Source organism: Microbispora sp. H13382 (assembly GCF_014161445.1).
Lineage (GTDB): Bacteria > Actinomycetota > Actinomycetes > Streptosporangiales > Streptosporangiaceae > Microbispora.
In genome coordinates this window covers 1-57671 of the sequence record NZ_JABBXA010000022.1, presented here as the reverse complement: position 1 = coordinate 57671, position 57671 = coordinate 1, and the positions used below count along the sequence as shown (strand labels likewise).

The following is a 57671-nucleotide window of genomic DNA, read 5'->3' as shown; positions in this document are numbered from 1 at the left end:
AACCCGTCGAGGATGGTCTGCGCGGTCTGCCGGTGCAGGGCTCCGACGTGGAACGGGAGCGGCCGCCAGACGTCGTCGGGAACCTTGGCGTAGTTGAACCGCAGCGCCGCCAGAGCGTCCAGTTCCTTGCCGGTCATCATGCCCCGATCCAGATGCGGTGCTTGGGCTGGTCACCGATGACGACCGCCGCGTCCCGGTCGGCGGGCGTGAGGGTCTTCTGGTTCTCCCAGGGGACGAGACGCACGTCGGGGAGGGCGATCATCCGGCGGAGGGTGGCGTCGACCTCGGACCTGGGGGCTTCGTCCAGCAGCGGGCGCAGCTGGGTCAGGCTCACCCAGGCGTTCGGCGTGTCGGCGAGCTGCGCGTAAGCCTTGCGGATCGCCGTCTCGACGTCGTCCGGCGAAAGGACGTCCGCAGTCGGCGTCTCCGTGATCGCGGCCGCCGCCTCCGCAGCGGGCGGTTCTTCGATCGCCGCCCGGGCGACGGCGGGCACCAGGTCCTCCTCCCGGGTGAAGATCTCGCCGAGAGCGCTGCCGGTCCGCTCCACGTGCCGCTGGAGGCCGGAGACCATGGCCCGGACGACCGCTTCGAGCACTCGTGGGGCGAGGGCCTTGGACGTGGGCAGGCCCTGCCGGAAGATCTCCTTTGCCCTGGCCCAGCCGTCGTCGCTCAGCGTGTAGGTGAACGACTGGCCTCTCTTACCGACCTCGATCAGCTTGAGCCGCTGTAGGTGCTCGCGTTCCTTTTTGCCGATGTCGAAGCCGAACTGCTCCTTGAGCTCCGGGTTCGTGAACTCCCGGGCCTCGGCCATGAGCAGCAGGAGTATGGCGGTCTCGCGTTGGGAGAGGGAGTTGTCAGGCATGGGGCGATCCTTCGAACGTTCCATTGCGACGGTGGTGGTGCAGGAAGCGCTCCAACTCGGCGAGCACGGTGCCGAGACGCTCCAGCACCTGGTCGTTGGTGAAGCGGCGGACGGCGTAGCCGTCCCGGCGCAGGCGCAGGTCGCGCTGCCTGTCCGAGGCGAGGCGGCGCGGGCTGAGATGCTCGGGGCCGTCGATCTCGACCACGCAGCGCTCGGCCCGCCAGAGCAGGTCGACGCGGATCGGGTTGCTGAGCGGTCCGGAGGCGTGGAGTTGGTTCCACTCGCGGCCCCCCGCCCAGGCGCACGACGACAGCGCCGCCTCCAGTCGCCGCTCGGCGGCGCTGCCCGGATGGGGCACTCCGGCGAGAGGCGGGTACGTGAGCGCCGGCGGCGGGAACCTCTCGGCGCCGCCGGGCGCGACCTCGCGGACGAGGGCGGCCACCGTGTCGGGGATCGGGGCGGACACACTCTCGATCCGGTCCACGAAGCGCGGGGGAGGACCGGTGAGCCAGATGCCGAACCCGCCGTGGTGGGCCAGCCATTCGCACGCCGCGACCAGCACCTCCTCCGCGGACGGAGTGAGATCGGGCGGCATCCGTACGAGGATCGCGGCCTCGGCCCGCCGGTAGCCCGAGCACAGCACCCGGGCCAGCCCCGCGGCGCGGATCTCGGGCGGGAACGTCCCGGCCCGGCCCGCCGTGCCGCCTCCGGCCGTGACCCCGTTCGTGGCGGCCCGCTCGCGCAGTGCTCTTTCGGCCAGGTGGGCGAGGAAGGGCGCGAAGTGCCGGGTGGCGGAGCCCGCACGCAGGGCGTGGGCACGGACGGCGGGGACGGCCGCCCCGCCGGTTCCGGTGATGCCGTCCGCCTCGGGCAGCCAGGCGGGGAACATCGCCAGCGCGGCGGACTCCAGCTCCCTCAGCACGTCGGCGACCACGGCCGCGGGGGTCCCGGCCGGGCGGGGGACGTAGGTGACCAGCGCGGGCGCGTCATCGGGCAGGGGGCCGATCGCCAGCGCGACGGCGTCCGGGTCGCCCTGCAGGTGCACGTCCTGTCCCGCGTGCAAGTGCACGTCCTGTTCTGCGTGCAGATGCACGACCCGGCCCGTGGGAAGCTCCCTCCACGAGCGCGCCACGCCGTCCCCGCCCTGTCGTTGAAGATCCGACAATCTTGACCCGGCAGAGGGTATCGGGCAGTGACAGGACCGTCCACAGAATCGGGAATTTCCGGTTCTGTGCTCCTGTGCCCTCGGCCCACACCGCTTGTCCGCAGCTCGGCGGACGGCGGGAGCGGCGATCCCGGGGCTCGCGTCAGGTGGAGTGCACGGTTCCCCGGGCTGTGCGGCGAAGGTCGTGACGCGGCCCGCGCCCTCGGTCGGACGGCACGGGCCCCGTCGCCGTGGTTACGGCCGATCGCCGATCTTCTCGACCCAGCCGGAGGATTCGTACACGGTCTTCTTGCCCGTGCGCGCGCCGACGCGGACGCCGCGCCCGACGCGCTCAGCCTCCCTGTCTGGGCCGTAGCGTCATGCGGAAGTCGCGGGTGCGGGGCGTGGGCTTCGCCTTCGCGGTGGCCCCGCCCACGACGACCTCGGCGTCCAGGCCGCTCGTGGTCCGTCCCCGGCCGGTCTCGCCGTCGTACCAGCTCTCGGTGGAGGAGACGAGCACCTTGCTCGGCGGCTGCGGCTCGTAGAGCCGCTCGCGGCTGTACCGATATCGGCCCGTCTTCACGTCGGCGCGGGCGGCGTTGTCGGCTCCCGCCAGGAGGAACGACCGCGCGTCGAGTGTCACGACCGCCCGGCTCGCCGGGGCGGACGCGACGCCGCCGGCCGGTGCGCCCGCCTGGCCGGGCATTGTGGCACCGGACATGAGGGCCGGGACCGCCAGCGCGGCGGCCACGGCTGCCGCCGCGCCCGCGAGCACCAGCCGGGTATACGGGTGCGGGGCGGCGAGAGGGACGGCCGGCGATCGCGAAATCTCGCGAACTACGCCGTCTCGGATCTGATCAGACGGAGGAACGCCTTGATGCCCGACAGGACCTCCTGGTTGTCGGTGAGGCGGCTGAGGGAGTCCTCGAACGTCCTGCCCATGGCGTCGAGCCGGTGGTCGAGAGCGTCCCCCCGGGCCGTGGCCGTGTGGAACCCGGCGCGCGTCTCCCCCGCGAGGGAGTCGAGGCGCTCGGCCAGCTCGGCGGCCCGGGCCTCGGACTCCTCGGCCCGCGCCTCCAGCGCGTCGACGCGCCCGGTAAGCGTGACGACGTCCTCGCGGGGATAACGGACCTCCTCCAGCATCGTGGTCATCCGGCTGCGCAGGTGGGAGAACCAGGCTCCGGCCGGCCGGAAGAACGTGCCGAGCAGGTAGAAGACGGCGAAGTAGTAGCCGACGGTCTCGCCGGAGAAGTAGGTGATCGCCGCGAGCAGGGCGGCCGACACCAGGTGGGCGGCGACGGCGGCCCGGCGCATGCGCACCGCGATGCGGCGGGCCTCCGCCTCGCGCTCCGGCGAGACCGCCACACCGCGCTCGCGGCTGACACGTATCTCGTGGATCAGGGTGTGGGCCTGGAAGTACAGGTTCCACGGCACCGTCAGGAGCACGATCAGCCAGAGCAGGCACAGCGCCCCGAAGCCCAGCGAGACGACCACCGGCGGCGGCACGTCTACCACGTAGACGAGGACGACCCCCGCGATCGTGGAGACGATCGTGAGAAAGACGATCCCGCTTCTGCTCACGGTCATCCTTTCCGTCGGTGTCGTGACACGTCAGTGTCGCCGCCGGATCGGCGCGCGGGCATGAGCGCAATCACTCGGATCGGGTGAGTACGACCGCTCAACGGAAAAAGGGGGTGGCCCGGGACCCGGACCACCCCCCACTGGTCAGTTGAAGACGGGGACCCCGTCGCGGACGAGCTTCCAGTTCGGCTCGGCGAACGTCGCCGGGTCGATCGTGCCGGTCGCCGCGGCGTACTCGATCAGCGCCTGGCGGATCTCCACCTGGGCGTTGTAGACCACCGGAGCGGTCGAGACGTGCGGGAAGCCGCCGCCGCCCGACTGGCGGTAGTTGTTGATGGCCACGACGAACTGCTGGTCGGCGGTGACCGGCGTGCCCTGGTAGGACAGGCCGACGATGCGCTGGCCGACCGGCTTGGAGATGTCGATGTCGTACGTCACGCCGGAGAGCTGGTCGTAGTTGTAGTCGGGCGTGCCGCCGGCGTTCGTGAGCGTGCCGAGGTCGACCGGCGCACCCGGGGCGACCTGGGCGAAGTACTTCGCCGAGTACTCCAGGAAGTCCTTGATCTGGGCGCCGGTCAGCTTGATGCCGAGCAGCGTGTTGTCGTAGACGTACAGTCCGGCCATGTCGCGGACGCTGACCGGCCCGGCCGGGAAGACGGCGGTGCGGCTGAACGGCGCGGCGATCGACAGCACCGGCAGCGAGGCGTCGGCGGTGCCGGCGATGGCCTTGCTCACCAGGTCGGTCTGGACCTTCTGGATGTAGTCGAGGATCGGCGTGTCCTTGTACGGCGACTCGGCCGCCGACAGCTCCTGGGTGGACTGCGCGATGACCTTGTTGACGTAGCCGACGGTCTTGTCGTGCTGCGCCTTCATGAGCGCGACGATCTTCGGGTCCTCGGTCACCGTGTTGGTGTTGAGCGTGGTGGACGACTTGCCGGTGACCGCCCACTTGCCGCGCTGCTTGGCGAGTGTGAAGTCGACGACGCTGAGGCGCTGGCCCCACCTGCTCGGCTCGGTCAGCAGCACCTGCTGACCGGTGGCCTTGTTGGTGACGAAGCGCTGCGGCACGTCGTTGTGGGCGTGGCCGAACAGGACGGCGTCGATGCCGGGCACCTGCTCGGCGACCATGGCGGCGGCGTTCTCCACCGGCAGGTCGGAGCCGTACGACGACAGGCCGTTGTCCCCCGCGTGGGCGGTGACCAGGACCACGTCGGCGCCGAGGCCGCGGATGACCGGCACCCACTTCTTCGCGGTGTCGACGAGGTCGAGGAACTTCAGCTTCCCGTCGACGTTCGCCTTGTCCCAGATCGCGACACCGGGGTTGGTGAGGCCGAGGACGCCCACCTTGATCGGCTTCTCGCCCTTCACCTTCATCGTCTTGAGGACGAACGGCTGGTAGGCCGGCAGGCCGGTCTTGGCCGAGACGGCGTTCGCGCCGAGGACCGGTGCCTTCATCTGCTCGACCCACGCGGCCAGCAGCGGCAGGCCGTAGTTGAACTCGTGGTTGCCGAGCGTCACCGCGTCGTACCCGATGGCGTTCATGGCCTTCGCCATGGGGTGGGTCTCGCCGGTCGAGGTGATCGGCTCGATCTTCGCGTAGTAGTAGTCCAGCGGCGTGCCCTGGAGGGTGTCACCGGAGTCGAACAGCAGGGTGTGGCCGGCGCCGCGGTCGGTACGGATCTGCGACACCATCGTCGAGATCTTCGCCAGGCCCACGTCGTTGTGCGCGCTGTCGTCGTACTCCGCGTTCTTGAAGTAGTCCCAGTTGAGCGCGTTTCCGTGGATGTCGGAGCTGGCCATGATGGTGATCTTGACCGGGTGGCTCGGGGCCGCTGTGGCGGGCGTGCCGGGCAGGAGGAGACCGAGGGCCACGACTCCGGCGCCCGCGGTCAGCCTGATCGCTGAACTCATGGTGGCTGACGATAGTAAGGCGTAGTTACCGGGTGGTCACGAAGTTCTTAACCGGACATGTCGCTACAAGGTGACACGCTTGTCACTCGCGGTCCGCCGTGCGCTGGGTAGGACGAGTGGGATGGCGGACAAACTCGAGACCTACCGGGCCAAGCGCGACGTGACGCGCACCAGCGAGCCGATCCCCGCCGAAGGGCCGCTGCCGCGGGGCGAGGACGACACGTTCGTCATCCAGGAGCACCATGCCCGGTCCCTGCACTGGGACCTGCGCCTGGAGCGGGGCGGGGTGCTGGTCTCCTGGGCGATCCCCAAGGGCCTGCCGCCCGACCCCGCGACCAACCATCTCGCCGTCCACACCGAGGACCACCCCATGGAGTACGCCCGGTTCGAGGGTGAGATCCCCAAGGGCGAGTACGGCGGTGGCACGATGACGATCTGGGACCGCGGTCACTACGCGACCGAGAAGTGGAGCGACCGCGAGGTCAAGATCGTGCTGAGCGGCTCCCGGGTCGCGGGCCGCTACGTGCTGTTCCGGACCCGCGGCCGCAACTGGATGATCCACCGGATGGACCCGCCCAGCGGGCGGTGGGAGCCCCCGCCGGCCTCGCTCGCGCCGATGACGCCGGTGACGCGCGCCCGCGCGCCGCGCGATCCCGGGGCGTACGCCTGGGAGTTCTGGTGGGGCGGCGCGCGGGCGCTCGCGTACGTGGAGGGGGGCAGGCTCACCCTGCGCGACGCGCGCGGCGCGGACGTCACGGGGGAGCACCGCTGGCTGCGCCCGATGGCCGAGTCGTTCGGCAGCAGGGCCGCCGTCCTGGACGGCGAGGTCGTCACGTTCGCGGGCACCCCCGTCTACGTCGCCTACGACCTGCTCCACGACGACGGCCGGTCGTCGCTGGACGAGCCGTTCGAGCGCCGCCGCGCGGGCCTGGAGAGCCTCGGGGTGAACGGGCCGCGCTGGCAGACGGCGCCGTCGTGGCCCGGAGAGGTCCGCGCCGTACGGCGGGCGGCGGCGGAGCAGGGCCTGCCCGGCGTGGTGGGCAAGCGCCTCGACTCGGCGTACGCGCCGGGGGAGGAGTCCCCCGCCTGGGTGCGGCTGCCCGGGAAGGCAGCAGGGTAAGGCCGCAGGGTGAGGCCACAGGGTAAGGCGGGTGGCGCGGGGTAGGGAGGACGAGGGGAGGTGTCGACATGTCCGAGCAGCACCACCCGGTCGCCGGCGAGCACAAGTACGAGCAGGAGATCGGCGCCCCGGACGAACACGAGGAACGCCCGGGCCGCAGCCTGATCACGACCGACCACGACGTCATCAAAGGGTGGGCCGAGGAACGGGGTGCCAAACCCGCCACCGTCCCCGGCACCGAGCACGAGGGCCGTCCGGGGGTTCTCCGCTTCGACTTCCCGGGCTACGGCGGCGGCGACCTGCAGGAGATCTCCTGGGACGAGTGGTTCACGACGTTCGAGGAACGCAAGCTCAACTTCATCTACCAGGAGCACCGCAGGGACGGCAGCCCGAGCAACTTCTTCCGGCTGGAGAATCCCGAGCGCGAGGACGCCTGAATCCCTGTCCGCTCAGGTCTTCCCGCCGTCCCGGGCCGCGGCGCTCGCCGACCGGATCAGGCCGAGCTCGGCGGCGTAGTCCTCCAGCTTGGCCCGCAGCTGCCGGCGTCCCCGGTGCAGCCGTGACATGACCGTGCCGATGGGAACGTTCATGATCTGCGCGATTTCCTTGTAGGCGAATCCCTCCACGTCGGCGAGGTAGACCGCCAGCCGGAAGTCCTCGGGCAGCTCCTGCAGCGCCTGCTTCACGCGGGAGTCGGGCAACCCCTCCAGGGCCTCCACCTCCGCGGACTTGAGCCCTGACGAGGTGTGCGAGGCCGCCTCGGCGAGCTGCCAGTCCTCGACGTCCTCGGTCGCGGCCCGCTGCGGCTGCCGCTGCTGCCTGCGGTAGGTGTTGATGTAGGTGTTGGTCAGGATGCGGTACAGCCAGGCCCGCAGGTTCGTGCCCTCGCGGAACTGGTGGAAGTTGCTGAAGGCCCGCATGAACACGTCCTGCACCAGGTCTTCGGCGTCGGTGGGATTGCGGGCGAGCCGTAGGGCGCCGGCGTAGATCTGGTCGATGTACGGCAGCGCGTCCCGCTCGAACCGCAGCCGCCGTCGCTCGACCGCCGTGTCGTCGACGATCGTCATACCCCCACCTCCCTGAGAGCCTGCCTCTATCAGTTACGACCGCTTTGTCCGGTCCGGCCGCACGGTCCGCCTACCCCTGGTCTCCCTTTCAACACGGCTCGCGGGGCTGTTTTCGGCTACCGCGGCCGTCCCCGCGACATGGCCGAATGTCCGCGCCGCCGGGGGGTACGCCGAGATGGATGGGCGCGGCCCGAGGAGGAAGCCATGCCGAACGACAACGCGGAGCCGGAAGACCGGATCCCGGAGCGGCTGCCACCGCTGGCGCAGTCACCCGACGCCGAGCCCGGGGCCGAGCCCGGGGGAGGGTCCGGCGACTGGCACGCCGCCGGCGCCGACTCGCCCGACGACGTCGACGAACCCGCCGACGACTGACCCCGGCGGCGTCCAGGCGGCGTTCAGGCGGCGTCGCGGCGTCCGGCCGGCGGGGCCGCGCCACCGGGAGCAGGACCTCTGGGAGCAGGGCCTCTGGGAGTAGGGCCGCCGGGAGACGGCGGGGCGAGGTCGGCGCCGCGCGGCGTCCGGTACGGCTCGCGCGCCCGCAGATCCACCGTCTGGATGGTCCGGCTGATGTCGGTCGGGGTGACCAGGCCGACGAGGCGGCCGTCGTCGCCGAGCACCACGGCCCGGCCGTCCGTGCTGCCGCTCATTCGCTGCAGCAACTCGGTGAGCTGGTCGCCGGGGCGGGCGGAGGGTACGTCCGCCGGTGGGCACGCGATGTCCCGCAGCCTGGTGGTCGCCCGGTCGTCCGGTGGCACGCGCCGGACGCGCCCCAGCGTCACCAGCCCGGTGAACCGGCCCTCGTCGTCCACCAGCGGATAGGTGGACAGGTGGTGGCGAAGCACGAGCCGGTCGACCAGGCCGGCCACCGTCTCGTCCGGATGAGCGACGACGGGGTCGCGCGACATGACCTCGCCCACCGTGATCCCGTGGAGGGCGGCGTCGATCTGCGTCTGCTGCTCCTCCGCGGTGGCCGCGTTGACCAGGAACAACCCGATCAGAGCCAGCCAGAAGCCCTGGAGGCCGAGGCCGGAGACGAGGTTGAGGAAGCCCAGCGCGATCAGCGCGTACCCGAAGACCCGTCCGGCCCGGGCGGCGGCGACGGCGGCCCGCATGCGGTCGCCCCAGCGGGCCCACAGGAAGGCGCGCAGCACCCTGCCGCCGTCCAGCGGTGCGGCGGGCACCAGGTTGAACACGGCCAGCAGCACGTTCACCGCGGCCAGGTAGCCGAACATCCCGCTGACCAGCGGTGGCGCCCCGACGACGGAAAGCGCCCAGGACAGGAGGGCGAAGACGCCGGCGAGCACGACGCTGGTCAGCGGCCCCACCCCGGCGATCTTGAGGTCGGCGCCGGGGGAGCGGGGCTCCCCGCGCAGTTCCGCGACCCCGCCGAGCAGCCAGAGCGTGATCCCCGACACCTCGACGCCATGCCGCCTGGCGACGAACGCGTGGGCCAGCTCGTGCGCGAGCAGCGAGGCCATGAAGAGCAGCGCCGACACCAGCGCGGCCAGCACGTACGCCGCGACCGGCAGGCCGGGAAAGGCGATGGGGAAGCGGCCGAAGGCCAGCCCGACCACCAGGATCACGACGATCACGAGGACGCTGATGTTGAGCCCGACCGGGACCCCGCCCACGCGGCCGAGACTGATCGACGATCGCATCCTGCCACCCCCTCGGCCCTCCGCAGTGATTGGCTTACCCACAAAGGCGCAGGTCACGCGGTAGTGGGGGATTGGAGACCTCGACGCCCAGTCAGCGGGACGCCGCCGGAACCGCCGTGCGGAAACCGCGTGACCGTGTGGGAACCGGAACCCGCTCGTGGTGCTCCCACGAGGTAATCGTGGGCAGGGCCTGACCGGCCTCTGGCTAAAGTCGTTGCCCTGCGTTACATACCGACCGTCGAAGGACTGTCGCCATGTCCGATTCATGGGCTGTGAAACGCCGGCTGGCCGACGCGCTCAACGAACACGACCTGGAGGGCGTGCTCGAGGCCTTCAGTCCGGACGCCGTCCTCGTCTCGCCCTTCGGTGTGGCGGAGGGGCATGAGCAGATCGCGTGGATGTACGAGCAGGTCTTCAAGAGCTTTCCCGACTTCCAGCTGATCGTTTGGTACGAAGCCGTCAGCTGCGACGTGCCCTTGATGGTGGAGTGGACGGCCACGGGCACGCACCTCGGGCCTGTCCTGCTGCCGAACGGGAGCGAACTGGAGGGGACCGGTCGTCCGGTCACTTTCCGCGGCACCTGCGCGTCCTTCGTCGAGGACGGCAAGATCAAGACCCACCGGGAGTACTTCGACCAGTTGGAGCTGTACACCCAGCTCGGTCTGTGCCTCACGCAGGCCCCGGGCTGAGCGCTTCTGGCGTGCTCGGCGGCGGCCGCGGACCTCGCCAGGTATGTCCGCGGCCGCCGCCGGGGGATCACCTCAGATAGATGTTCGGTCTGGCGGGCGTGGCCATGCCGTCCCCGAGGAAGAAGCCGGTGTGGGGCGGCTGGTTGTAGGCGGTGTTCTGCCAGGCGATCGCGAGCCGGTACACCGGGTCGTGCATCAGCGTGTAGATCTGCCGGCTCGCCGTCGCGGTCGTGCTGTAGATCCGCAGGGCGGTGTTGTCGCTCGTCGGCCAGACGACCTCCTCGCGCCAGTCGCCGAACAGGTCGGCCGACAGCGAGGGGGTGGACTTGGTGCCGTTGTTGGAGTGCACCCCGCTCGCCGTCAGCAGCCGGGTGTCGGAGCCGGTGCCGTACTTGTCGATGTGGGTGCCGTCGAGCAGCTCCCGGACGGGGTCGGCGTCCCACCACGCGAGGAAGTTCGCCGAGCCCGGCTTGCGCCCGACGTTCTGCCCCTTCGTGTTGTAGATGCCGCTGACGGCGGACGACCACGACTCGGCGCCCGGACTGCCGGACCAGACGTCGTCGGAGACGCCGCGCCCGTTGTCGCAGCCGCAGGAGGCGTTGCTCCAGATGATCGAACCGGTGCGGGCGTCGGCCATCCACGCCGCGGGCTTGCTGGTGTCCTCGTCGACCTTGAACACCTCCAGCCCCGCGCGTGACGGGTCGAGGTCGCCGACGTGCAGCGCGTCGCCGTGGCCGTTGCGGGTGTTCCACAACGCCGAGCCGTTGTCGTTGATCGCCATCGCGCCGAAGACGATCTCGTCCTTGCCGTCGGCGTCCACGTCGGCGACGGCCAGGTTGTGGTTGCCCTGGCCGGTGTACTGACTGCCGGCGGAGTCGGAGTCGAACGTCCACCGCTTGGTCAGCGAGCCGCTGCGGAAGTCCCACGCCGCGATGACCGTACGGGTGTAGTAGCCGCGCGACATGATCAGCGACGGGCGGGCGCCGTCGAGGTAGGCGGTGGCGGCGAGGAAACGGTCGACCCGGTTGCCGTAGTTGTCACCCCAGGAGGAGACCGTGCCGCGCGGCGGGTCGTAGTTCACGGTGGACATCGCCTTGCCGGTCTGGCCGTTGAACATCGTCAGATATTCGGGACCGGACAGGACGTAGCCGGAGGAGTTGCGGTAGTCGGCCGAGGAACTGCCGATGACGACGCCGGTGCCGTCCCTGGTGCCGTCGGCGGTCTTCATGGCCACCTCGGCCCTGCCGTCGCCGTCGTAGTCGTACACCTGGAACTGCGTGTAGTGGGCGCCGGCGCGGATGTTGCGCCCGAGGTCGATCCGCCACATGCGGGTGCCGTTGAGCTTGTACGCGTCGACGAACACGTTGCCGGTGTAGCCCGACTGGGAGTTGTCCTTGGCATTGGACGGGTCCCACTTCAGCACGAACTCGTACTGCCCGTCGCCGTCCAGGTCGCCCACGCTCGCGTCGTTCGCGCTGTAGGTGTAGGCCACCCCGTCGGGCGTGGTGCCGCCGGACGGCGGCTGGATCGGCACGTCCAGGTAGCCGTTGGCCAGGCGCAGCGACGTCTCCGACGCCGCCTGCTCGGCGCCGTTCACCACGGCCCGCACGGTGTACGTGGCGTCGGCGGCGGCCCCGGAGTCGAAGTAGTTCGTGGAGGTGGTGATCGGCGAGGAGTTGAGCTTCGTGGACCCCCGGTAGAGGTTGAACCCGGTGCCGATGTCCTCGGTGCCGAGCAGCCGCCAGGAGACCAGGTTGCCGCTGCCCGACCGCACGCTGATCAGGCCGCGGCCGAGGTCCTCCATCTGCCGCGCGCCCGCCGGGATGCTCGTGGGGCTCGCCGAGGGGCTGGGCGACGGGCTCGGCGACCGCGTCGGGCTCGCACTGGGAGAGGCGCTGGGAGAGGCGCTGGGAGAGGCGCTGGGAGAGGCACTGGGGGACGTACTGGGAGACGCACTGGGGCTGTTCGTGACCCCGCCGGTGCAGGTGGTGCCGTTGAGCGCGAAGCTCGCGGGCACGGGGTTGGACGAGTTGTTCCACGAGCCGTTGAAGCCGAACGACGCCGTGCCGCCGGTGGGAATGGCCGCGTTGTAACCGGCGTCCTTCGCGCTGACCTGCGCGCCGCTCTGGGTGACCGTGGCGTTCCACGCCTGCGTGACGGTCTGGCCCGCGGCGTACGACCAGGTGAGCGTCCAGCCGTTGACCGCGTCGCCGAGGTTGGTGATCGTGACGGCGGCGCCGAAGCCGTCCTGCCACTGGTTGGTCACCTGGTAGTCCACCCGGCAGCCCGCCGCCGCCGAGGCCGGCAGGGCGGGCAGGACCGCGGCCCCCGCGAGCGCGGCGGCCGAGGCCACGGCGGCGAGCAGGGCGGATCTTCGTCGTGTGGTCATCCAAACTCCAAGGGGGTGCCGATGGGAACCGACGGCGGAGCCGTGACGGCGCCCGCGACGCGCGGCGCCGGGACGCGTGGTCGGGCTTGTCCGAAGCGAGACCTCCGGGGGTCGGGCCGAGCCGCGGCGGGTACGGTGCGGCGGGATGCGCCGGGCTGCGCCGGGATGCGACATACAGGGTCATGCGGGGGGTGCCGAGGTGCGCCATCACAACGCGAAACCGGCGGTGTGGTCAATCACCCCCGGTTCAGCGATGTGAACGCAATCATCGGATGCGTCCGGATGAGCGGATCTCCGGCTGGTAGGGCCGTGTACCGCCGCTTCACCTGCGCGGGGGTTCCTCTCTGTCGATCACTGAAACTTTCAGTCCCCGCGCGTCGTACAGACCTGTGAACGAGCACAGATCTGATCTCTCGCCCCGGCTCTGCGGCCTCCGCGCCGGCGCCGCTGCATCCGCGGCCGCGGCGCGGTGCGAAGTCCCTGAAGGAGCCGTACGGCGGCCGGAAGGGGGGGGACGCTGATGCCACAGCCAGCCGAGGTGATCGTCGTCGGCGCGGGGCTCGCGGGCCTGGCCTGCGCCTGGCACCTGCACAAAGCGGGTGTGGCGGTCCGGGTCCTGGAGGCGTCCGACGGCGTGGGCGGCCGGGTCCGCACCGACCTGGTGGACGGCTTCCGCCTCGACCGGGGCTTCCAGATCTTCAACACCAGCTACCCCGAGGCCGCCCGGGTCCTCGACATCGGCGCGCTGGACCTGCGGCGGTTCACCAACGGGGCGATGATCTTCCGGAACGGCCGGCGCGAGCGGGTCGCGCTGCCGTGGCGGCATCCCCGGCATGCGCTCAGCGGCCTGCTCGCGCATGTCGGCACACCGGTGGACAAGGCGGTCCTCGCCGCGGTGACCGCCCGCGACCTGCTGCTGCCCGGCTCCCTCGTACGGCGGCGCGGCGCGGAGCGAACGACGCTGGCCGAGCTGCGGCGCTGGGGCGCGTCCCCCGAGATCGTCGAGAACCTGTTCCGCCCCCTCCTCGCGGGAGTCGTGCTCGAACGGGAGCTGGAGACCTCCAGCCGGATCTTTCACCTCCTGTGGCGGTCGTTCTCCCGCGGCAGGATCGGCGTGCCGGCCCTCGGCATGGAGCGGATCCCCGCGCAGCTCGCCGCCCGGCTGCCGGAGGGCACGATCTCGCTGGAGACGCCGGTGCGCGCGCTGACCCCCGACGGTGTGGCCCTCGCGGGCGGAGGCGAGGTCCCGGGTGCGGCCGTGGTGGTGGCGGTGGATCCGCCCACGGCCGGGCGGCTGGTGCCCGGCCTGCCGGTGCCCGCGATGCGGCCGGTCACGACCTTCTACCACGCCGCCCCGGCCTCGCCCCTCGGCGAGCCCACGCTGATCGTGGACACGAAGGGAGTGATCACCGACACGATCGTGATCACCGATGCCGCGCCCGAATACTCCGCCGACGGACGTGCCCTGATCTCCACCTCGGTCCTCGGCGTCCACGGCGACCGGGACGAGCGCCGGGTGCGGGCCAGGCTCACCGAGATCTACGGTGACACCTCGTCGTGGGAGCACGTCGCCACCTACGCGATCGAGGCGGCCCTGCCCGCGATGCCGCCCCCGATGCCGCTGCGCCGCCCGGTCCGCCTGGAAGCGGTGGGACTCGGCGGCCGCCGCTACGTGTGCGGCGACCACCGCGACACCGGCTCCCACCAGGGCGCGCTGGTCTCCGGACGGCGGGCCGCCCGGGCGGTGCTGGAGGACCTGCACCGGGCGGCGCGGGTCCGGGGCCGCCGCACCGTCCACGCGGCGGCCCGCCGTCCCTGAGGGCCGGGCCTATCTGTCGCCGTTGCCGGGCAGGTCCAGCCAGCGCTGCATGCAGACGATGAGCTCCTCGGCGTCCACCGGCTTGGTGACGTAGTCGCTGGCGCCGGACGTCAGGGTCTTCTCCCGGTCGCCGTGCATGGCCTTGGCGGTGACCGCGATGATCGGGAGCTGGGTGAAGCGCGGCATGGACCGGATGGCGGCGGTGGCGGCATAACCGTCCATCTCCGGCATCATGATGTCCATCAGCACCAGGTCCACGTCGTCGTTGCGCATCAGCACCTCGATGCCCTTGCGGCCGTCCTCGGCGTACAGCACCTGCATGCCGTGCAGTTCGAGGATCGTGGTGAGCGCGAAGACGTTGCGTACGTCGTCGTCCACGACCAGCACCTTGCGGCCGACGAGCGCGCTGTCGACCTTCCCGAGCTCCTGCGCCCCCTCCTCCGACGCCGTCTGCACGAGCGGCAGGACGTTGCCGGGCTCCTCTGCGGACAGGTGCAGCGTGATGCGCTCACGCAGCTCGTCGAGGCTGGGCAGGCGCTCCAGCGGCTGGTTGCGGGAGCGCACCTGCAGCAGGTCCTCCTGCGGGCGCGACAGCTTGCGCGAGTGGTGCGCGAGGACCGGGAGCACGCGCAGCGCGGGATCGGAGTCGAGCCCCTTGAGGAAGTCGGCCGCGGTGTCCTGCGGCATGCCGAGGTCGAGTACCACGCAGTGGACGCTCTCCTGCCGCAGCATCGACAGCGCGGACGGGGCGTCGCTCGCGGTCGACACCTGGACCGGGCCGTGGGTGTCGTGCAGGTCGGCCGCGACGCTCTGGGCCAGCATGGACAGCAGGCCGCCGGGCCGGGCCTCGACGACCAGCAGGCGGCGCCGCGCCCTGTCGTCGTCCCTGCCAGCCGAAATCTGCGCCACCGCGGGCGCCGGCTGCGGGACGGCCGGCCGCGGCCGCGCCTCCCGGGTCTCCGGTTCGTCCCTCTCGGCGTCGTCGACGCGGGCCAGCGGGAGGTAGAGCGTGAACGTGCTGCCCTCGCCCAGCGTGCTGGCCGCGCGGATCTCGCCGCCGAGCAGGGTCGCGATCTCCCGGCTGATCGACAGGCCGAGGCCGGTGCCGCCGTACTTGCGGCTGGTGGTGCCGTCGGCCTGCTGGAAGGCGTCGAAGATCTGCGAGAGGTTCTCGGCGGCGATGCCGATGCCGGTGTCCGCCACGTGGATGGCCAGGATCTCCTGGTCGCCGGCGTCCGGCAGGGCCACACCGGACGCCCGTTCGATGCGCAGCTCGACCGAGCCCGCCTCGGTGAACTTCACCGCGTTCGACAGCAGGTTGCGCAGCACCTGCCGCAGCCGCTGCTCGTCGGTCAGCAGCTCGGCCGGCACGTCGGAGGCCACCGTCACCTCGAACCGCAGGCCCTTCTGCGTGGTGAGCGGGCGGAAGTTGGCGTCCACGTAGTCGAGCAGCTGACGCAGGCTGACCGGCTCCGGCGTGATGTCCATCTTGCCGGCCTCGATCTTGGACAGGTCGAGGATGTCGTTGATGAGCTGGAGCAGGTCGGTGCCGGCCGAGTGGATGACGTTGGCGTACTCCACCTGCTTGGGCGTCAGGTTGCGGGTGGGGTTCTGGGCGAGCAGCTGCGCCAGGATGAGCAGCGAGTTGAGCGGGGTGCGCAGCTCGTGGCTCATGTTGGCGAGGAACTCGCTCTTGTACTTGGACGCCAGGGCGAGCTGCTGGGCCCGGTCCTCCAGCTCCTGACGGGCCTGCTCGATCTCGCTGTTCTTGGTCTCGATGTCGCGGTTCTGCTGGGCCAGCAGCTCCGCCTTCTCCTCCAGTTCGGCGTTCGAGCGCTGCAGCTCCTCCTGCCGCACCTGGAGCTCGGTGGCGAGCCGCTGCGACTCGGCCAGCAGCGCGTCGGTGCGGGCGTTGGCCACGATCGTGTTGACGTTGACGCCGATCGTCTCGACGAGCTGCTCCAGGAAGTCCCGGTGGATCTTGGCGAACCGCCCGAGGCTGGCCAGCTCGATCACGCCGAGCACCTGGTCCTCGACCACGATGGGCAGCACGATGAGGTTGACGGGCCCGGCCTGCCCGAGGCTGGACGACACCGTCAGGTAGCCCGGCGGGATGTCCTCCACCAGGATCGTCCGCCTGGCCTGTGCGGCCTGGCCGACCAGCGAGTCGCCGAAGGCGTACCGGCGCGAGGTCTCGCGGTGGCCGTAGCAGCCGACCACCCGCAACTCCGCGCCCGCCGGGGTCTCCTCGGCCAGCAGGAACGTGCCGTGCTGGGCGTTGACCAGCGGGGCCAGCTCGTTCATGACCAGCTCGGCGACCGCCGACAGGTCGCGGTGACCCTGCATGAGCCCGGACACGCGGGCGAGGTTGGTCTTGAGCCAGTCCTGCTCCTGGTTGGCCCTGGTCGACTCGCGCAGGGACTCCACCATAGAGTTGACGTTGTCCTTGAGGTCGGCCAGCTCGCCCTCGGCGTCGACCGTGATGGACCGGGTCAGGTCGCCGGAGGTCACCGCGCTGGTCACCTCGGCGATCGCGCGGACCTGCCGGGTGAGGTTGCCGGCCAGCTCGTTGACGCTCTCGGTCAGCCGCTTCCAGGTGCCGGAAACGCCCTCGACCTCGGCCTGGCCGCCCAGCCGTCCCTCGGTGCTGACCTCGCGGGCGACGCGGGTGACCTCGGCGGCGAACGAGGACAGCTGGTCGACCATCGTGTTGATGGTCGTCTTCAGCTCCAGGATCTCGCCGCGGGCGACGACGTCGATCTTCCTGGTCAGGTCGCCTCGCGCGACGGCCGTGGTGACCTGGGCGATCGAACGGACCTGGTTGGTCAGGTTGTCGGCCATCGAGTTGACGTTGTCGGTGAGGTCCTTCCAGGTCCCCGCCACGTTGGGCACCCGGGCCTGGCCGCCGAGCTGGCCCTCGGTGCCGACCTCGCGGGCGACGCGGGTGACCTCGTCGGCGAACGCGCTCAGCGTGTCGACCATGGTGTTGATGGTCTGGGCGAGCGCGGCGACCTCGCCCTTGGCCTCGACCGTGATCTTCTGCGACAGGTCGCCCTTTGCGACCGCGGTGGCGACCTGGGCGATCGAACGGACCTGGCTGGTGAGGTTGGACGCCATCACGTTGACGGAGTCGGTCAGGTCCTTCCACGTGCCCGACACTCCGCGTACGGTCGCCTGGCCGCCCAGCCCTCCCTCGGTGCCGACCTCGCGGGCGACGCGGGTGACCTCGTCGGCGAAGGAGGACAGCTGGTCGACCATCGTGTTGATGGTCTCCTTCAGCTCCAGGATCTCGCCGCGGGCGTCGACGCGGATCTTCTGCGACAGGTCGCCCCGGGCGACCGCCGTGGTCACCTCGGCGATGCTGCGCACCTGGTCGGTGAGGTTGTCGGCCATGACGTTCACCGACTCGGTCAGCGCCTTCCAGGTGCCGGAGACGCCCTTGACGTCGGCCTGGCCGCCCAGCCGTCCCTCGGTGCCGACCTCGCGGGCGACGCGGGTGACCTCGTCGGCGAACGCGCTCAGCGTGTCGACCATGGTGTTGATGGTCTGGGCGAGCGCGGCGACCTCGCCCTTGGCCTCGACCGTGATCTTCTGCGACAGGTCGCCCTTGGCGACCGCCGTGGCGACCTGGGAGATGTTGCGGACCTGGCTGGTGAGGTTGCCGGCCATGAAGTTCACCGAGTCGGTGAGGTCGCGCCACGTGCCCGACACGCCCTTGACGTCGGCCTGGCCGCCGAGCTGGCCCTCGGTGCCGACCTCGCGGGCGACGCGGGTGACCTCGTCGGCGAAGGAGGACAGCTGGTCGACCATGGTGTTGACGGTGTTCTTGAGTTCGAGGATCTCGCCGCGGGCGTCGACGGTGATCTTCTGGGAGAGGTCGCCGCGGGCCACGGCCGTGGTCACCTGGGCGATGGAGCGGACCTGGCTGGTGAGGTTGCCGGCCATGAAGTTGACGGAGTCGGTGAGGTCGCGCCAGGTTCCGGCGACGCCGGGGACCTGCGCCTGGCCGCCGAGCCGTCCCTCCGTGCCCACTTCGCGGGCGACGCGGGTGACCTCGTCGGCGAAGGAGGACAGCTGGTCGACCATGGTGTTGACGGTGTTCTTGAGTTCGAGGATCTCGCCGCGGGCGTCGACGGTGATCTTCTGGGAGAGGTCGCCCTTGGCGACGGCGGTGGTGACCTCGGCGATGGAGCGGACCTGGCTGGTGAGGTTGCCGGCCATGAAGTTGACGGAGTCGGTGAGGTCGCGCCAGGTTCCGGCGACGCCGGGGACCTGCGCCTGGCCGCCGAGCTGGCCCTCGGTGCCGACCTCGCGGGCGACGCGGGTGACCTCGTCGGCGAAGGAGGACAGCTGGTCGACCATGGTGTTGACGGTGTTCTTGAGTTCGAGGATCTCGCCGCGGGCGTCGACGGTGATCTTCTGGGAGAGGTCGCCCTTGGCGACGGCGGTGGTGACCTCGGCGATGGAGCGGACCTGGCTGGTGAGGTTGCCGGCCATCGCGTTCACCGAGTCGGTGAGGTCCTTCCAGGTGCCCGAGACCGCCGGCACCTCGGCCTGGCCGCCGAGCTGGCCCTCGGTGCCGACCTCGCGCGCCACGCGCGTCACCTCGGAGGTGAACAGGGACAGCTGGTCGACCATCCCGTTGAAGACGGTCGCGATCTCCTTGAGCAGGCCGTCGCCGTCCTCCGGGAGCCGGGTGCCGAAGTCGCCGTCCCGTACGGCGGTGAGGCCGGCCAGGAGTTGCCGCAGATCCAGTTCCGGGTCACCGCCGGCGGCGCGCGCGGGTCTCGCGCGCTTCGCGGTGCCTGCCCTCTCGACCATGTCCACCCTCACGATCGCCGTTTGACCAGGAGAAAGAAAGCATACAAAGCACTGCCGAAGGCCACGCCTCCTCTGACCGCGGCCGGAGCGGCACACCGGCCTGCAAGGCTACCCGGCGGACGATCTCTGCGGATCGCCCTCGGAGGCGACGTGTCAGTGGCGATCACGACTTCGGGGTACATCCGCGGCGTGCACGTTCCGCGTCTGTGCTCCGTCTTCGCCGCGCGGTGTACGGCGAGGTGCTGCGGGGCCGGGCGGGAGTCCGTCCCTGCCGGGGTGCCCGGCCCGAACCTCAGCCGGTGGAGTCGCGGCCGGCGTCGAAGACCTCCTCGTAGTGCTCACGCGCCTGCTCGACCACCGAGTCGTCGAGCCACGCGACCGGCTCGACCTGGTCGATGAGCGGCTCGTGGTCGGGGCCGCGGCCCACCACACGACCGGTCAGCACCCAGGCGTGCCGTTCCTCGTCATTCTCGGCCAGATGCGTGTATTTGCAGATCTGGCGGGCCAGCCAGTCGCGCAGCGGGAGGGTCCACCAGCGCTCGGCGTCGAGCACGGTCGCCGACAGGCCGGGCAGCTCCAGACGGCTCTCGTAGTCGACGCTCGGCTTGCCGGCGTCGGCCTCGGGCCCCTTGGAGTACCGCAGGTGCAGGCCGGGCCGGTGCTCCACGAGCTCGGTCAGCTCGTCCAGGCTCTTGATGGTGGGTATTCCGCTCACTTCACCCCTCCGCGGTCCCGCTCCGCCCGATCCGCTTCTGGCGGGGGCCTGGCGCGGCTCTCACATCCGCCCTCCTTACGGGCCGCCGCGAAGACCGAAACGGGCTGTCCGCAACCATCCCCCGGCGGTGCTGTCCACCCCTCCCCGCCCGCCGCGAGGGCAAACCCGCACCATGAGAGTGCGCCGTGGTCCGCTCGTACGCGCGTTACTGGGGCGGCGCGGCGGCGGCCTGGTGCCGGCACGCGGCGAGCGGATACTCGGCCGTGTGGTCAGGGACGAACTCCTCGCCGCGGGCGCCCGGCCGTCGCCCGCGCTCGACCGCCTGGTGATCTGCGTGGCCGGCGCCTTCCTGGCACTGCTGCGCGGCTGGGTGGACGGCGACATCGCCGCCACCCCCGCCGAACTCGACGCCACCTTCCGCGCCACCGTCCTCCCCGGCGTGCGGTCCATCCTTGTCCAGCGATAGTCGCCGGGTTCAGAGCCGGGGCTTGTTCGCCTGGTAGAGCCATGCGTCGAAGAAGGAGCGGAGGTTCTGCCCGCTGAGCTTCTCCGCGAGGCTGACGAAGTCGGCCGTGGTCGCCGTGCCGTGCCTGTTCTCCTGCGCCCAGGTCTTCAGCAGGGAGAAGAACACCCTGTCCCCGATCTTCGTGCGCAGGGCGTGGACGGTCATCGCGCCCCGGAGGTACACCGCGTCCTCGTCGAACATGTGCTCCTGGCCGGGATCGCCGGTCTTCAGGTTCCAGAAGTGGCCGGTCTTCCGGTAGTGCCGGTCGAAGATCTCCTTGGCGGACGGCCCGCCGTGCTGCTCCTGGTAGAGCCATTCGGCGTACGTCGCGAAGCCCTCGTTGAGCCAGATGTCGCGCCAGCTCTGCACGCCGACGCTGTCACCGAACCACTGGTGCGCCAGCTCGTGCACGATCTCCGAGTCGTCGGTGGGGCCGCCGCTGTAGACGGGCCGGCCCTGCGTCTCCAGGGCGGTCACGGAGCCGTTGCCGTCGGCGATGCCTCCCGTGGAGGAGAACGGGTAGGGGCCGAAGAGCTTGGTTCCCCACGCGACCGCCTTCGCCGTGACGTCGTGCAGGTTCTTCGACTCCTCGGCCAGCGACGGGTCGTAGGCGGTCACGTTGGGCATGCCGCCGACCGTGCCCTCGCTGACCACGAAGTGCCCGATCGCGATCGTGGCGAGATAGGGCGCCATCGGCTGCCTCATCTCCCACCGCACGGTCTTGTAGCCGTCGTCGTCCGCGCCGTCCGTCCCCGTGTGCTCGCCGTTGGCCAGCACGGTGAGATCCTCGGGTGCGGACACCCGGAAGGAGAAGGTGGCCTTGTCCGCCGGGCTGTCGTTGGCCGGGAACCAGCTGCGCGCGCCGTCCGGCTGGGATGCCACGAACGCGCCGTCCTTGGTCCTGATCCATCCCTGGCGACCGGTCGCGTCCGAGACCGCCTTCGGCGTGCCGGCATAGGAGACCGCGACCGTGAACGTGCTCCCCGACCTCAGTCCCTTGGCAGGGGTGATCACCAGTTCCTGACCGTCGCGGCGGTAGGAGGCCCGGGCGCCGTCCACCGTCACGCCGCTGATCGGCGGCCCGGAGAAGTCGAGGTTGAACCGCGACAGGTTCTGGACGGCGGTCGCGGTGATCGTCGTGGTGGCGTCCACCTCGTGGTCGTCGGGGTCGAACCGCAGGCGCAGGTCGTAGTGCCCGACGTCGTAGCCGCCGTTGCCCTGGAGGGGATAGTAGGGGTCGCCCGCCCCCGCCGACCCGGGGAGGAAGGTGACCGGCTCCGCGGCGGCCGGAGCGGCCGAGGACGCCATCACGGTGAGGCTCGCGGCGAGGGCGGCTAATTTACGCACCATGCCCCCATAATGGGGATTTTTAGCAGAAAGCGGTAATTCGTCCCTAATAGTAACATTAAGGGTGAATTGTCTCATTCATCACACGGGTCACGGGTTCACCCGCTCATCGCCGCGTCCACGAGGTCGAGACCGAGGTCCTGCGCCTGCCGGACCGGCAGACCGGCGTCGGTGAACCAGTCGTCGGTGGCCTCCGGATGCGGGCCGACCACGGCGACCCGGCCCGCGCCGTACGGCGTGACGAGGGCGGCGACGGCGCCATTGGGGTAGGTGGCGAGGACGCTGGCCTTGTTGTCCGGTTCGAGTAGGAAGCAGGGGCCGTCCTGGAAGAACACGCTCCTGTCCCGGCCGCGCCACCGCACGTCGACGAGCGTGTCCTCCTCGTCCTCCACGGTCGCCCCCGGTGTGGCGATGTACTGGTCGGTGTCGCCCGGCAGCAGGGCGAACCCCGGGGTGGCTCCGGCGAGATAGCCGCCGAGGCAGAAGCCGAGATAGCGGCCGCCTTTGGCGACGAAGTCACGGAGCAGGCCGCGATGCCGCCTGAGGTGCCGGTAGCCGCGGTCCAGATCCCCGCCACCGGGCTGGGCGTACACGGCGGCCTGGGCCAGCGCCTCCGCCGTGAGCGGGACCTCCTCGTGCGGGCCGGTGTAGCGGACGTCGAAGCCCCAGCGGCTGGCCTCCAGCAATCCGGCGACCGCCTCCGAGCATCCGGCGATGGAGGCCGGGCCCCGGTAGACGAGCGCGATCGGCCGTCCGGAGCGTGGCGGAGGGGCCTTCTCGGGACGGAGGACGCGGCGGAGGGTTTTGAGGATGCCCGTAGTGGATCCCATGTGTTTGTCCCCGATCTCTCAGGCGAGGCCGGCCTGCGCCGGGATGCCTCGCCAGCTCGTGCCCGGCGTGAGCCGCTCGCCCTTCATCAGCAGCGACAGAGCGCCGAGCGACACGTCCTCGCCCATCACCGAGTCGTAGAGCACCACGGCGCGGGCGCCGATGCTCGCGCCGGACCGTACGGTCACCGCGGACATCTTCATGACCCGGTCCTCGAAGAGATGGGTCTGCAGTGACACCCCCGATCCGATCGCGACGTCGTCACCGATTTCCACGAGGTCGAACTCGGTCAGGTAGGTGGTCGCTATACAGGTGCGCCTGCCGATGCGGGCCCCGAACCACCGCAGCACGGGCGGGAGGAACGGGGTGCCGGCCAGGAGAGCGACGCCGGCCGGAACCGCGGCGGCCTCGTACAGCCCGGTGACGAACTCCGTGCGCCGGACGAACCGGCTCCACAACGGCTCCACCCTCGGCCGGTACACGCCGATGAGGAGTCGCTTGGCGGCGACGCAGCAGCCGATCATCGCCAGCCCTGCCGCACCGGCGACGAGCGGCGCGGCGGCCGCGACCGCGGGCAGGGGCAGGACGCGGGCGAGCGCGTGCACGCCCAGCAGGTAGAGGTAGAAACCCGCGCCGAACAGCGTCGCCGGGAGGGTGGTGCGGAAGAACTCGATGCCCAGGCGGTGAAGCACCAGCCCGCGAGCCGGCCGGAACGTCTGGTCCTCCGAGAACGAGCCGCTCTCCTGCCGTACGGGAAGGTGGATCGGGGGAGAGCCCAGCCACGAGGTGTCCTCGGGCACGCCGTCGCGCGGCGGGACCGTGCTGACACCCACCAGGGACCCCGGTCCCATCCGCGTCCCCGCCGGGATGACGGCCGCGTTGCCGACGAACGCGCGCCTGCCCACCTCGGTCGGCAGGAAGGCGACGTGACCATGGGCGAAACTGGCGGCGCCGACGCTGGCCATGTCCGCGACGAAGCTCTCCTCGCTCAGCGTGAGGAGGTCGGGATCGAGTTGTGCGGCCGTGGACACCTCGGCGCGACGGCCGACCCGCGCACCGAGCAGCCGCAGCCACGGGGAGGTGTACAGCGTGCCGTAGAGCGAGTTGGTCGACCTCAGGCTGAGCTCCAGGAGCTTGTCCACCGCCCACTTGCGTACGCCGAGCCAGGAACGCGCCGAATGGACGCCGACCGGCGCCTTCGGCAGGACGAGACGTTTGCCGGCGGCCACCGCCGCGCAGACGACGACCACGTACAGCGGGCCCGCCACCAGGACGGCGGCCGGACCGGCCGCGAGGCCCCAGGCGGCCACGGCCGCCCAGACGACCAGGACGCTCGGCACGATCGAGGCCAGCATGATCGCCTCAAGGCAGCAGAGGACGGCCACCGTCGCGGCCACGTGACGCGCCTTCCACCCGGGCGGGGCAGGGGCGCGCAGCATCGTCTCCACCACGGGCCCGAGAGACTCCACGGGAGTCGGCGGCGACCCGGCCCACCGTTCGCCCTCCGGCACCGTCTCGCCCCGCGTCAGCGCCGACTGGTCGCCGAGCCCGGCGTGGGCGGCGACCCGTGCGCCCGGCGCGAGCACGACGCCGTTCCCGACGAACGCGTGCGGACCGACCTCCAGGGGGGCGACGACCACCCAGCCGTCCACCACCGCCCACGCGTGCAGGGAGGCCCGGTATCCGATCGAGGCGCCCGCACCGATCCGCAGCAGCGACGGGAGGTTGACGTCGGCCGTAGCGACGGCGGCGCCGGGCCCGACCCGCGCGCCGAGCAGCCGCAGGTACGCCCCCATCATGGGGGAGCCGCTCAGCAGCGGCAGCGGGGAGACCGACAGCAGCAACTGCAGTGTCCACAGCCGCAGGTAGGTGGCGCCCCACAACGGGTATCGGCCGGGCCGGATCCCGGCAGCCAGCGGTCGCGCGAGCAGGACCGGCAGCAGCCAGCGCACCCAGAGGTAGGCGGTCATCGCGGCCAGCGCCAGCGTGGCGAGCATGCCGGCGCCGGCCGCGGGCAGCAGCAGCCACCCCTCGTCCCTCCTGGGGACCCCGGGGATCGGACGGGGGTTGGTCCACCCGTGCAACGTGACGGAGACCGGCAGCGTGATCACGAGTAGCAGCAGGTAGATGACCGCGCTCTGCGCGGCCCCGGCGAGCGCGATCCGGCGGCCGCCGTGCCGCAGGGGAGCCGGGCGGGGCGGGGCGGCCGGCTCGGGCACACCCGTACGGCCGCCCAGATGCGCGGCGAGGCGGCGCAGGGTGGGGTTGGCGTAGAGGTCGCGCACCGCGAGGCCCGCGCCGATCTCACCGGCGCGCAGCAGCGACACCACGCGTGCCGCCAGCAGGGAGTGACCGCCGAGGTCGGTGAAGAAGTCCGCCTCGACCGACAGCGACTCGGGGGCGAGGCCGAACGCCTCCGCCCACACCTCACGCAGGCGTGTCTCCAGCTCACCTTCGGCGGGCGTCACCGGCCCGGGGCCCACGAGGCGACGGCCGGTCGGCGGGGGCAGCCTCCTGCGGTCCACCTTGCCGCTCGGCATGGCCGGCAGTGCGGCCACGACGTCCAGGAACGAGGGGAGCATGTACGACGGCAGCCTGCGGCGCAGCCGGTCGTGAAGCCGCCCGGCGAGGGCCCGGTCGCCGTCCCCGTTGGCCGCCGCGGGCACGACGTATGCGGCGAGTTCGCCGCCGGAGGCGCCCGTGCCGGGCACGGGCATGAGGGCGGCCACGGCCTCGGCGACGCCGGCGTCCTCCAGCAGCACGTTCTCGATCTCGCCCAGGTCCACCCGATGTCCCCGGATCTTCACCTCGGAGTCGGCGCGGCCCAGATACTCGATCTCCCCGGTCGCGGTCACGCGGCCGAGGTCACCGGTGCGGTACAACCTGCCGCCGGGGGAGGCCAGCGGATGCCGGATGAAGCGGTCGGCGGTCAGGTCGGGACGGCCGACGTAGCCGCGGGCGACGCCGGGCCCCCCGATGCAGATCTCGCCGACCTCGCCGTCCGGCACCGGGTCGCGCCGCTCGTCGAGCAGCACGACGGAGTAGGTCGGCAACGGCCGGCCGATGGTGACCGGCCGCCCCGGGAGCAGTTCGGCGCAGGTCGCGGTGACGGTCGCCTCGGTGGGCCCGTACGTGTTGAGGATCCGGCGGCCCGGCCGGCTCCACCGCTCCACCAGCCGGGGCGGGCAGGGCTCGCCCCCGACGATCAGTGTGCGCAGGCGCGGCAGCTCACGCGGGATCGTCGCGAGCAGGGTCGGGACGCAGTAGAGCATCGTGATGCCGCTCTGGTCCAGGAAGTCCGCGAGCTCCGCGCCGAACTGCGGTAAGCCGGCCGGGCCCGCGACGAGGGCGGCGCCGGCCGACCACGTCGGCCAGATCTCCTCGATGGAGAAGTCGAAGGAGATCGTCATCCCCTGGTAGACCCGGTCGTGCGGCCGCACGCCGTACAGGCCCGGCACGATGTCGAGGAAGTTGCGGATGCTCGACTGCGCCACCTCGACGCCCTTCGGCCGGCCGCTCGACCCGGAGGTGTACATGACGTACGCGACCGGATCGTCGTCGGCCGCGCCGTCGAGCGGGCGGGTGATCGGCGCGGCGGCGGCGAGGCCGGCGGAGGCGTCGAGGTCGAGCACGCGGTGCCCCAGCGCGACGACGGTCAACGACCGGTCCGACGTGGTGAGCACGAGGTCGACGCCGGCGTCGTCGAGGATGTAGCCGACCCGGTCCGGCGGCGACTGGGGGTCGATCGGCACGAACGCCGCGCCCGCCTTGCCCACCGCGAGCAGCGCCACGTATGTGTGCACCGACCTCGGCAGCAGGATCGCGACGCGGGATCCGCATCCGATCCCCAGGTCGCGCAGCAGGTGCGCCAGCCGGTTCGCCCGGGCGTCCAGCGCGGCGTACGTCAACCTCAGCTGTCCGCACTCCAGAGCCGTCGCCCCCGGCGTCAGGTCACAACGTGCCTCGAAGACGTGGTGCAGCCGTCCGCGTGATCGCCTGGACGGAATCCGCGGGCCGCTCCCGACCCGTGCTGTTCGCGATGCGTGACTCGGCATGATCACCCTTTGGCCGATCGCGTGTGACTTGGGCGGGTTCGTCGATCCACACGAGAAGTGCCCGGCGCGACCCGCGAGACGGACGCGGGATCATGTCCGCCGCCGGATCCCCTGATGCCCGATGACACCGCCATGAGGCGGTCGTCCTAGGGAGTGTGTGCCCCCGATGCCGCTACGCTCCGGCAGCGAATTCCCCAGACAGGGCAAAAGTACGGCGATGACGGCCGAGCCGCCCTCAGGGGCGCTGCTCGCGTTCGGCGAGGAGGCGGGTGGTCTCCTCGGAGACCTCGCTGGCGAGAACCGCCGTGACCACGTCGATCAGGTGGCTGGTGAACAGGCGGTCGTCCCGTGCCGGGGCCGCGCCCGCCCGGCGGGCCAGCTCCACGTACGTCATGCGGATCGCCATGAAGCGCTGGTGCAGGCGTACGGCGGCCTCGGGGAGCAGCGGGGCGACCAGCTCCCGCCAGCGGCCGATGCTGCCGCCGCCGTCATCGGGGATGCTGGGCGGCATGCGGTGGAGCAGTTGCTCCATGACACGCAGGTAGGCCCGGCCGCCGTCGGGGTCGGCCAGTTTGGCGGCGGCCGGGCGGACGAGCGCGGCGGCGAGCGTGCGGCGCGCCTGGGCCGGCGGCAGCGGGCCGCGTGCCTCGTACTCGTCCAGAAGCTGGTGGCGCCGCGCCTCGATCTCCGGCCGGTGCTTGGCGAGCACCGCCTTCAGCAGCCCGGCGCGGTCGCCGAAGTGGTACTGCAGCGCGCTGGAGTTGCGCTGCCCGGCGGCGGCGTTGATCTCGCGCAGCGAGACCGCGTCGATGCCGCGCTCGGCGAACAGGCGTTCCGCGGCGTCCACGAGCCGCCGGACCGTGGTCTCCGCCGCCATCACGCCTCCCTTGTCGCCCGTACGCCCGAAGGATACGGTATTTCAGGCGATCGCCTTATATGGTGCGGCAGCCGCATTAGCGGGCCCGAGGGAGGATCATGGCCATCGACTTCACGCTCGCTCCCGAGCACGAGGAGATACGCGCACGGGTGCGGACGTTCGTCCAGGAGACCGTGATCCCGGCGGTGAAGCCGTTCGAGGACTCCGAGGAGAAGGCGCTCACCCGGGACGAGTACCTGCGCACGATCTTCGACCTGCGCCGCCGGGCCAAGGAGGAGGGGCTCTGGCTGCCGCACATGCCCGAGGAGTGGGGCGGCATGGGCCTCGGCCACGTCGAACTGGCCATGGTGCAGGCCGAGGCGGCCAAGACCAGGCTCGGCCCGTGGGTGCTCAACTGCGCGGCGCCCGACGAGGGCAACATGCACACGCTGCTGCACTGGGGCACCGACGAGCAGAAGGAGCGCTACCTGCGTCCGCTGCTCGACGGCGTGAAGATGTCGTGCTTCGCGATGACCGAGCCCGAGGTGGCCGGCTCCGATCCCACGCTCATTCGTACGAACGCCGTGAAGGACGGCGACGAATGGGTGATCAACGGGCACAAGTGGTTCATCTCCAACGCCCGCAGGGCGAGCTTCGCGATCCTGATCGCCAAGACGGAGTTCGACCTGCCGGAGGGCGCGCGGGGAGCCAACACCGCCTTCCTCGTGGACCTGCCCGCCGAGGGCTGGCACGACGTACGCGAGATCGAGACCATGCACGGCTCGACCGGCCACAGCGAGATCGTCATCACCGACCTGCGCGTGCCGGACTCCGCGGTGCTCGGCGGGCGGGGCAACGGCCACCGGCTGGGGCAGTACCGCCTCGGCCCGGCCAGGCTGGCGCACTGCATGCGGTGGATATCGCAGGCGGAGACGGCCCTCGACATGATGGTGGGCAGGGCGCTGGACAGGTACAGCCACGGGTCGCTGCTCGCCGGCAAGCAGGGCGTGCAGTGGATGATCGCCGACTCGGCGATGGAGCTGTACCAGTGCAAGCTCATGGTGCTGCACGCCGCCTCGAAGATCGACAAGGGCGAGGACTTCCGCACCGAGGTCTCGATGGCCAAGCACTTCGTGGCGAACAGCCTCAACCGGATCGTCGACCGTGCCATCCAGATCCACGGGGCGCTCGGCTACTCGACCGACACCCCGCTGGCGCACATGTTCCAGCACGCCCGATGGGCCAGGTTCGCCGACGGCGCCGACGAGATCCACCAGATGCGCATCGCGGAACGGACGATCGAGGCCTACCGGGCCACCGGCTCGACCAGGGCCGCGACGGGAGGGCTCCCACTGTGAACACCGACGACATCTCCGGCAAGGTCGCGCTCGTCACCGGGGGCGCGGGCGGCATCGGCGCGGGCGTGGCCCGCCGCCTGGCGGCGTACGGCGCGCACGTCGTGCTGGCCGACGTCGACGCCGAGGCCGGCGCGCGCACCGCGGAGGAGATCGGCGCCTCGTTCGTCCGGACCGACGTGTCCCGGCTGGAGGACAACCAGGCCGCGGTCGCGCTCGCGGTCGAGCGGCACGGCGGGCTCGACCTCGCCTTCCTCAACGCGGGCGTCGCCTCGGGCTGCGGGCTCGGCGAGGACTTCGACCTCGACCGCTACCGGCGCGTGATGGGGATCAACCTCGACGGCGTCGTCTTCGGCGTGCACGCCGCGCTGCCGGCGATGCGGGCCGGAGGTGTGATCGTGGCGACCGCCAGCATGGCGGGGATCGTGGGCATTCCGCAGGATCCCGTCTACGCGGCCAACAAGCACGCGGTCGTCGGGCTCGTCCGCTCGCTCGGCCCCCAGTTGGAGCCCCTCGGCATCCGGGTGCAGGGGTTGTGCCCGTCGTTCGCGGACACCGCGATCCTGGACGGCGACATCAAGACGCTGCTGGACGAGCTGAAGTTCCCGATCCTCGACGTCGAGACGGTCGTCGACGCGTTTGTCTCGCTGCTGGCGAGCGAGGGCACCGGGGAGTGCTGGTTCGTCGTGCCGGGCCGCGAGAGCGAGCCCTTCGCCTTCCGCCGCGCTCCCGGGCCGCGGTGAGCTGGTATGACCGGGTTGTCGGCTTTCGGGCGATGAGGGCGATGATTCGGTAGCGTGCCGCTGTCGATTCGGTCGCGGAACGAGGACGACGATGACCACCTGGGCGGACTTCCAGTACGAGATCTACCTCAACGGCATGACGGGGGCCGTGCCCCGGCTGCCGACCGACCTGACCCGGCTGGAGGAGATGGCCGAGCGGCGGCTCGGCCCGGGCCCGTTCGGGTACGTCGCCGGGAGCGCGGGCAGCGGGCGCACCGGGCGTGCCAACCGCGAGGCGCTCGACCGCTGGCGGATCGTGCCGCGGATGCTCCGCGACGTGCGCGAACGCGACCTGTCGGTGACCGTGCTCGGCAGGAAGCTGCCCGCGCCGCTGGCGCTGGCGCCGATCGGCGTGCTGTCGATCATGCACCCCGAGGCCGAGCGGGCCGCCGCCCGCGCGGCGGCGGCGCTGGGCGTGCCCTTCGCCTTGTCGTCGGCCTCCAGCACGCCGATGGAGGACGTCGCGGCGGCCATGGGGGACGGCGAGCGGTGGTTCCAGCTCTACTGGGGCAAGGACCGCGAGGTCACCCTCAGCTTCCTCGCCCGGGCCAAGGCGGCGGGGTTCACGGTGCTCGTCGTCACCCTCGACACCCCGCTGCTGGCCTGGCGGCCCCGCGACCTCGACCAGGCGTACCTGCCGTTCCTGCGCGGCGTCGGCACGGCCAACTACTTCACCGACCCGGCGTTCCAGGCCGGGCTCGCCCGGCCGGTGCACGAGGACCCGAACGCGGCGGTCCTGCACTTCGTGGGCATGTTCGGCGACCCGGGCAAGACATGGCCGGACCTCGCACTGCTGCGCGAGCACTGGGACGGCCCGATCGTGTTGAAAGGCGTCCTGCACCCCGACGACGCCCGCCTGGCGGCCGACGCCGGAATGGACGGCGTCGTCGTCTCCAACCACGGTGGACGCCAGGTCAACGGCTCGATCGGGGCGGCCGACGCCCTGCCGGCCGTCGCCGACGCCGTGGCCGACCGGCTCACCGTGCTGTTCGACGGCGGCATCCGCACCGGGGACGACGTCGTCAAGGCGCTCGCGCTCGGCGCCAGGACCGTGCTGCTCGGCCGTCCGTACGCGTACGGGCTGGGGCTGGACGGGCAGGCCGGGGTGGAGCACGTGATCCGCTGCGTGCTCGCGGAGACCGATCTCACCCTGGCCCTGTCCGGCTGCGCCGGCGTCGCCGCGCTCACCCCCGACCTGCTCACGCGGATCTGACCCGGCCCGCGCGCAGCGGGCGCGTCGATCAGGTGGCCGAGCCGATGTCCTCGGCCAGGGCCTCCTCCTCCAGTTCCTCCCGCCGCGCGGCGGCCGGATCGGCGGCGGCCATCTCCGCCTGGGCGCGCTCGGCCTCGCCGAGCTGCCGGTGCGCGGCGGTGAGGACCACCGCGCCGAGGAGCACCGCGGCGGCGCCCAGATAGAACGGCGCGTGCCGGCTGTCGAAGTGCTCGGCGAGCTTGCCCGCGACGAAGGGCGCGAGGCCGCCGCCGATGAATCGGATGAAGCCGTAGGACGCGGAGGCGATCGGCCGCTCCACGGGCGAGACGGTCATGACCGCCTGGGTGGTGACCGTGTTGTTGACGCCGATGAAGATGCCGGCCACGATCACGCCGCAGATCACGACGGTCCGGTTGTCGGTGAACAGCGCGATCACCAGGATGTCGAGGCTGAACAGCACGAGGTTGGCGTAGAGCGTGCGGGCGATGCCGAAGCGGGCCTGCAGCCGCGGGGCGCCGAAGACCGAGAAGACCGCGACGAGGATTCCCCAGCCGGTGAAGACGAGGCCGAGCTGGTGCTCGTTGAGCTCCATCGGGTACGGCGCGTAGCCGAGCACCGTGAAGAAGCCCCAGTTGTAGCAGAGCGCGGTCAGGCCCAGGATGAGCAGGCCGCGATGGCGCAGGGCCTTGATCGGGGCGGTCACGCTGGTCCTGGTCGCCGGCGTGGGCGTCGGCCGCACCAGGGTGACGGTGGCGATCAGCGCGATCGCCATCAGGACCGCGACGCCGAAGAACGGGCCGCGCCAGCTGATGCCGCCCAGCACGCCGCCGAGCAGGGGGCCGACCGCGATCCCGACGCCGAGCGCGGTCTCGTACAGGATGATCGCTCCGGCGAAGCCGCCGCTGCTCGACGCGACGATGACGGCGAGCGAGGTGGCGATGAACAGGGCGTTGCCGAGGCCCCAGCCGGCGCGGAAGCCGACGATGCCGCCGATGCTGCCGGACATCCCGGCGAGGGCGGCGAACACCACGATCAGGGCGAGGCCCGCGATGAGGGTGCGCTTGGCGCCGATCCGGCTGGAGACCCACCCGGTGACGAGCATCGCCACGGCGGTGACGACCAGATAGCTGGTGAACAGCAGGGAGACCTGGCTGGGCGTGGCGTGCAGCTTCGAGCTGAGGGCCGGCAGGATCGGGTCCACCAGGCCGATACCCATGAACGAGATCACGCAGGCGAAGGCGACGGCCCAGACCGCCTTCGGCTGCTTGAAGGGATTGGAGACGGGGGCATGAGCAGAGCTCACCGGACCTCCTGGTAGTAGCGAGGGGGAGCCGACCGGGCCCCTACTCGTCGGCCGCGCTCTGGAGCAGGCGCCGGAGCAGGGGAAGGAACTCGCCGGCGGCCCGCGTCAGCTCACGCAGCTCGCCGGGGGACAGCGTGCCGAGCATCTCGTCGAGCCGCTCTCTGCGCCGGCGGCGCCGCTCGGCCAGCAGCGCGCGGCCGGCGTCGGTGACGCCGACCAGCACGGCCCGGCCGTCCTGGGCGTCGACGCCGCGACTCACCAGCCCTTCGCGCTCGAGGCGCTGCACGAGCTGGGTCATCGATGGCTGGGTGACGCCCTGCTCAGCCGCGAGCACGCTGAGCCGCGCCGGGCCGTTCCTGTCCAGGTACGACAGGGTCGTCGCGGCCGTGAGGCTGATCTCGCGCGTGGACAGCCGCCGTACGGCGAGCACCGCGAGGTCGTCCAGGATGGCCGCGATCGGGTGGGCATCCTCGCGGGAATCGGCGTTCGGGGAGTCGGACACAGGAGTTCCTCCGGACGGGAACCAGATTTACATAGGAAGCTTATACAACTGTCCGCAGCGGGATGCGTCGCCCCCTGTGGTGAGTGATGGCGTGGATCGCCGGGACGCCGCCGGGGCACGGCGGAGGGCCCCGGTCCGGGCGAAGCCCGCTACGCCCGGACCGGGCCCTCGCCGCGCTGCCGCCGAGGTCAGAAGGGCCAGTCGGCCGACGTGCCCGCCTCCAGCAAGGGGATCATGCGGAAGCAGGCGTCGGAGAAGCCGCCGAACTCGTGCCGGTTCGCCGAGCCGGTCCGCATCGCCGCGGCTCGGTAGCCGCCGAGGTTGAAGCCGTACACCGGCACGCTCGCCGGAACCGCGGTGGTGACCCCTCCTCCGTGGGACCCGGCCATGGTCTGCATGTCCGAGAGGATCACCACACGGTCGTGACCGTGCCACGACCGGGTGAGCGCGTCGGCGATCAGCGTGCCGTGGCCGACCTCGCCGATCCGGGCGCGGAACCGCTCGACCTCACGCAGCACGGACGCTCCCGGCCGGATCTCGTGCCGGAAGACGCCGTTGGCGAAGCCCACGAGGTCCACCCGGTCGCCGCGCGCCGCGAGGGTCACGCCGAACAGCGCCGCCGTGTCGACGGGGGCGACCGTCGACCGCGCGGAGACCGCCCCGGACGCCATGGACGACGACGTGTCCACGAGCACGAGCGTGCGTCCCCGGAACGGCGGCACGTTGCGGGTGGCGAGCGTCAGCGCCGTCTCCAGGGCGTGGGCCCAGCGGAGCGACGGCGCGTTCCGGTACGCCGAGAAGAACCGGAACGGCAGCTGCCGGGAACGCGCGACCTCCTCCGGATCGGTGAGTCTCGCAATGACCCGCTCGGCGACGTCGTCGCCCACGCCGGCCTCGTCGAAGTTCCGCAAATTCCTCAAAAGCGCCATATATCCCATCGACGGGATGACCGCCGACCAGGCCTGTGCGTCCATCGGGCCCTGCAGCCAGCCGGCGAGCGCCTCCCAGGTCATGCCCGCCGCGGCGAGGCGCTCCGGCGTGGACAGCGCCGTCCGGCGCTCCTCCGCCGGAAGGGCGAGCAGCGCGGCCCGCTCACGCAGCGTCCGCAGCGACGCCGGGATCGGCTTGTCGCGGTTGTGGCGCCGGTCGAGCGCGTGCGCGAACAGGTCGCCCTGCCAGGCGCGCCGGTCGTCGGCGGGCGTGGGATGGACGAGCTCGACGACGTCGCCGAAGCGGAAGCCGCGCGCGCCGCTGTCGTACTTGACCAGGGAGCGTTCGGTGTAGAGCCGCCGCACGGCGTCGGCGATGCCGCGCTTGACCGGCTTGGGGACGGCCCGGCCGTACCGGGACGTCCAGTAGGCGAGCGCCTCTCCCGGCTCGTCCGCCCGCTGGAGCACGGAGGCGACGAGCTCGCGGTTGCCGCCGTGCAGCCCGGCGGCGAGCCTGGCGTGCACGGACTCCAGGGCGGCGACCAGGGACGCCGAGCGCATGTTCGCCCCGCCCCGCAGCCACGGCAGGAAACGGGCCATCCAGTCGCCGTCCTCCACCGCGACCCGGTGAACGAGGGCGCGGAACCTGCCGTCGCGGTCGCCCGCGCTCTCGTAGAAGGTGTCCTCCCCGGCCATGTTCGACACCGCGAGGACGAACAGCTCCGACCTGGGGTCGCGGAGGTAGCCGGTGGCGCCCTCGTGCGTACGACCGCGCGGGACGGCCTCGGTGGTGACCGGGCTGACCGCCGCGGGCCTGGCCGTGCCGGTGTTGAATTTCGCCATGGAAACGGGCTCCTTCCACGTCAGGGAAGGAGCCCGTCCTCGTTCTCCGGAACGCGCCCGAGATCGGAAGCGGCGCCGGTAACAGCGCTCTGCCGGCTGAGCTACCGGCCGGATTTCCGGCCGGGCAGGACTCGAACCTGCGACCACTCGATCCCGAATCGAAGTAACCGCTGCCTTCGCACCGGGCGCGGCCGGTGAAGTCGTGCTCCTCCCGAGATCGGGGTGACGGGGGTTGGCCCGCCTGTGGGGCCGGCAGCCCATGGGAGCTGTAAGGATTCGAACCTCGAAGTAACCGCTGCCTTCGCACCGGGAGGTGCGTGGTCATTCATGTGCCGGCTCCGGAGACCGGCGACTCTTGTGCTGTTTCCCGAGCCGCCGGATCCTTGCCACGGCGGAAATCCTAACCACGCCGCGGTTTCGTGCGCAGTTTGTTTTCCGCGCCGTGTGGCCGGATCGGCCGCGTGCCCGCCGCGAATCAGCCATTGATCAGCCGCGCTCGGCGGGCGGCCAGCCGTGGCCCCAGCCGCCCTGTGCCATCGTCTGGAACGCCCACCCCTCCTCGGTGCGCACCAGCAGGTCGCCGTAGTGCATGCTCTCCCTCCGGCCCTCGACCGTCATCGTCGCCGTGGTCTCCACGAAGACGAGGTTGGGGCTGAGGAAACGCGGCGTCCGCACCGACTCGAGCCCGAGCCCCGCCGTTCCGCCGCCCATGGCCTCCTTCATCGCCTCGACGTACTCCTCGCGCGTCCACTGCCGCACCGCGGCGAAGCCGCCCGGCACGTCGGTGACCAGGTTCATCGGGAAGACCGCCAGGTCGGCCAGCTTCTCGATCTCCCCCTGCTCGGCGAGCGCGTCGTACTGGGAGAACCAGTCCTCGACGCTCTGCAGTTCCTCGTCGCTCGGCTCGTACACGAACAGGCCCCTCTCTTGTCGTACGCAATACCGTACAGCATACGGAAGCGACGGATTCCCGATTTTTCTCCGGGTGCCTACGGCGGGGCTGACGTGCGCCTCTGCCGGGGCGGAGCGTCGCTTCGCGTGCCGGGCCGGACACGCGTCCGGTATGAGACGCCGATCACCGGGTAGCCGTGGGCGTCGTACGTCGCGGAAGGCTCTGAACAGGAGGACCCATGGCCGCTCCGGTCGACTGGGGAAGAGGAGTGGCTGACGCATGGTCGTCGGTCGCCACGTTCGTCCCCAAGTTCCTCGCATTCGTCGTCGTCCTCGCCGTGGGCTGGCTGATCGCCAAGGCACTGCGGAAGGCCGTCGACGCCGTTCTCGAACGCGTCGGGTTCGACCGGTGGGTCGAGCGCGGCAGTGTGGGGCGGGTGCTGGCGCGCAGCAGGTACGACGCGTCCGGCCTGCTCGCGAAACTGGTCTACTACGCGGTCCTGCTGGTCACGCTGCAGATCGCCTTCTCCGTCTTCGGGCCCAACCCCGTCAGCGAGCTGCTCGCCGGAGTGGTGGCGTGGCTGCCCAAGGCCGCCGTGGCGATCGTCATCATCGTGGTCGCCACCGCCATCGCCAGGGCGGTCAAGGACATCGTCACCGCCGCTCTGGGCTCCCTGTCCTATGGCCGGGCGCTGGCCACGATCGCGTCGGTGTTCATCATCGGCCTCGGCGTCATCGCCGCGCTCAACCAGATCGAGGTCGCGACCACCGTCACGACCCCGGTGCTGATCGCCTTCCTGGCCGCCGTGGCCGGCATCCTCATCGTCGGCGTCGGCGGGGGCCTGGTCCGGCCCATGCAGCAGCGCTGGGAGCGCTGGCTGAACCGCGCGGAGGCCGAGACCGACACCATCCGCGCCCAGGCCGCGGCCTACAGCCGGGGCCGTGCCGACGCGATGGAGACGGTCACCGTGCCGCGGACCGAGCAGCGGGTGGGGGCCTTCGCCCAGCCGGCCCCGGCCGCGTACCCGCAGGGTGCCGCGCCGAACGCCGGGAGTGCGCCGAACGCCGGAGCCGCGCCGAGCGCCGAGGGCGCGCAGGCGCCCCGGCCCGCGTATCCCGAGAGCACTCCGCCGGCCGCCCCGGGCGCACCGACGACCCCTGTTCCTCCGGCCGGCACGGTTCCTCCGGCCGGCACGGTTTCACCGGGGAGCGCGGTCTCACCGGGGGCGCAGGCGGGCTCTCAGGGGGTTCCCGGAACGCAGGGCGCCCCGATGCCGCAGGACGCGCCGGGCGAGGCGCGGCCCACCTCCTCCTGGACGAATCCTCCGGAGGAGCCTCCGTCGCCGCGCGGGTGAGCGCGTCGCCGTTCGTCGCGGGGCGTCCCTCCACGGGGAGGGGCGCCCCGCCGCCGCGTCGTCAGGCCGGTTCGGCCGCGGCGTCGAGCATCAGGCAGACGGCGGTCATGCGCAGGGCGGCGAAGTCGAGCGGCTGGTCCGGTCCCGGCGCCAGCCAGCCCTTCTCCCGCGCGCCGTCCCAGTAGCCGATCAGGTAGGCGACCAGAGAGGCGGGCCCCACGCGCTCGCCCAGCTCCGCGATGGCGTGCCTGACGGCGGCCATGTGCTGGTCCAGCGAGGCGAGGATCCCGGGGTGCTGGTGCCGCAAATCCAGCACGCGCTGCGCGAACTCGGTACGGATGCGGGCAGGCCAGGACTGCTCGGACACAGAAGTCCCCCGGAGGATCAAAGCGATGGATGCCTCATCACGATAAGCGCCTCCGGGAGCAAAGCGCTCCAGAATGCACGCTGTCCACACAGGTTTCAGCCGGGCTGGGAGGGAGCGGGCCGGAAGGGAGCGAGGACCGCGGCGAAGGCCCAGCGGAGCGGGCTTCGCGAGGACCGGGGCTTCTTCCGGCGCGGTGACCGGCCCGGACGCGGACCGCGGTGAGGGGCGGGGTTGTCTCCGACGGGGTGACCGGCCTCGCCGCGATTCCTGAGCATGCGTGAAGAAGCCAGGTTTCAGAGCGGAGGCGTGCTGGAGCCGCGCACGACGAGTGTGGCCGGCAGAATCCGGGGCGGCGGGGCGTCCGCGCCGTTGATCATGGAGACGACCGCCTCCGCGGCGGCGGTGCCGAACCCGTCCTTGTCCTGGGCGACGGTCGTCAGGCCCGGTGGCACGAGCGCGGCCACCTCGATGTCGTCGAACCCGACCAGGGCGATGTCCTCGGGCACCTTCAGGCCGGCCTCGCCGATCGCGACCAGTGCGCCGACGGCCATCTCGTCGCCCGCGACGAACACGGCGTCGGGCCGGTCGTCGGCCTCCAGCAGGCGGCGCATCGCGGCGTGGCCGCCCGACAGGTAGAAGTCGCCCTCGACCACGAACTCGGGCCGGCGCGGCAGCCCCAGCCGGGCCAGCTCGTCCTGGTAGCCCTGCAGGCGCTCGGCGCCCGGCCGCGTGTGCGCCGGGCCCGTGATCGTGGCGATGGCCCGGCGTCCCTGCTCGTGCAGGTGCCGTACGGCCAGGTGGGCGCCGCCGACGTTGTCCGAGGTGACGTACGTGGCGCGGGGGCCCTGCACGGGACGGTCGAGGCTGACGCAGGGGATGCCCGACTCGGCCAGTTGCCGCAGTGAGGGGTCCCAGGTGCCACTGTCGATCATCACAACGCCGTCGAGGTTGTGCCTGCGCACGGCGCGTACGTAGGCGTCCTCGGTCGGCTCCCCGCTCGTGGCCAGCATGAGCAGGTGGTAGCCGCGGCCGCTGAGCGCGGTCTTCAGGCCGATGAGAATTTCCTGGAAGAACGGGTGCCGCCAGCCGGGGCGGCGGTGGTCGGTGTCCCACACGAGGCCGACCATGAAGGACTTCTTGGTGGCCAGCGTGCGGGCCGACTCGTTGGGCAGGTAGCCGATCTGGCGCGCCGTCCGCAGGACCTGCTCCCTGGTCTTCGCGTTCACCACCTTGGGGTTGTTGAACACGCGGGAGACAGTCGCGGGAGACACGCCGCACAGGCGCGCCAGCTCTCTGATCGTTGCCACGGACCAAACGCTATCGCATCTCGCTGTAACCGGTTTCATGCAACCGGTTTCCCCGAAAATACGCAACCATCGGGCGGCTCGTCAACCAGTAAGCAGAATTTCCCTCCGTCACGTTTTCGTGACTTGACAGCGTCCCCTTCTTTTATGTGTGATTGCAAGCATCGGCCGGCGCTTTCTCGTTGCCACGGGCTCGGCCGCTGTCACGTCTCGCAGCCGCTTCCCTTCCTCCTGCGAGGGGGTTCAGGTGTTCGCTGCGGAACCCCGTCTGCCCGCGTGTGTGCCCGCCGTACGGCTCGGCGGGTCCCGTGGCTGCCGGGGGAACGGTCCCATCGCCCACACGGCCGGCCGCCGTGTCCGGGCTGTTCACCGGAGCGGGCACGGAACCTGGAGCGAACAGGGAATGACGGCGACCGACGAACGCCCTGCCATGCCGCGGGTCTTTCCCGCGGGCTTCGTGTGGGGCACGGCCACCGCGGCGTACCAGATCGAGGGGGCCGTCGACACCGACGGCCGGGGGCCCTCGATCTGGGACACCTTCTGCCGGGTGCCCGGCGCGGTGGCACGGGGCGAGTCGGGTGAGTTCGCCTGCGACCACTATCACCGCTGGCAAGAGGATGTCGATCTCATGAAAGACCTGGGGGCGGGGGCCTACCGATTTTCCGTTGCCTGGCCGCGGGTGCTGCCCGACGGCCGCGGGCCGGTGAACCGGCGCGGGCTGGACTTCTACCGCCGGCTCGTGGACGCCCTGCGCGAGGGCGGCATCGAGCCGTACGTGACTTTGTACCACTGGGACCTGCCACAGGCGCTGGAGGACCGCGGGGGCTGGCGGGTCCGCGGCACCGCCGAGCGTTTCGCCGACTACGCCGAGGTCATGTACGAGGCCCTCGGCGAGTCGGTCTCGAACTGGATCACCCTCAACGAGCCGTACTGCTCGTCGATCGTCGGCTACGGCGAGGGCCGCCACGCGCCCGGAGCCAAGGAGGGGGAGGGCGCGCTGGCCGCGGCCCACCACCTGCTGCTGGGGCACGGCCTGGCCGTCACCCGCCTGCGGGAGATGGCCAGGCCCGGTCAGCAGATCGGGGTGACGCTCAACATGTCGCCCACGGTGCCGGTGACCTCCTCGCCGCAGGACCTCCAGGCCGCACGGCGGATGGACCTGCTGGTCAACCGGCAGTTCACCGAACCGCTCTTCGGCGGGGCCTACGCCGCCGACATGGCCGAGACGTTCGGCCGGATCAGCGACTTGTCCTTCCGCCGGGACGGCGACCTGGAGATCATCGGCAGGCCGGTGGACTTCCTCGGAGTGAACTACTACTACCGGCTGCACGTAGAGGCCGCGCCGTACGACGAGCCCGACCCCGCCCGGCGCACGGCGTTCGACCTGGGCGTGCGCACCGTCACGCCGGAGCACGCGCGCACCAGCGGGCTCGGCTGGGTGGTGGAGCCCGAGGGGCTGTACGAGACGCTGGTCGGGCTGACCTCCCGCTACCCGGACCTGCCGCCGGTCTACATCACCGAGAACGGGTACGGCGACGACGGCGCGCTGGAGGACGACGGGCGCATCGACTATCTGCGCGACCACCTGGCCGCGACCCGTGACGCGATGGAGGCGGGCGCGGACGTGCGGGGTTACTTCTGCTGGTCGCTGATGGACAACTTCGAGTGGGCCCGGGGCTACTCCGCCAGGTTCGGCATCGTGCACGTGGACTACGACACCCAGGTGCGCACGCCGAAGGCCAGCTTCCACTGGATGCGGGACTTCATCACCGACCCGGTCGTCACCGCGCCCGTCACCGCCCGCCCCGCGACCACCGCCCCGGTCGACATCCTGGTCGCCGGCACCCCCAGGGGTGAGCGCCCGGTAGGGGACTGAGAGACACCTGCCCGGATTGGCCGGCCGCGCCCTGGTGTGTGCCGGTCAATTCCCCTTTTGATGCGCCGAATCCTGATTAATCAGCTACGTTGTGATCAACGTACGAGCGCATCAGGGCAGGACTAATGAACAAGGAGCAGGGCCCGCCGGGAATCGACGTGACGGTCCCCAGCGTCGCCCGGATCTACGACTATCTCCTCGGTGGCAAGGACAACTTCGCCGTCGACCGGGCCGCGGCCGAGAAGCTCATCGAGCTGACCCCTAACGCGCGAGAGGGCGTGCGCACCAACAGGCGCTTCATCCGCCGTGCGGTGACCCTCATGGCCCGGGCGGGCATCCGTCAGTTCCTCGACATCGGCGCCGGGCTGCCGACGCAGGAGAACGTCCACCAGGTCGCGCTCGGCGAGGCCCCCGACTCGCGCGTCGTCTACGTCGACAACGACCCGATCGTGCTCGCCCACGGCAGGGCCCTGCTGGCCGACAACGCCCAGACGATCGTCGTGGACGGCGACCTGCGCGAGCCCGAGGCCATCCTCGGCGATCCCCGGATCAACGAGCACATCGATTTCGGCAAGCCGGTGGGCCTTCTCATGGTGGCCGTGCTGCACTTCATCCCCGGCACCGAGGACGCCGAGCGCATCGTCGGCACACTGCGCGAGCGGCTCGCCCCCGGCAGTGCGATGGCCATCAGCCACCTGTCGTACGGCGACCTCGACGAGGAGAAGATCCGCGAGGGACGCGAGCTGTACAAGGGCACCTCCGCCGGGGCGGTCACCCCGCGGACCCACGCCGAACTGCTGCGGTTCTTCGACGGGTTCGACCTGGTGGAGCCGGGTCTGGTCGTGACCGAGGAGTGGCGGCCCGAGCCCGACGAGCCGAAGCTGCCGAGGATCCCCGGGGTCGACGGCTACGCCGGCGTCGGCCTGCTGCGCTGACGGGGTCTTCGACGAGCCGGCCCGCCGCTTGAGAGCGGCGGGCCGGTCACCGGATCACGCGGCCGCGATCCACAGGTCGGGGCCGAACACCTCGTAGTGGATGCCGGAGGCGGGCACGCCGCGCTCGACCAACTGCGCGCGTACCGCCCGCATGAACGGCAGCGGCCCGCACAGGCAGGCCACGACGTCCCGGGGCAGGTCGATCGCCGACAGGTCGGCCAGGCCCGCGTGCTCCGCGTCACCCGCGTGCCCTGGGTCGAGGTCCTCGTACCACCGGTGCAGGGTGGCGCCGGGCAGCGCCGCCACCAGGTCCGCGAGCTCCTCGCGGTGGACGTGGGCGTCCGGGGAGCGGTCGGCGTGCACGACCACGACCCGCCGCTCCGACCCGGTGGCGACGAGGTGGCCGAGCATCGACAGGATGGGGGTGACCCCGATCCCCGCCGAGGCGAGCAGCAGCGGGCCGTCGCCCTCGGGCAGGGTCAGGTCGCCGAAGGGCGCGGAGACCGCGAGCACGTCACCGGGCCGGACACGCTCGTGCAGCCAGGTGGAGACCTCGCCCTCGGGGGCGCCCTCGCCGTGCACTCGCTTGACGGTGATCCGCCAGTCGCCCCTCGCCGGGGAGTTCGACAGGCTGTACTGCCGGATCTGCCGCGCGCCGTCGGGCAGCGTCACCTGGACGCTGACGTACTGACCCGGGAGGAAGGGCATCGGCAGGTCCGGGCGCAGGAGGAAGGAGACCGTGTCCGCCGTCTCGTCGCGCCGCTCGACCACCGTGGCCCGCGTCCAGCCCCGGCCCGCCTCGCGGTAGAGGTCGCGCTCCAGGCCGATCAGCGTCTCGGCCATGAGCCAGTAGACCTCGTCCCACGCCTGGGCGACCTCGGGCGTGACGGCGTCGCCCAGCACCTCGCCGATGGCGCCGAACAGGTACTTGTGCACCACGGCGTACTGCTCCTCGGTGACGCCGAGGGAGGCGTGCTTGTTGGCGATCCTGGACAGCATCGTTCCGGGAAGCTGACCGGGGCGCTCCACCAGCATGGTCGCGAACGCGGCGATCGAGCCCGCCAGCGCGACGCGCTGCTCGCCGTTGGCCTGGTTGCCCCGGTTGAACAGGTCGCGCAGCAGCTCCGGGTTGTCCGCGAACATCGTGTCGTAGAAGCGGGCGGTGATGTCCTGGATCGCGCCCGCGATCACGGGCAGGGTGGCGCGGACGGTCGCGGCCGACTCAGGGGAGAGCATGGCTTCCTCCAAATTGGTATCCAAGATGCAAATTAAGCGCCATGGACCTGCCGTATCTTCCTGTTCGCGCAGGTCAGGTGAGAGTGAGCAGCACCGGTCTCGATGACGAGGAGACCAGTTGATCCACGGTGATCGGATCGAGGGAGGCGTAGAAGGCCTGCTGTGCCGAGCGCAGTGCGGCGCGCAGGCTGCAGGCGGCCCGCAGCGGGCAAGGGGTCTCCCCCTCGCAGGTGACGACCTCCCCCTCTCCCTCCAGTTCGCGGACCAGCCAGCCGATCGACGCCGTACGGCCGAATCCGGTCAGCTCCAGACCACCCCCGCGGCCCCGGCGGGCCTCCACGACGCCGAGGTGCTGCAGGCGGGCGATGGCCTTGGCGGTGTGGTTGTAGGGGATCGCCATCGCCTCGGCCACCTGGCGGGTGGTGAGCGACGCCCCGGGCTCCAGGACCGCCAAGCGCATCGTGACGCGCAGGGCCAGGTCCGTGAACTTCGTCAACCGCACGTCTCGACGCTAGCAAATCGGTATCCAGCACTCCAATTTGGGGTGCACGGGACGGCCTGAAGTTGTCGGTGCCGCGATCTAGGGTTGGGCGCGACAGGATCCGTGACGAGAAGGGGGAACCCATGACGACCCTGGCTGGTCGCCCGAACACCGCGCTGCTGGTCATCGACGTGCAGAACGGCGTGGTGGCAGGCGCCCCCAACCGCGACACGGTGATCGCGAACATCGACACCCTGGTCGGCAAGGCGCGCGCGGAGGACGTGCCGGTGATCTGGGTGCAGCACTCGGACGACCACGATCTCAAGCGGGACAGCGAGAACTGGCAGTACGTGCCGGAGCTGGTCCGCCGCGACGCGGAGCCGCTCGTCCACAAGAGGTACGGCGACTCGTTCGAGGACACCGAGCTGGAGGCGCTGCTCGCCGAGCGCGGGGTGGGCCGGCTCGTCGTCACGGGCGCCCAGACCGACGCGTGCATCCGCTCGACCCTCCACGGGGCCTTCGCCCGCGGATACGACGTGACGCTGGTCGGCGACGCGCACACCACCGAGGACCTCACGGCCTACGGTGCGCCGGCTCCGGAGCAGGTGATCGCGCACACCAACCTCTACTGGCAGTGGCAGAGCGCCCCCGGCCGCCGCGCCGGGACCGTCGGCACGGCGGAGGTGACCTTCGCCGCGGGCTGAGACTCCGCGCTCGCGGGCCCGGCTGACCGGATGTGACGCGGGGACGGCTCCCGCGTGGTTCACCGGCAACCAGGAGGGTGCCCTCCGGATTCCGGCGCGGCTGAGGGGGCATCACCCCGGGTGAGCGGGCCGCGGGTGGGGACGGCGCCGCTCGCTGTCGATCGTGAGCGTGGTGGACGTGACCGCAGCCGCCTGTCCCGAAGACCTCGTCCGGGCCGTCCGGGCGGCCGGCGTCCGTGACGAGCGCCTGCTCCAGGCCGTGCGCTCGACCCCGAGAGCCGGTTTCGTCCCCGCCGAACACGTCGCCCACGCGTACGAGGACGTGCCGATCCCCATCGCGCACGGGCAGGTGACCACCCAGCCGTCGCTGTCCGCGAACATGATTGAGGGGCTGGGACTCACCGGCCGGGAGCACGTGCTGGAGGTCGGCAGCGGCCTCGGCTACCAGACCGCGCTGCTCGCCCGTCTCGCCGCCGACGTGGTCAGCGTCGACCTGTGGCCCGACCTCGTGCGCGCGGCGCGGCGCAACCTCGCCCGGCAGGGCATCCGCAACGCGGAGGTGCTCGTCGGCGACGGCGGCCAGGGGGTGCCCGATCACGCCCCCTACGACGCCGTCATCGTCTCGGCGGCCTTTCCCACGGTGCCCGCGCCGCTGGTCGAGCAGTTGCGGCTCGGCGGCCGGCTGGTGCAGCCGATCGGCACCGGCGGCCGGGAGGAGGTCGTGCTGTTCGAGCGCACCGTCATCGGCCTGGAGCCCCGGCAGGTCCTCACGCTGGCCCGCTTCGTCCGCCTCCACGGCCGCTACGGCTACCCGTCCTGACCCTGTGGTCCCGAGCCAGGGGATTAGGACGTTATCCATGTGAGTTTCGGTCATCTAGATCGATCTTTTGCGCAGTAAGTGTGGTGCTGCAACACGTGACCAAGGCCCGCGGAGGCTTCGAAGTCGCAGGTGGTGAGGTTAGAGGGACGGCTCGTCTTCGCCCTCGCTTCACCCAATTCCGGTAATGCGGAATATCAGCACTTATCTCCTCTTTACGTGATGATCGTCTGTCGATACCGTGTGATCACTTTGCCGAAGATCGTTCCAGTGTCGCCGAGCCTCTCCTGAAGCTCCGCTTCACGCGAGCGTCGCGCGCGGCCTGCTGCGTGCTGACGGAGGGGTGTACGGGGTGCGACGGGGTGGATTTGGCCTGGGCAAAATGGGCCCAGCTCGGTGGGTGCTGCGTGTCACGACTGTGGCGGTTATCGCGCTTCTGCCTGGAACGTTGCAACTTCCCGCATATCCGGCCCCGGCGTCCGCGCCGCGCGTCGTGCTGAACCTGCCGAATGTCACATCCGGCTCGTCCAACGCCCCGCCGGTGCAGCAGTCGGGTTCGGCGCAGGGACTGCCGCACCTGGTCGACGCCTCGGCCACCCAACCGCGAGACCTGCGGATTCCCGGCCCGCGCCCGAGCGACGATGGGAAGCGACCGGAGGGCGGGCTTCCGCTGGACAAGCCACGCACGCCGTCTGACGAGCCGGCAAAGGGCGGTTTGAAGTCTCCGCCGCCGCTACCGGCCGAGTTCAGGGAGCCGAAGCCCGAGGAGGTGGCCCCTCCGCAGGCCGTTCAGGGGCAGGGCCTGTCGATGAGGCGGGTGGGTCCCGCCAGGGCCGCGGCCTTGAACGCACCGGAACATGTCGTGAATCGGGAGACGTCTTCCGCGACGTCGGCCGGCGTATCGTCGAAGCTCGTACCCAGGATGGCGGAGGGCGACGCTCCCTCCGTGTCATCCCTTTCGGCCTTGGGAACCCAGGGTTCGGACGGGTGGACGTTGTCGTCGCTGACGCCGTATTTCCAGGCGAAGGTCACCGACCCCTTGTACCGGTCGTCCTACCTGGCGTACGAGGTCGAGCATGATCCCTCGGTGCCCGCCCAGGGCTCTGGTCTGATCGCTTCGGGCAAGGGGACGACCTCGGCGTCGTCCGGGTCGTTCGCCTCCGTCAGCGTGCCCTCCGGAAAGCTGACGGACGGTTGGCTGGTGCGCTGGCGGGTCCGTGGCGTCACCACGAGCGGTGTGGAAGGGGCGTGGTCGGACTGGCAGCCGGCGAAAATCGACGTTTCCAAGCCCGGGGTGTCGGAGCTGTCGACGAACGGCATGCCGGGTGCGGGTACGTGGACGCTGACGTCGCTCACGCCGGACTTCCGGGCGAAGGTCACCGACCCGGTCTACTTCCGCTACTCCTATCTGAGTGCCGAGGTGGAGCACGACCCGTCGGCGCCGGCTCAGGGGTCGGGTCTGATCTGGTCGGGTACGGGCACGACGCCGACATCTTCCGGCAGCCCGTACGCGTCGGTGACCGTGCCGAGAAACAAGCTGACCGATGGCTGGTTGGTGCGGTGGCGGGTCCGGGCCGTGACGACCACGGGTGTGTCCGGGCCGTGGTCCGACTGGCAGTCGGCCAAGGTGGACATCTTCAAGCCCACCGTGTCGGGCCTGTCGGTGGAGGGGACACAGAGCTCGGGTCTGTGGACCTTGTGGTCGCTGACGCCGCAATTCGAGGCGAACATCAGCGACCGAGTGGACTCTCGGTACTCGTATCTGAGTGCGGAGGTGGAGCACGACCCGTCCGTGCCTGACCAGGGCTCCGGTCTGATCTGGTCGGGTACGGGCACGACGCCGACGTCCTCGTCCACCTCCACCGCCTACGTCAAGATGCCGGCGGGCAAGCTGACCGACGGCTGGATGGTGCGGTGGCGTGTCCGCGGTGTGACGACGAACGGCCTGATCGGACCGTGGTCGGACTGGCAGACCTCCAAGATCGACATCACCAAGCCCGCGGTTTCGGACGTCACGACGACCACGGGGATGAGGAACACAGGGCTGTGGACCATGTGGACGTCGACCCCGGATTTCCGGGCGAAGATCACGTCCACCACCTACATGGACCTCGGATCGAACTCCTATCTCCGGGCGGAGGTGGAGCACGATCCATCGGTGCCTGACCAGGGGTCGGGTCTGATCTGGTCGGGTACGGGCACGACGGCCACGTCCTCGAGCGATCCGTACGCGTCGGTGACGGTGCCGAAAGACAAGCTGAATGATGACTGGGTGGTGCGCTGGCGAGTTCGCGGCGTGACCACCAAGGGTCTGGCCGGCCCGTGGTCGGACTGGCAGACCGCGAAGGTGGACGTCACCAAGCCGTTGGTGTCCGACATCGGGGTGCAGGGGAGCCAGAGCGGCGGCCTGTGGACGATGTGGACGCTGACGCAGAGCTTCTCGGCGAAGATCAACTACAACTCCATTCTCGGTCTCGGGCCTAACGCCTACCTCGGGGCGGAGGTCGAGCATGATCCGTCGGTGCCGGACCAGGGGTCGGGTCTGATCTGGTCGGGCAAAGGCACGACGGCGACGTCCTCGAGCAGTTCGTACGCCTCGGTGTCGATGCCCACGGGGAAGCTGACCGATGGCTGGCTGGTGCGCTGGCGTGTCCGCGGTGTGACGACGACGGGGATCAACGGGCCGTGGTCGGAATGGCAGATCGCGAAGATCGACGTCAACAAGCCTGCCGGGACCGGCCTCGGCGTGGTCCCGGGAACCAAGACCGCGGACGACTTCTGGGTCCTGGCCTCGTCCACGCCGTGGCTGTACACGAAGGTGACCACCGAGAGCGGCGTCGCCTCCTACCTCGGCGCGGAGATCGAGCACGATCCGTCGGCGCCGGACCAGGGGAGCGGACTGATCTGGTCGGGGACCGGGACCAAGTCGTACGCATCCGGATCCAACGCCTGGGTGCAGGTGCCCACGGGCAAGCTCACCGACGGCTGGCGCGTGCGCTGGCGGGTCCGGGGCGTGACGACGACCGGGGTGGCAGGTCCGTGGTCGGACTGGCAGACCGCCAACGTGAGCGTCGACAGACCGGCTGTGGCTGCGGTGGGGATCACTCCCGGAACGGCGGGCGTCTGGTCCTGGACGGCTCAGTCACTCACTCCGTGGCTGTTCGCGAAGGTGACGGACGCACAGGGACGCAGCTCCTATCTCGGGGTCGAGGTCGAGCACGACCCTGAGGCGACCGACCAAGGATCAGGTCAGATCTGGGCCGGAACCGGTACCACCGCGTACCCGTCCGGCTCGAACGCGTGGACGGTCATCCCGGCCGGAAAGCTCACCGACGGCTGGCGGATCCGCTGGCGAGTGCGCGGCGTCACCACGAGCGGAGTGAACGGCCCGTGGTCGGAATGGCAGAGGGCGACCGTCGCGGGCCTGCCGTTCCAGACCTTCTCTCCTGCGGACAACACGCAGGTGAGCACGTTGCGTCCGACCTTGTCCGCGCACGCGCAGTCGCCGGTCGAGGCCAAGGTGACCTACTGGTTCCAGATCTGCTCGGGGACCAAGGACCACTGGACGTGGTGTGAGAGCTCGTGGGATTGGAGCAAGAACGGGACGTTCACCGTCCCGAAGGACAAACTGCAGTGGGGCAAGACCTACTGGTGGTATGCCAAGGCCGCCACGAGCACCGTAACCGTGACCTCCCCGTGGATGAGCTTCACCACCGCCCCCGAACAGGGCACCGTCAACTCCCTGCTCGTGACCGGCACCGAGGGCCGGGAGTTCAACTACGTGAACGGCGACTACACGCGATCGGTCACCGATCTGTCCGTCGCCGCTCCCGGCCCGCCGCTGGCCGTCACCCGCTCCTACAACAGCCTTGATCCGCGTTCGGACGGGGCGTTCGGTTCCGGCTGGTCCACGCGATGGGACATGCGGATCCAGGACGAGGGGCAGGCGATCAGCTATCCGTCCATGGTCGGGCACTGGCGTCTGGGCGACCTGCTGGGCAGTGTGTTCGCGGCGGACGCGTCCGGCCGGAGATTCAACGCCGCGCTGTCTGCGGGCACGTCCCCGGTCCAGGGGAAGATCGGCGGTGCCGTCGCCAAGTCGGGTGGAGCGGTGGCCACCGCACCCGGGCCGGTGCTGCGCACCGACGACAGCTACACGGTCGCGTCCTGGCTCAAGCTGAACGACCGGTCGGGCTCCTACCAGGTGTCCCGGCAGAACGGCGACAACGGAGCGCCGTACTACCTGGGCGTCGACCAGGCCACCGGGCAGCTCAAGTTCGCCACCTACGCATCCGACACCGCCGGTTCCGCCAGCACGACCGTGCTGTCGGGAGTGGACGCGCCAGTCGGACAGTGGTTCCACGTCGCCGGCGTGTACGACAAGGCCGCAGGCTCGATCTCCCTCTACCTCAACGGCGACCTGATGAAGACGGTCACCGGCGTCTCCGCCGGCTGGAACGCGACCGGCACGACGGTGCTCGGCAGCGACGTCAAGGGCGCCATCGACGACCTCCGGATGTTCCAGAAGGCGCTGTCGTCGGCCGAGATCCAAGGGCTGGCCGCCATCAAGACGATCACGCCCCCCGCCACCGTGCTGATCACCTACCCCGACGGTACCCAGCAGCGCTTCGCGTCCAAGGGCGACGGCACCTACGCCTCCCCGCCGGGCACCTTCGCGACCCTGGTCAGCCTGGACGACGGCGGCTGGCGGCTGATGGACCGGTCGGCCACCTCCTACTGGTTCGACACCTCCGGTCGCCTGACCAAGGTCAGCGACAGACGGGACCGCACACAGGACTTGGTGTACGGCACGGACGGCAAGCTGCTGAAGGTCACCGCGACCGGTGGACGTTCGCTCACCTTCGGCTGGACCGGCGGGCACGTGACCAGCGTCGCCACCGACCCCGTCGACGGCGCTCCGATCACCTGGATCTACGAGTACGACGGCGACAAGCTGGTCAAGGCATGCCCCCCGGCGGCCGATGGCGCCTGCACCACCTACACCTACACCGACGCATCCGGCTACCGAAGCGTCGTCCTCGATGCCATGCCCGTCGGCTACTGGCGCCTCGGCGGCACCGCGACGGCGTTGCGGAGCAAGGTGCCCAACTCCGCCGGGCTGGACTTCGGCGCGAGCGACGGCGTGCTCAGAGGCACCACCGCGAACGCGACAGCGGGCGTCGCGGGAGCACTGGCCGGCACGCCGGACACGGCCATGACCTTCGCGGGCACCGCGGGCTCGGCCTACGTGTCACTGCCTGAGGCGACCGTCAGCGGGCTCGGCGGCAGCCTCTCCGTCGAAGCCTGGTTCAAGACCACCAGCTCGGGCACGATCCTCGGCTACCAGAGTTCCTACGAGGACGATCCGGACTCCTACGGTCTGGGCGTCTACGTCGGGACGGACGGCAAACTCCGCGGCCAGTTCTGGAATGGAACGATCGCCCCGATTACCAGCCCCGGCAAGGTGAACGACGGGAACTGGCACCACGTGGTGCTCTCCGGCGCCGAGGACATCCAGACCCTGTTCCTGGACGGCCAGCCGGTCGGCGGGCTGGCCGGCAAGATCACGCACACCGGCAGCTACGAGATGTGGGACACCCGCATCGGTGCCGGGTTCGGCGGCCCGAGCTGGCCGTTCACCACGGGGTCGTTCACCGCCTTCCCATTCGCCGGCAGCATCGACGAGGTCGCGGTCTACAACAGGCCCCTCGGGCTCGGCACCGTCCGCACCCACTACGCCGCGCGGCTGGCCCATCCGCTGCTGACCAAGGAGACCCAGCCGTCGGGACGCGTCCACGCGGAGAACACCTACAACGCCGACGGCGGCCGGCTCACCACGCACACCGACGACGACGGCGGCACCTGGAAGCTGTCGGACCTGATTTACACCAAGGACTCGACCACCCAGATCTCGGCCACGGCGACCGTGACCGACCCGCACAACGGCACGCTGACCTACGTCACCAATGCTCTGCGCGGATATCAGGTCGTCTCCGCCACCGACCAGCTGGGCAAGACCACGAGGTACGCCTACGACGTCGGCGGATTCCCCGCGAAGGTCACCGACCCGAACGGCAACGCAACCGACATGTCGTACGATGCGCGCGGTAACCGTGTGGCCAGGAAGACGTGCCGCAGTAGCGGCACGTGCTTCACGGAGTACTACTCCTACTACCTGAGCGCGGACGACCCCTTCGACCCCCGCAACGACCAGTTGACGGAGTATCGCGACGCGAGGTCCTCGAGCGCGACGGACGACACCTACCGCACCACGGTCGAGTACAACCAGTACGGAGCCAAGGTGAGACAGACCGGTCCGGCGACGAGCGACTTCCCCTCCGGTCGTTCGGCGAGGTGGACCTACACCGACGGCACCGAGCCTGCCGTGGGCGGAGGCACGACTCCCGCAGACCTGCTGAAGACGCAGACCGATCGCCGGGGCAAGCAGGCGACGCTCGCTTACACCTCTGCGGGGGACCTCGCCGGCGTCACATTCGCGTCCACGCTGGTGGTCAACTACGCCTACGACGCCATCGGCAGGCCGGTGAGCACCACGAAGGTCTCGCCGGCCGTACCGGACGGTGTGACCACGACGTACGGCTACGATCCGGTTGGGCGGCTCGTCCGGACCACCCAGGCCGGCGTCAGGAACGAGATCACCGGGGCGACCCACACCGGTGAGAAGCGGACGACCTACGACGCCGACGGGAACCGGCTGACCGAGGTCGCCGCGGATCTCACAGGCGGCGATCCGGATCGCACGATCACCTACACCTACGACGACTTTGGCCGGATCGCGTCCATCGAGGGTCCGGAGGGCGGTGTGCAACGCTACGCCTACGACCACAAGGGCCGGAAGGTGAGTTTCACCGACGAATCCGGCGCCGAGTACCACTACGGCTACACCGCCAGGGACGAACTGGCGACCACCACCCTGATCGGCTGGGCCGGAAGCCCGGCGAATCCCCAGGCCGCCGCCGACGTCGTCATGGAGTCGCTCTCGTACGACCCGGCCGGCCGGCTGGCCGGCAGGACCGACGCCATGGGCCGGACCAGGGAGTTCACGTATTACGGTGACAACCGTCTGGCGCAGGTGATCGCCAAGGGAGCCCGGCTCAACGGCTCCACCAGCGGTCAGGACGTGGTCCTGGAAGAGGACTCCTACGACGCGGCCGGCAACCGGACCAGGCAGGTCGTCGGTGGCGGGAAGACACGCACCGACTACGCGTACGACGCCGCCGACCGGCTCACCTCCCAGACTTTGGACCCTGGAGGACTGGGCCGTAAGACCGGCTACGGCTACGACGCCAATGACAACGTCATCTCCACGACGAAGACCGCCGCGGGCACCTCACGGACCGAGAGCGTGACCGCAGAGTTCGACGACGCGGACAACATGGTCAAGCAGGTCGTCGAGAACGGGACCGCCGACCTGGTCACCACGTGGAAGTACGACGCCCGCGGGCTGGTCACGGAGATCACCTCACCGCGCGGCAACGCCTCCGGCGCCGACCGATCGGACCACACGACTCTGCTGCGCTACGACGTGGTGGGCCAGCTCGTGGAGACCAAGCAGCCCGCGGTCGCCGTCGAGCGGGAGGGGGGCTCCCCGTCCACTCAGCGGCCCGTCATCCGGTACGGCTACAACACAGCGGGAGAGCGGACCGTCGTCCTCGACCCTGAGGGGCGGGCGAGCTCGGTCGTGTACGACAAGGCGGGCCGGCGAGTCTCGCAGACGTCTCCGTCGTACACGCCGCCCGGCGGCACGGCGATCACGCCCGTCACCACGTATGCCTACGATGCCGCCGGCAGGGTCACCACGATCACGGACCCGCGCGGCAACGTCACCACCAACACCTACGACGCCCTCGGACGGCCCGTCCGGGTGACTCAGCCGCCCGCCACCGGCGGCGCGACTCCCGGGCACACGGACTACACCTACACGCTCAACGGCGAGTTGCTGTCACTCACCGATCCCACCGGCGCCAGAAAGGAGGCCACCTACGACGATCTGGGCCGCCAGATCACCTCGACCGTCATCGAGCGCAAGCCCACTCCGGCCACGCTGACCTCGTACTCGACCTATGACGACGCGGGCAACCTCCTCACCGAGAAGCGGCCGGGGGGTGACACCACCACCGCGACCGTCAATCCCGCGGGTGAGCTCACGGAACTGACGGACCCACTGGGTGACGCGACGACCTTCGGGTTCGACCTCGCGGGACGGCAGACCAAGGTCACCGACCCGCTCGGCAACGCCAGCGGCATCGCCTACGACCTGGCCGGGCGCCCCACAATGGTCGAGGACCTGGACGCCGGCGGGGCGACCCTCCGCAGCCGCGCGATCGACTACGACCTCGACGGCAACCCGATCAGCCGCACCGACGCCGAGGGCCACACCGTCACCTTCGACTTCGACGCGCTGGGCCGCGTGAGGAAGATGGTCGAGCCCGTCAGCGCGGACGGCTCGATCACCACGTCGTTCGGCTACGACGCCGTAGGCTCGCGGACGCGGTACACCGACGGGCGGGGCAACGCCACCGTCACCACCTACAACGCTCTCGGGCTGGCCGAGTCGGTGATCGAGCCGTCCACGGCCCAGCATCCGAACGCCGCCGATCGCACGTGGACCACGAGCTACGACGCCGCGGGCAACCCCGTGAAGCAGGTTCTGCCGGGTGGGGTCACCATCACGAACACCTTCGACAACCTCAACCGGCTGGCCCAGCAGGCCGGCAGCGGCGGCGGCTCCGCCCCGACCGCGCCGAAAACCTTCGGCTACGACCTGGCCGGGCACACCGTCACGGCTGGCGACCTCGCCTTCACTCTGAACGACCGAGGCCAGATCCTCAAGACCACGAAGGGTGGCGTGGACCAGGCGGCCTTCGCCTACGACGCCAATGACCGCCTGGTGCAGCGCGGCGACGCCGCGGGCACCACGACCTTCACCTGGGACGGCAAGGACCGGCTGAAGACCACCGTCGATCCGCTCACCGGTGTGACGGTCAGCTACGACTACGACAAGGCCAACCGGCTCACCTCGGCGTCGTACGGCGAGGGCGGGTCGCAGCGCACCTACGGCTACGACGCCCTGGACCGGGTGACCAGCGACGTGCTCAAGACCGGTGGCGGCGCGGATCTGGCGTCCATCACCTACGGGTACGACAAGGAGGACCGCCTGACCTCCAAGGTCACCGCCGGCACCGCGGGCGCGGGCAGCAACGGCTACACCTACGACTTCGCCGGGCGGCTCACCTCCTGGACCGACCCGTCCTCGACCACGACCACCTACGAGTGGGACGCGTCGGGGAACCGCACGCGGGCGGGCGACGACACCTTCACCTACGACGAGCGCAACCGCCTCACCTCCGGCGCAGGGGTCGACTACACCTACACCCCGCGCGGCACGCTGGCGTCGGCGACCAAGGACGGGACCGTCAGGGCCTTCTCCTTCGACGCGTTCGACCGGATGGTCGGCGACGGGAACGCCGACTACACCTACGACGCCCTCGACCGCATGACCGGCCGCACCAAGGGCGGCGCCACGACCAGGTACGTGTACGCCGACATGAGCAACGACCTGGTCGCGGTCACCGACGACGCCGGAGCGGTGTTGGAGGCCTACAGCCGGGGCGCCTTCGGCGACGTCGTGTCCGCCAAGATCGGTACGGGTGAGGCCCAGTTCCAGGTGGCCGACCGGCACGGTGACATCGTCGCGGCCTTCGCCGCGGGCGCGACCGGTCTGGCCGGCTCCACCGCCTACGACCCCTTCGGCAAGGTCGCCACGAGCTCTGGCACCCGGCCCCAACTCGGCTTCCAGGGCGAGTGGGCCGACGCCGACACCGGTCAGGTCAACATGCACGCCCGCTGGTACCAGCCCGGCACGGGCACCTTCACGAGCCGCGACACCTGGGACCTGGAACCCATCCCGTCGATTCAGGCCAACCGCTACACCTACGTGGGCGGAGCCCCTCTCGACCGCATGGACCCGACGGGACATCAGCAAGTGGAGGTCTGCCTCGCGGGTTACGCGTGTGGAGGCTATATCTGCAGCGGCGACTACTGCGCCACAACAGATTCCCACTGGCAGTGGTGGATTTCGTACATGGACTCACCTCAGTTCAAGGATAGCCAGCCGCAGATCTCGGACGAACGAGCCAGGGAACTCGGTGTGATGCCGAATGGGAGACCCGCTCCCAAGGACTATTGGGACCAACCCGCTGAGATTCGGGAAGCGTACTTGGTGATGTACAACCCGTACAAGAGCGATGTCCAGCTTGCCAAGAACTGGTCCCTGCTCAAGGACATCTACGAGAAAATGCAGGCGGAGGGAGGTGAATTGGAAGTCGTGCGCGGGAGAGGCGGGGCGCAATCGCTACAAGTTGCATGTAGAGGATGTAGGAATACAAAGAAGGGCGCGAAGGGTGGTATTGCGCCACCTCCCGCCAGTGAGGATGATAATGACTGGCTACAGTGGCTAAGTACTGTCGGCGTATGTAGTAAGCACGGTTTGGTCGCTTGCGGGCAGGTGGCGGCGATATCTGCGTACACGATGATGCAGACACGGGGCCTTAAAGGTCACAGTAATGCTCACAACGCTATTCGTCATTTCGCCTGGATGGCGGCGTTGTACATAGTGGTAGGCCCAGTGGTTGCCAATGATGTCGGCGAAGCTCACGAAGCGGGAGTCGGTAGGAAGAATTATCTCGACAGCGTCCGGGACAGGTACAACAATGCGATCGCGCTCCAGTATGCCGAGAACAATAAAGGCTCTCTGTATGCGACCTACTTGTTGTCGGCGCCTGGGCAGGGCATTCCCGACCTAGTCAATCGTCTCATCGATACGGGCGGCAGCAAGTACAACGCCGGCCAGTTGGCTGTGGTGGTGAGAGGTAACGTGGTCATCGGAGGGAAGGTAGTCTACCGTGGCTAGAGACCTTAATCGACTCGTCGGCGTCTTACTCGGTGGAGCGATCATATCTGCCACCTCCGTGGCGTGCTCGGGCGAGTGTAATGCTGCGGCTCAGCGATATTTCTCGATAGTCGAGAATGCGACGCAGAAATCTTTCGGTGGAGGTGTTCCCCATCCTGCGGATGAGGTATCGGGCTGCGACTCTGGGGATGATCCATCGGTTCTCATATGGATGGAGGAAAACGGCGACTCGGCGGTCGAGATCGCTGGTCGCATGGAACTGGATGACTGGAAGATGCTGTCTCGCCAGGAGGCGAGACGCTACCTGGGAGAAATTGCTCTTGAGAAACGTGCCGACGGGCAGACGCTTATTGCGGTGGTAAGAAGTGAGCCTGGAGTTCCTGGAAAGGTGGTCGAGGTGGTTCCTGAGGGCTGAATATGCCCTGGTCGTCCTCGGCTGAGACCTCGATGGGTCACGGAAAAACTGGGCCCTTAGGTATGATTTGTCGGCGGCGACACATTTCGCTGTGTGAGGTGAGGGCTGCCTACGTGCGCTTGCTTCAGCGGGTGCCGGGGATGCGGTCGGCGAGGGCGGCGTGGCGGTCGCGGAGCTCGCGCTTGAGGATCTTGCCGCTCGGGTTCTTCGGTAGCGCGTCCACGAACGCGACGGCCTTGGGCACCTTGAACGCGGCGAGCCGCGCCCGGACGTGGGTGCGCAGCTCCTCCTCGGTGATGCTCACGCCCGGCTTGGGCACCACGATCGCGACGACCGCCTCGATCCAGCTCGGGTGGCGGACCCCGACGACGGCCACCTCCGCTACCGCCGGGTGCTCGTAGATCACTTCCTCGACCTCGCGGCTGGCGACGTTCTCCCCGCCGGTTTTGATCATGTCCTTGATCCGGTCGACGACCGTCAGGTAGCCCTCCTCGTCCATCACGCCGAGGTCCCCGGAGTGGAACCAGCCGCCGCGGAACGCCTCGGCGGTCTTCTCGAGGTCGTCGAGGTAGCCGAGGATCGCGTGCGGGCTGCGGTGCACGATCTCACCGATCTCCCCGGGAGCGACGTCGTTGCCGTCGGCGTCCACGACCCTGGTCTCGACGTTCAGGGCGGCCTGGCCGGCCGAGCCCGCCTTGCGGATCTGGTCCTCCGGCTGCAGCATCACCGCGACCGGCGCCATCTCCGTCTGGCCGTAGAAGTTCCACAACCTTACGTCCGGCAGCCGCTCGCCGATCTCCCTGAGCACCTCGACCGGCATGATCGCCGCGCCGTAGTAGCCCTTGCGGAGCGAGGACAGGTCGCGCCGCTCGAAGTCCGGGTGCCGCAGCAGCGAGATCCACACCGTGGGCGGGGCGAAGAACTTCGTCACGCCGTGACGCTCGATCGCCTCCAGCACGGCGGCGGGGTCGGCCCCGGGGAGGATGTGGCTGGAGGCGCCCAGCTGGATGTCCGGCACCAGGAAGCAGTGCTGCTGGGCGCAGTGGAAGAGCGGCATCGCGTGCAGTTCCACGTCGTCGCGGTTCATGCCGCCGTCGATGACACAGCTGGCGTACTGCGCGATCAGCGCGGCGTGGGACAGCACGGCGCCCTTCGGGCGTGACTCCGTGCCCGAGGTGTAGAGGATCTGCGCCGGGTCGTCCGGCCCGATCGGCACGACCGGCTCGGCGGCCTCCTCGGTGAGCAGCGAGTCGAACGGCTCCCAGCCCTCGTCCGCCGTGCCGTACACCATGCGCAGCCGCAGCCCGTCGGCCTGCTTGGCCGCGTCCCGCGCCACGGGCAGCAGGGAGTCCTGCGCGATCAGCGCGACCGCGCCGGAGTGGGACAGCACGTAGGCGATCTCGTCGGCCCCGAGCATGAAGTTCACCGGCACGAGGACGGCCCCGGCGCGGGCCACGCCGAAGATCGTGCGCACGTAGTCCACGCTGTTGCGGGACAGCACTGCCACCCGGTCTCCGGGACGCACACCCCGCGCGGCCAGGGCGCCCGCGACCCGCGTCGCGTCCTCGTCGAGCTCCGCGTACGTACGGGACGGTGCAGTCGGGGATTGGGCAGTGGGGGATTGGGCCGCGTCCGCCACGGCCAGGCGGCCGGGGTGGCGCCGGGCGGAGCGCCGGAGCAGGTCCGCGAGCGACTGGCGGCGAGCGAGGGCGACATCCGGCGACGCGGGGGACATGAGCGGCTCCAACACCAGAACAGAGGAAACTTCTGGATCAGCCTAGTGAGAAGCGCTCGCCTTGGGGAGGGGCCGCCCCCGGCTCTGCCCGAGCACCCCGGCTCTGTCCACCCGCCCCGCCCTGCCCATCCCGCCTCGGCTCTGCCCGCCCCGCCCAAGGCCCTCCATCCTCGACGGCCGGGACTTTGTGCCGCGGTGAGCCTAGACGAGTAAGTCCTAAGCCCGGTCAGTGGTCGTAGGCGATCAGTGATCGGGTGATGGGCTGGTTGGTGGCGCGGTTGTGCCAGATGGCGGCGGTCAGCGCGAGGATGCGCTGGGCGACGCGGGC

At 70.5% G+C, this 57671-nt stretch carries 39 protein-coding genes, 1 tRNA gene and 1 pseudogene (1 of these 41 running past the window's edge); 16 read left to right on the top strand and 25 right to left on the bottom strand.

The features are described from left to right. From HHX41_RS32770 to HHX41_RS32745, 6 genes are all read right to left on the bottom strand, one after another. On the bottom strand, positions 1-140 hold the start of the coding sequence (locus HHX41_RS32770; protein WP_259401478.1) for a helicase HerA domain-containing protein. 3298 nt of this gene lie to the left of the window's left edge; 140 of the gene's 3438 nt are visible here — the first part of the coding sequence; its start codon is at positions 138-140; its stop codon lies beyond the left edge, outside the window. Beyond that, positions 137-862, bottom strand: a complete 726-nt coding sequence (locus HHX41_RS32765) for a hypothetical protein (RefSeq protein WP_182909042.1) — start codon at positions 860-862, stop codon at positions 137-139. Before HHX41_RS32765 ends, HHX41_RS32770 begins: the two co-directional genes overlap by 4 nt. Beyond that, positions 855-1925, bottom strand: a complete 1071-nt coding sequence (locus tag HHX41_RS32760; RefSeq protein ID WP_182909041.1) for a DUF559 domain-containing protein — start codon at positions 1923-1925, stop codon at positions 855-857. Before HHX41_RS32760 ends, HHX41_RS32765 begins: the two co-directional genes overlap by 8 nt. 433 nt (positions 1926-2358) lie before the next feature. Next, complete coding sequence (locus HHX41_RS32755; protein WP_182909040.1) at positions 2359-2781, bottom strand: hypothetical protein; 423 nt, start codon at positions 2779-2781, stop codon at positions 2359-2361. 62 nt (positions 2782-2843) lie between these two features. Next, entirely contained in the window at positions 2844-3587 is a 744-nt protein-coding gene (locus HHX41_RS32750; protein ID WP_220504629.1) for a hypothetical protein, read from the bottom strand. A gap of 144 nt (positions 3588-3731) precedes the next feature. After that, positions 3732-5498 carry a 5'-nucleotidase C-terminal domain-containing protein gene (locus tag HHX41_RS32745; RefSeq protein WP_182909038.1) on the bottom strand — a complete coding sequence of 589 codons (1767 nt, stop codon included), beginning with the start codon at positions 5496-5498 and terminating at the stop codon, positions 3732-3734. A 121-nt stretch (positions 5499-5619) separates the two neighbouring features. On the opposite strand from HHX41_RS32745, the gene HHX41_RS32740 reads away from it, so the two are divergent. Continuing rightward, positions 5620-6618 (top strand): DNA polymerase ligase N-terminal domain-containing protein, encoded by a 999-nt coding sequence (locus tag HHX41_RS32740; RefSeq protein ID WP_182909037.1) that lies wholly within the window; start codon positions 5620-5622, stop codon positions 6616-6618. A 68-nt stretch (positions 6619-6686) separates the two neighbouring features. After that, complete coding sequence (locus HHX41_RS32735; RefSeq protein WP_182909036.1) at positions 6687-7055, top strand: hypothetical protein; 369 nt, start codon at positions 6687-6689, stop codon at positions 7053-7055. Positions 7056-7067: 12 nt separating this feature from the next. Here the strand turns inward: HHX41_RS32735 and HHX41_RS32730 are convergent, their stop codons facing one another. Further along, positions 7068-7685: a sigma-70 family RNA polymerase sigma factor gene (locus HHX41_RS32730; protein WP_182909035.1), complete on the bottom strand. Its 618-nt coding sequence runs from the start codon at positions 7683-7685 to the stop codon at positions 7068-7070. A 204-nt stretch (positions 7686-7889) separates the two neighbouring features. Between HHX41_RS32730 and HHX41_RS32725 the strand changes: the two genes are divergently transcribed. Then, positions 7890-8057, top strand: a complete 168-nt coding sequence (locus HHX41_RS32725; protein WP_182909034.1) for a hypothetical protein — start codon at positions 7890-7892, stop codon at positions 8055-8057. Positions 8058-8080: 23 nt separating this feature from the next. Here HHX41_RS32725 and HHX41_RS32720 read toward each other — a convergent pair whose 3' ends face one another. Beyond that, complete coding sequence (locus HHX41_RS32720; protein ID WP_182909033.1) at positions 8081-9343, bottom strand: site-2 protease family protein; 1263 nt, start codon at positions 9341-9343, stop codon at positions 8081-8083. Between the two features lie 254 nt (positions 9344-9597). Between HHX41_RS32720 and HHX41_RS32715 the strand changes: the two genes are divergently transcribed. Then, positions 9598-10032, top strand: a complete 435-nt coding sequence (locus tag HHX41_RS32715) for an ester cyclase (RefSeq protein WP_182909032.1) — start codon at positions 9598-9600, stop codon at positions 10030-10032. Between the two features lie 67 nt (positions 10033-10099). Here the strand turns inward: HHX41_RS32715 and HHX41_RS32710 are convergent, their stop codons facing one another. Next, positions 10100-12421 (bottom strand): cellulose binding domain-containing protein, encoded by a 2322-nt coding sequence (locus HHX41_RS32710; RefSeq protein ID WP_182909031.1) that lies wholly within the window; start codon positions 12419-12421, stop codon positions 10100-10102. Positions 12422-12941: 520 nt separating this feature from the next. Between HHX41_RS32710 and HHX41_RS32705 the strand changes: the two genes are divergently transcribed. Further along, complete coding sequence (locus HHX41_RS32705; RefSeq protein WP_182909030.1) at positions 12942-14240, top strand: NAD(P)/FAD-dependent oxidoreductase; 1299 nt, start codon at positions 12942-12944, stop codon at positions 14238-14240. A gap of 9 nt (positions 14241-14249) precedes the next feature. On the opposite strand, the gene HHX41_RS32700 is transcribed toward HHX41_RS32705, so the two are convergent. Continuing rightward, a complete protein-coding gene (locus tag HHX41_RS32700) occupies positions 14250-19061 on the bottom strand; it encodes a HAMP domain-containing protein (RefSeq protein WP_182909029.1) in 4812 nt (1603 codons plus the stop codon). 292 nt (positions 19062-19353) lie between these two features. Continuing rightward, positions 19354-19776, bottom strand: a complete 423-nt coding sequence (locus tag HHX41_RS32695) for a DUF6098 family protein (protein WP_310742291.1) — start codon at positions 19774-19776, stop codon at positions 19354-19356. A gap of 172 nt (positions 19777-19948) precedes the next feature. Here HHX41_RS32695 and HHX41_RS32690 point away from each other — a divergent pair, with 172 nt between their 5' ends. Next, entirely contained in the window at positions 19949-20242 is a 294-nt protein-coding gene (locus HHX41_RS32690) for a hypothetical protein (RefSeq protein WP_182909028.1), read from the top strand. 9 nt (positions 20243-20251) lie between these two features. On the opposite strand, the gene HHX41_RS32685 is transcribed toward HHX41_RS32690, so the two are convergent. The 4 genes from HHX41_RS32685 to HHX41_RS32670 form a co-directional block, all read right to left on the bottom strand. Beyond that, complete coding sequence (locus HHX41_RS32685; RefSeq protein WP_182909027.1) at positions 20252-21631, bottom strand: M1 family metallopeptidase; 1380 nt, start codon at positions 21629-21631, stop codon at positions 20252-20254. A 95-nt stretch (positions 21632-21726) separates the two neighbouring features. Continuing rightward, the gene (locus HHX41_RS32680; protein ID WP_169986801.1) at positions 21727-22458 is read right to left on the bottom strand and encodes a BPL-N domain-containing protein; all 732 of its coding nucleotides are present in this window, start codon (positions 22456-22458) and stop codon (positions 21727-21729) included. A gap of 18 nt (positions 22459-22476) precedes the next feature. Continuing rightward, a complete protein-coding gene (locus tag HHX41_RS32675) occupies positions 22477-26511 on the bottom strand; it encodes a Pls/PosA family non-ribosomal peptide synthetase (protein ID WP_182909026.1) in 4035 nt (1344 codons plus the stop codon). Between the two features lie 235 nt (positions 26512-26746). Then, positions 26747-27388 (bottom strand): helix-turn-helix domain-containing protein, encoded by a 642-nt coding sequence (locus HHX41_RS32670; RefSeq protein ID WP_182909025.1) that lies wholly within the window; start codon positions 27386-27388, stop codon positions 26747-26749. A gap of 98 nt (positions 27389-27486) precedes the next feature. Here HHX41_RS32670 and HHX41_RS32665 point away from each other — a divergent pair, with 98 nt between their 5' ends. The 3 genes from HHX41_RS32665 (at position 27487) to HHX41_RS32655 (ending at position 30717) form a co-directional block, all read left to right on the top strand. Further along, positions 27487-28725 (top strand): acyl-CoA dehydrogenase family protein, encoded by a 1239-nt coding sequence (locus tag HHX41_RS32665; protein ID WP_182909024.1) that lies wholly within the window; start codon positions 27487-27489, stop codon positions 28723-28725. Beyond that, the gene (locus HHX41_RS32660; RefSeq protein WP_169986614.1) at positions 28722-29465 is read left to right on the top strand and encodes an SDR family NAD(P)-dependent oxidoreductase; all 744 of its coding nucleotides are present in this window, start codon (positions 28722-28724) and stop codon (positions 29463-29465) included. Before HHX41_RS32665 ends, HHX41_RS32660 begins: the two co-directional genes overlap by 4 nt. A 91-nt stretch (positions 29466-29556) precedes the next feature. Beyond that, on the top strand, positions 29557-30717 hold the full coding sequence (locus HHX41_RS32655) for a lactate 2-monooxygenase (protein ID WP_169986809.1): 1161 nt from the start codon (positions 29557-29559) through the stop codon (positions 30715-30717). Between the two features lie 28 nt (positions 30718-30745). On the opposite strand, the gene HHX41_RS32650 is transcribed toward HHX41_RS32655, so the two are convergent. The 5 genes and pseudogenes from HHX41_RS32650 to HHX41_RS32630 all read right to left on the bottom strand — a co-directional run bounded on the left by HHX41_RS32650 (position 30746) and on the right by HHX41_RS32630 (position 35206). Next, a complete protein-coding gene (locus HHX41_RS32650; protein ID WP_169986811.1) occupies positions 30746-32020 on the bottom strand; it encodes an MFS transporter in 1275 nt (424 codons plus the stop codon). Positions 32021-32060: 40 nt separating this feature from the next. Next, entirely contained in the window at positions 32061-32522 is a 462-nt protein-coding gene (locus tag HHX41_RS32645; protein ID WP_169986813.1) for a MarR family winged helix-turn-helix transcriptional regulator, read from the bottom strand. A gap of 800 nt (positions 32523-33322) precedes the next feature. Beyond that, positions 33323-33496 (bottom strand): annotated as a pseudogene (locus HHX41_RS42455) (TROVE domain-containing protein); the annotation flags it as partial. A 913-nt stretch (positions 33497-34409) separates the two neighbouring features. Next, positions 34410-34489: transfer RNA gene (locus tag HHX41_RS32635), tRNA-Ser, on the bottom strand. Between the two features lie 291 nt (positions 34490-34780). Further along, complete coding sequence (locus tag HHX41_RS32630; RefSeq protein WP_182909022.1) at positions 34781-35206, bottom strand: nuclear transport factor 2 family protein; 426 nt, start codon at positions 35204-35206, stop codon at positions 34781-34783. A 248-nt stretch (positions 35207-35454) separates the two neighbouring features. Here HHX41_RS32630 and HHX41_RS41245 point away from each other — a divergent pair, with 248 nt between their 5' ends. Next, a complete protein-coding gene (locus HHX41_RS41245) occupies positions 35455-36540 on the top strand; it encodes a mechanosensitive ion channel family protein (RefSeq protein ID WP_310742290.1) in 1086 nt (361 codons plus the stop codon). Positions 36541-36601: 61 nt separating this feature from the next. Here the strand turns inward: HHX41_RS41245 and HHX41_RS32620 are convergent, their stop codons facing one another. Both HHX41_RS32620 and HHX41_RS32615 read right to left on the bottom strand, forming a co-directional pair. Next, entirely contained in the window at positions 36602-36907 is a 306-nt protein-coding gene (locus HHX41_RS32620) for a DUF6401 family natural product biosynthesis protein (protein WP_169986819.1), read from the bottom strand. Positions 36908-37200: 293 nt separating this feature from the next. Then, positions 37201-38214, bottom strand: a complete 1014-nt coding sequence (locus HHX41_RS32615; RefSeq protein WP_220504627.1) for a LacI family DNA-binding transcriptional regulator — start codon at positions 38212-38214, stop codon at positions 37201-37203. 400 nt (positions 38215-38614) lie between these two features. On the opposite strand from HHX41_RS32615, the gene HHX41_RS32610 reads away from it, so the two are divergent. Next, on the top strand, positions 38615-40087 hold the full coding sequence (locus tag HHX41_RS32610) for a GH1 family beta-glucosidase (protein ID WP_182909019.1): 1473 nt from the start codon (positions 38615-38617) through the stop codon (positions 40085-40087). 125 nt (positions 40088-40212) lie between these two features. Then, on the top strand, positions 40213-41022 hold the full coding sequence (locus HHX41_RS32605) for an SAM-dependent methyltransferase (RefSeq protein ID WP_182909018.1): 810 nt from the start codon (positions 40213-40215) through the stop codon (positions 41020-41022). A 54-nt stretch (positions 41023-41076) separates the two neighbouring features. On the opposite strand, the gene HHX41_RS32600 is transcribed toward HHX41_RS32605, so the two are convergent. Both HHX41_RS32600 and HHX41_RS32595 read right to left on the bottom strand, forming a co-directional pair. Continuing rightward, a complete protein-coding gene (locus HHX41_RS32600; RefSeq protein ID WP_182909017.1) occupies positions 41077-42258 on the bottom strand; it encodes a globin domain-containing protein in 1182 nt (393 codons plus the stop codon). Between the two features lie 73 nt (positions 42259-42331). Further along, on the bottom strand, positions 42332-42760 hold the full coding sequence (locus HHX41_RS32595; protein ID WP_169988710.1) for an Rrf2 family transcriptional regulator: 429 nt from the start codon (positions 42758-42760) through the stop codon (positions 42332-42334). A gap of 122 nt (positions 42761-42882) precedes the next feature. On the opposite strand from HHX41_RS32595, the gene HHX41_RS32590 reads away from it, so the two are divergent. The 4 genes from HHX41_RS32590 to HHX41_RS32575 all read left to right on the top strand — a co-directional run bounded on the left by HHX41_RS32590 (position 42883) and on the right by HHX41_RS32575 (position 55608). After that, the gene (locus HHX41_RS32590) at positions 42883-43443 is read left to right on the top strand and encodes a cysteine hydrolase family protein (protein ID WP_169988712.1); all 561 of its coding nucleotides are present in this window, start codon (positions 42883-42885) and stop codon (positions 43441-43443) included. 172 nt (positions 43444-43615) lie between these two features. Continuing rightward, positions 43616-44263 carry a protein-L-isoaspartate(D-aspartate) O-methyltransferase gene (locus HHX41_RS32585; RefSeq protein ID WP_310742289.1) on the top strand — a complete coding sequence of 216 codons (648 nt, stop codon included), beginning with the start codon at positions 43616-43618 and terminating at the stop codon, positions 44261-44263. Positions 44264-45206: 943 nt separating this feature from the next. Continuing rightward, positions 45207-55193 carry a LamG-like jellyroll fold domain-containing protein gene (locus HHX41_RS32580; protein ID WP_182909016.1) on the top strand — a complete coding sequence of 3329 codons (9987 nt, stop codon included), beginning with the start codon at positions 45207-45209 and terminating at the stop codon, positions 55191-55193. Then, positions 55186-55608, top strand: a complete 423-nt coding sequence (locus tag HHX41_RS32575) for a hypothetical protein (protein WP_182909015.1) — start codon at positions 55186-55188, stop codon at positions 55606-55608. The genes HHX41_RS32580 and HHX41_RS32575 overlap by 8 nt, the downstream gene beginning before the upstream one ends. Positions 55609-55732: 124 nt before the next feature. On the opposite strand, the gene HHX41_RS32570 is transcribed toward HHX41_RS32575, so the two are convergent. Beyond that, entirely contained in the window at positions 55733-57343 is a 1611-nt protein-coding gene (locus HHX41_RS32570) for a fatty acyl-CoA synthetase (RefSeq protein ID WP_182909014.1), read from the bottom strand. Between the last annotated feature and the right edge of the window lie 328 nt (positions 57344-57671).

Bases quoted from the DNA above. Each gene is read 5' to 3' on its own strand.
- HHX41_RS32765 (WP_182909042.1), bottom strand. From the start codon at position 862: ATGCCTGACAACTCCCTCTCCCAACGCGAGACCGCCATACTCCTGCTG.
- HHX41_RS32745 (WP_182909038.1), bottom strand. From the start codon at position 5,498: ATGAGTTCAGCGATCAGGCTGACCGCGGGCGCCGGAGTCGTGGCCCTC.
- HHX41_RS32740 (WP_182909037.1), top strand. From the start codon at position 5,620: ATGGCGGACAAACTCGAGACCTACCGGGCCAAGCGCGACGTGACGCGC.
- HHX41_RS32735 (WP_182909036.1), top strand. From the start codon at position 6,687: ATGTCCGAGCAGCACCACCCGGTCGCCGGCGAGCACAAGTACGAGCAG.
- HHX41_RS32730 (WP_182909035.1), bottom strand. From the start codon at position 7,685: ATGACGATCGTCGACGACACGGCGGTCGAGCGACGGCGGCTGCGGTTC.
- HHX41_RS32725 (WP_182909034.1), top strand. From the start codon at position 7,890: ATGCCGAACGACAACGCGGAGCCGGAAGACCGGATCCCGGAGCGGCTG.
- HHX41_RS32720 (WP_182909033.1), bottom strand. From the start codon at position 9,343: ATGCGATCGTCGATCAGTCTCGGCCGCGTGGGCGGGGTCCCGGTCGGG.
- HHX41_RS32715 (WP_182909032.1), top strand. From the start codon at position 9,598: ATGTCCGATTCATGGGCTGTGAAACGCCGGCTGGCCGACGCGCTCAAC.
- HHX41_RS32710 (WP_182909031.1), bottom strand. From the start codon at position 12,421: ATGACCACACGACGAAGATCCGCCCTGCTCGCCGCCGTGGCCTCGGCC.
- HHX41_RS32705 (WP_182909030.1), top strand. From the start codon at position 12,942: ATGCCACAGCCAGCCGAGGTGATCGTCGTCGGCGCGGGGCTCGCGGGC.
- HHX41_RS32700 (WP_182909029.1), bottom strand. From the start codon at position 19,061: ATGGTCGAGAGGGCAGGCACCGCGAAGCGCGCGAGACCCGCGCGCGCC.
- HHX41_RS32690 (WP_182909028.1), top strand. From the start codon at position 19,949: ATGAGAGTGCGCCGTGGTCCGCTCGTACGCGCGTTACTGGGGCGGCGC.
- HHX41_RS32685 (WP_182909027.1), bottom strand. From the start codon at position 21,631: ATGGTGCGTAAATTAGCCGCCCTCGCCGCGAGCCTCACCGTGATGGCG.
- HHX41_RS32680 (WP_169986801.1), bottom strand. From the start codon at position 22,458: ATGGGATCCACTACGGGCATCCTCAAAACCCTCCGCCGCGTCCTCCGT.
- HHX41_RS32675 (WP_182909026.1), bottom strand. From the start codon at position 26,511: ATGCCGAGTCACGCATCGCGAACAGCACGGGTCGGGAGCGGCCCGCGG.
- HHX41_RS32670 (WP_182909025.1), bottom strand. From the start codon at position 27,388: ATGGCGGCGGAGACCACGGTCCGGCGGCTCGTGGACGCCGCGGAACGC.
- HHX41_RS32665 (WP_182909024.1), top strand. From the start codon at position 27,487: ATGGCCATCGACTTCACGCTCGCTCCCGAGCACGAGGAGATACGCGCA.
- HHX41_RS32655 (WP_169986809.1), top strand. From the start codon at position 29,557: ATGACCACCTGGGCGGACTTCCAGTACGAGATCTACCTCAACGGCATG.
- HHX41_RS32610 (WP_182909019.1), top strand. From the start codon at position 38,615: ATGACGGCGACCGACGAACGCCCTGCCATGCCGCGGGTCTTTCCCGCG.
- HHX41_RS32605 (WP_182909018.1), top strand. From the start codon at position 40,213: ATGAACAAGGAGCAGGGCCCGCCGGGAATCGACGTGACGGTCCCCAGC.
- HHX41_RS32600 (WP_182909017.1), bottom strand. From the start codon at position 42,258: ATGCTCTCCCCTGAGTCGGCCGCGACCGTCCGCGCCACCCTGCCCGTG.
- HHX41_RS32590 (WP_169988712.1), top strand. From the start codon at position 42,883: ATGACGACCCTGGCTGGTCGCCCGAACACCGCGCTGCTGGTCATCGAC.
- HHX41_RS32570 (WP_182909014.1), bottom strand. From the start codon at position 57,343: ATGTCCCCCGCGTCGCCGGATGTCGCCCTCGCTCGCCGCCAGTCGCTC.